Here is a 45,596-nt window from a genome sequence, read left to right on the forward strand (position 1 = left end):
ACCGGGTTCGTCCACCAGGCCGGCGCCCTCGATGGTGCCCGCCTGCCAGAGGCCGAAGGCGGCGCCGAGCGGGTCGACGGCCAGTGCGGCCCGGCAGCGCTGCCAGGCCATCCTCCCAGTCATCCCCTGCGCACCGGGGTGCGTCGGCCGGTCCCGGCCCACGAGGGGCCGGCAGTCGCCGGGAGGCTGGCGCCGAATCCGAGAGCGACTCGGAGGCCGGCACCGATGCTCGGGACCCGCACGCCCCCACGCGGCGGCGTCCCGAGCAGATCCACGGGAGCGACGGGCCGGGGCCCCGCGGATCTGGCTTGTGATGCATGGAACTGTTGGCTTGTGTGTTCGTGCTGTGTGCGATGACGAAGCTGGGTGCTCGGCAGTTCGGCACGACGAGTGCACAGTGAGGGATACGCGTGTAGGGCCGCGTTGCGACATGCCGTCCCCCCGGAGGGTGAAACCCAGAACGGCTGTCGTGCTGAACCGAACGTAGCCCGGACGGTTGCTCAGAGTCAACATTGGTCTCTGAGCGTCGATCTCCCGCTCGTCCCCCGTCGGTGTCCCACCCACCTCGCGAGCGCGGTGTGCCGGACACGTACGATGTTCCCATGTCTTTTCTCCGCCGTCGCTCCGGACAGCCCGCCGGCCCGGACTTCGACGTGCTCGCGATGGACCCGGGCGACTGGCCCGGCGACTTCGGTGCGGCCATGATGACCGGCCCGGACGGCTCCTGCCAGGGGATTTTCCTGCGCTACGACCTGTTCGGCGGCAGAGGCCCGGCGATGTTCATCGGCAACCTCCCCGAGGGCTCGCCCGCCCGGGAGACCGGCGACAACGTGCCCTTCGAGGTGCGGCAGCTGCTCGCGGCGCTGGAGAACGACGAGCCGGTCGACTTCGTCTCGGCCGAGGACTTCCCGGTCATGCTCGGCGACGACCTGCTGATCGTGAAGAAGGTCAAGGTCAGCGAGGAGCGCGTGTTCTGCGCCCAGTTCGGCCGCAGCGACGGCGTCCTGGTCACCATCGCGTCCTGGGACCGACCGATTTCGGACGACCTGTATCAGCTGCTGAAGCCGCTCCCGGCGGACATGTTCCAGCAGGGCTGATTCCCGGGGGCCCCGCCGAGGGGCCCGGGCACCGATTTCCGGCCGGTCGGCCGACGCCCGCCCGGTGCCGGTTCGCCGCTTGACGGTATCGATCAACGGTTCGTACAGTCGCGAACATGCCGTGCCGTCTCCCGCTGCTGACCCGTCGCAGGCATCTGGACCTGCGGCGTACCGCCAGCGCGGCGTGTCCGGGTCGCTGAGGGGGATCCGTCCCCCGGCGGCGGGTGTCGGCCGGGTCCGGTCGGCGCCGGAACCCGGGGGCGGGCCGTGAACCGACCTCCGGGGCCGCCAGTCGGTACCGCGCGCCCGTACGGGCGTGCCGCCCGCCCGTCGAGCCCACGCTGCCGCCCGGAGGCACCGCATCATGACGACCCGCGCCGCCGACCGTCCGCCCGTCGACCGTGCGCCAGAGGGGCAGCCCCCCGGTGACGGCCCCCTCGACGGGGGTTGCCCTGCCGACGGTTCCCCCGCCGACCGTCAGGAGGCACCCCGTCCGTCGGCCGCCCGTTCCCGGGCCGCCTCGCCGTCGTCGACTTCCGGACAGGCCGAATCCGGCCAACCGGCCTCCCCGCCGGCCTCCCGACCGGCCGGCCGTTCCCGCTCGGGCGGCCGCCCGGGTTCCCGAGCGGCCTCCGGGCCGGCCTCCGGGCCGGCCTCCCCGCCGACCGAGCCGTCGACCGAGCCGTCGCCGTCCGACCGCGCGGCGGTCGAGGACGCCCTGGCCGGGCTGCCCCGGGTGGTCGACCTGCTCGCCGCCCGCGCCGAGGAGCACGACCGCGACGCGACCTTCCCCTACCAGGGCATCGAGGCGGTCCACGAGGCCGGACTGCTCACCCTCACGGTCTCCCGCGCGTACGGCGGACCGGGCGGCACGCTCGCCGACACCGTCCGGGTGCTCTCCCAACTCGGCCGCGGGGACGCCTCGGTGGCCGTGGTCACCGCCTTCACCCTGCTCCGGCACGCCGAGCAGGCCCGCCGCGCCGACTGGCCGACGGCCGGCTACCGGCGGCTGCTCACGGAGTCCCGACGCGGCCCCGCGCTGGTCAACACGCTGCGGGCGGAGCCCGGCGCCGGACCGGGCGGACTGCCGGAGACGGTCGCCCGGCGGGACGGCGACGGCTGGCTGCTGACCGGTCGGAAGACCTACTGCACCGGCGCCGAGGCACTGGCCTGGATGGCGGTGACCGCGCGGACGGACGAGGAGGAGCCGAGGACCGGCACCTTCCTGGTGCGCGGGGAGAGCGAGGGCCTGGAGATCGACCCCACCTGGGACCAGCTCGGTCTGCGCGCCAGCGCCAGCCACGACGTCGTGCTGGACCGGGTCCGGGTGCCGGCCGACCTCGCGCTCGGCCTCGGCACCCGCGAGCCGCGGAAGGGCGCCGGGAGGAGCGGCGGCGAGCACGCCGCCGGTGCCGGTGCCGGGAGCCGTGCCGAGCACGGCGCCGGGAGCGTCGCCGAGGCCGAACTGTCGCGCGCCTGGCACGATCTGGCCCTCTCCGCCGTGGCGATCGGCGTGGCCCGGGCCGCCGAGTCCTGGCTGGTCCGCTTCCTCGGCCGGCGCACCCCGGCCGATCCGACCGGGCCGTTCGGCACCCCGTCCCGCCACCGCTGTGCGCTCGGCGAGATCGAGGCGCAGCTGATCGGCGCCGAGGAGCTGGTCGAGGGCCTGGCCCCCCGGGTGGACCGGGGCGAGCCGGACGCCGTCGCCAGGACCGGTCCGGCCCACCTGCTGGCCACCCGGGCCGCGACGGCGGCGGTCCAGCAGGCCGTCGCCCTGGCCGGCAACCCCGGCCTGAGCCGGCGCCACCCGCTGGAGCGCTACCTGCGGGACGTGCTCAGCAGCCGGGTGCACCTGGCTGCCGAGGAGGTCGTCCTGGACGCCGCCGGCCGGGCCGCCCTGGAGCGTGGCGCCCGGCCGTGACGGGCCCGTTCGTCGGTGGTGGCCCGGTCCGTGGCGGCCCGGCCGGCGGCGCTGGGGCCGCCGTGCGCGGACGCCGGTTCAGCGCGTCCCGACCGCCGCCCGGACGGCCCGGCGGGCGAGCGCAGCGTCGTCGTAGAGGCGGCGGATCATGATCCGCTGCTCCTCGCCAGCGCCCGGCACGTCGTACAGCCGGATCTCCCGCATCAGCACCAGCACCAGGTTCACCAGGAACGCGTCCCGGGCCATGGTGCCGCCGCTCTGGGCGAGTTGGCTGATCTGACGGCGTGCCGCGGTGTCCCCGGAGAGCACGCTCCACAGCACCGCCAGGTCGTAGCCGGGCAGGTACCAGCCGGCCTGTTCCCAGTCGACCAGCACCGGGCCGGACGGCGCCAGCAGCATGTTGCTGAGCAGGGCGTCGCCGTGGCACAGCTGCATCGGGGTGTGGCCGAGGCCGTGCAGCAGGCCGCGCAGGTCGCCGGCGTCCCGGTCGGTGAGCTGGCCCACCGAGTGGTAGCGGGCGATCTCCAACTGGTAGTCCAGGCGCGGCTGGAACACATCCGTCGGCGGCCGCCACAGGTTCAGCGTCCGGACGGTGTTGAGCAGCGCCCGCACCTCGCCCGGGGTGGGCGCGTTGACCGGGTGGCGCTCCCGGGCGGCCGGGCGGCCGGGGACGCGCTCCATGACCAGCACGCAGCGGTCGTGGTCGGCCGCGACCAGCCGGGGCAGCCGCACCGGCGGGCGGTGCCGGACGAACGCCCGGTAGACCGCGACCTCGTGGTGGAAGTCGGCCACCAGCTGCTCGAAGTACTCACTCCGCACCGCCTGCGGCGCCAGGCACTTGGCGACCACCGGAGCCCGCCCGATGGTGCCCGCCACCAGGATGTGGCGGCTGCCCTCGCGCAGGACCTGGCGCGGGGTGAACGCGGGACATATCCGCGCGACGCCGGCCAGCGCGGCCCGGACCGACGGGGTCTGCAGCGCCGACGGGTCGATCCGCTCCGGCCCGCCGGGCTGGCCGGGCCGCCGGGCGCGCAGCACCTGGCCGTCGGCCTGGCGGGCGAGCGGGATCCGGCCGCCGACCGGCGGAGCGGTCTCGGGTGCGCGCAGCCCCAGCGCGGTACGGCCGGTGGGGCCCAGTGCCGTGCGGCCGGTCGGGACGACCCGGGTGTCCGTGGCCCGGCCCTCGACGCCCCGCGGAGCCACCGGGCGGCTGGCCGGGGGCACCTGCTTGGGGCCGGGTCGGCCGGTGGCTGCGGTGGGGGGGCGCAGCGCGGGGCGGGTCGCGGTCGGCGTGGGGGTCGTCGCTGAGGAGTACATGGGCTGAGGGAGGTCCCTTCCGGTCCGTCGGCGGGGTGCGGCCCCGCGGGGGCGGGGTAGGGCCGGTGCCGTGTGCTTCCTGGCGTGACGGCGGCCCTGCGGGTGGTGCGGCATTGCTGGCGGTGCGGTGCGGCGGGTGGTGCGGTGCGGCGGGTGGTGCGCGGGCGCCGGGCACGGACGCGGGGTCAGGAACCCCTGTTCGGCGTGTGCTCCGGCCGTCCGCACCCTGGGGAATGCGGTCGGCCGGACTGCCGTGGCCGTGCCCGGCGCTCCCGCGCCACCCGGCCGCGCCACCCCCTCGGGTGAGTGCCGGGAGCGTCCCGTGACACCGTCGGGGGACTGCTCCGACGCCGGTGGGACGCCGTCCGACCCGGGGGGCGAGGTGGCGCACCCCTACAACACACCCGTCGGGCACTGGCTTAGTAGTCTGGCGGGCCCTGGCGAACGGTGGCGAATGCTCGCCTGGCACTTGCCGGAGCCTCTAGCCTCGAAGGAGCCGAGGAACCTGGGGGCTTCATTGAGCAGGGGACCCAACACCCGACTCGCCGATCTGTTCGTCCTGACCGGATGGTCCAAGGGCGAACTCGCGCGGCTGGTCAACCGCCGTGGTGCCGCGATGGGGCAGATGCAACTGTCCACCGACACTTCGAGGGTACGGCGTTGGATCGAGCAGGGGGAGATCCCGCGCGATCCGGTGCCGAGGGTGCTGGCAGCCGTGTTCACGGAGCGGCTCGGCCGTGTCGTCACCACTGAGGACCTCGGTCTGGAACGACACCGGCCCACCAGGTCCGGAGCGGAGCCGTCCGCAGCAGTGCCATGGTCGCCGGATCGAACAGCCGCGGTCCTCACCGAGTTCACGGGAATGGACCTCATGCTGAACCGACGTGGATTGGTGGGCGCCGGAGCCGCGCTCACGGCCGGGGCGGTCATCGCCGACTCGCTGAAGGGCTGGCTGGGCGGGGACGCCGTCGCGTACGCGGCCTCCGTGCCCGGGCCGCGACAGGTGGTCACCGGGAGCGGGGCGCGCCCGGTGGTGGACGTGTACGCCGCGGGCCCGGTCGGGCTCGACGAGGTGGAGTCGCTGGAGCGCTCGGTGCAGGTGTTCCGGGCCTGGGACGCGGCCCGCGGGGGCGGGTTGCAGCGCAAGGCGGTGGTCGGGCAACTCAACGAGGTCGGCGGCCTGTTGACGCACCGGCACCCGCCCGGCGTGGAGCAGCGGCTGTGGGCGGTCGCGGCCAACCTCGCGGTGCTGGCGGGCTGGATGTCGCACGACGTGGGCCTGGAGCCCACCGCCCAGCGGTACTTCATGATCGCGGCCGAGGCGGCCAAGGAGTCCGGCGACCGGCCGCGGGCCGGCGAGGCGATCTCCCGGGCCGCGCGGCAGATGGTCCACCTGGGCCGGGCCGACGACGCGATCGACCTCATGGCGGCGGCCAAGGCGGCCGGCGGGAAGCCGGCGCCCAGAACGCGCGCCATGCTGAACACCGTCGAGGCCTGGGCGCACGCCTCGATCGGGCACTCCCAGGACACCTACCGGCTGCTCGGCGAGGCCGAGGACCTCTTCGCCGAGGAGTCGCCGGAGCCGCCTCCGTGCTGGATGCAGGTGTTCGACGAAGCCGAACTGCGCGGCATGCAGGCCCTGGTGCTGCGCACGCTGGCCGAGCACGACCGGGCGGCGGCGCCCACGGCGCGCAGGCGCGCGGAGCAGGTGATCGCCCTTCGGGAGGGCACCGGGCAGCTGCGCTCGGCGCTGTTCGACCGGATCACGCTGGCCTCGGTGCACCTGATCACGGGTGAGCCGGACGCAGCGGAGCTGCAGGCCAAGATGGTGATGAACCTGATCGGCCAGAACTCCTCGCACCGGACGTGGGACCGGCTGCGGGAGATGTACCGGCTGACCGCGGAGTACCGGGGGCTGCCGGTGGTGGACGAGCTGCGGGCCGAGCTGGGACTGCAGTTGCGGGCGGCGGACGCCAAGAACCGGCCGCGGCTGACCTGAGGGGCCGGGCCGACGTGCGGGGCCCCGGGGCTGCCGGGGTGCCGTGGTTCGATTCGCTTCGGTTGGCTTCGGCTCGGCTCGGTGGCCCGGCAGTGTCGCGGCCCGGGTCTGCCCGGCCGTGCCGTGGCTCAGTCCGGCGGTGCCGGGCGGAGCAGCATGCGCAGCGCGGTGACGGTGCCGTCGGAGCCGAGGACGGGTTCGCCCGAGCACTCGACGCTGTCGTGCCGTCCGCCGGGTCGGCGGATCCGCAGGGTGCCGGCGGCGATGCGGCCGTGCACCAGGGCGTCGGTCATCATCCGGCGCAGCAGCGGCCGGTCCGCCTCGGGGAGGCGGTCGGGCAGCCGGTCGAGGCTGAGCGGGCCGTGGTCCGGGTCGCACCCGAGGAGGAGGAAGGTCTCCGCGTTCCAGTGGACGCCGTCGGTCAGCAGGTCCCACTCGGCGGAGCCGAGGACGCCGTCCTCGCCGTCGCCGCCGAGGTAGGGGCCGGACGGCTCCTGCGCCGTGCCGTCCACTCTGCCGTCCGTTCCGCTGTCGGCGTCGCCGCCGCTGCCGTCGTCGCCCGTCCCGTCAGCGGCGCGCTCCGCTCGGTCCGTACCCGGGCCGGCTGCGCAGGAGGCGTTCGCGCCGGAGCCGTTCGCGCCCGCCGGGGCGCCGTCCACCGTGGCGGTGCCCGGCGGGCGGGCGGCGCCTAAAGGCATGTTCATGACGGGTCCATCGCTCGGTTCGGCCCGCTTTGTGCGGGTCCCTCGGGTAGTGAGAAGACTGTCGCACAACGTCCTCACCCTCGTGGGCGATTTGGACAGATCGCAGGCAAAATTCCCCTGGCATATGCCACTGTGGCAGCGGGCTCCGTCGCCCTGTGTGCGGAAGCGGGCGCGAGGCGGTAACCTTCGGTGATTCCGGCGCCCGGGCGCCCACCGCAGTACCGACCAGAGACCCCGGCGACGGAAATCCCGTTGCCACTACGACCGCCGCAACGGATGCTGACCTCATGTTCGAGCCAGTGATAGCACCCAGTGCCAGCCTCCTAGGCCTCCTGCAGCGAGGCCGTGGTGACGGGCAGCTCCATGCGCTGGCCGCCGACCGTGCCGAGGCCATCGCCGCGCTGGAGGAGTGTGTCACCAGGGATCCGCGAGCCGACTGGCAGGTCGAGAGCCGCTCCCTCTACTACGCCCGCCTCTACATGGAGCTGGAAGCCCCCCTCGACGGCATCGAGGACCACCTCCACTCCGCCGAGGACCTCGTCACCGATGACGAGGGCCGCACGGGCCTCGCCCTCTCCGTCCTGGGCCACCTCGCCGCGTACGGCCGGCGCGACGCGCTGCTGATGCTGCGCGAGTACGCCGCCACGGGCGCCAACTGGGCCTGGGCCCTCGACGAGCTCGCCCTGCGCGACGACGACCGCGGCCTGCTGCTGCTCGGCACCGCCGTGCTGGACCACTTCCCGCCGGGCCCCGAGGGCGACGCCGAACTGCGCGAGTTCATCCGCAACGCGTACGAGCCCCGGCCGTGGCGGCTGTGGGCGGCCTACCACCCGAGAGTGGCGGCCGCCGCCGAGCAGTCCCCCTTCGACCTCTGGCAGCGCCAGGTCAACCGCAGCGGGGTCACCCCCGGCTGGTCCACCGCCGACGTGCTGGCCTGGGCCGACCAGGGCGACCTGGGCGGCCTCGGTGCCGGCGCCTTCCTCGGCCGGCCCGACGCCCGGCCGGAGCCCGCGCGCGACACCGACTCCCCGAGCGGCCCCGACGCGGTGGACCGCCGCGCCGCCGCGGCCGCCCGCTGCCTGACCGCCGTCGTGCGGCCCGAGGACCGTCCGCTGCTGCTGGAGGCCGCCCGCAGCGGCCTGCCCGGCGCCCGCCGCGCGGCCCTGCGCCACCTCGTCGAGCAACGCGACCCGGCCGCCGTCGAGCTGATCGAGGCGGCCGCCGCCGACGTGGACGACCGGATCGTCCGGGCCGCCCTGGAGCTGCTCGGCCGGATGCGCGGTCCCGAGGTGCTGGCGCAGGCCCGCCGCTGGGCCGACCCGGCCACCGGGGGCGCGGACAGCGCGCTCGGCGAGGCCGCCGCCCAGCTGCTGGCCGACGCCGGGGAGCCGCAGGACGCGCCGCTGGTGGTCGCCGGGCTGCGCCGCTGGGTCTCCGTGCGGGGGGTCTCCGGTACCGGGCTCGGATCGTTGGTGGACGGTGCGGGGCGGCTGGCCGCCGCCGACGCCGTACCGGTCCTGCGCCACATCTACGGGGAGGCGGCCTCCTCCGAGCTGCGCGGACGTGCCGCCCGGGCGCTCGCCACCACCGACGTGCACTTCCCCGAGGGGCCCGCCGTCGAGTGCCTCTGGGACTGCGAGGAGTCCACGCGTGAGCTCGCCGCGCGCCATGTCGCCACCACGGGCGACGCGCGTGTGCTGGAGCGGTTGCGCAGGCTCGCCGCCGACCCGGCCGAGGAGGCCGAGGTCCACGCCGCCGTGCGCGGCCGATTGACCGCAGCCCGGGAGTTCGGGCGTTAGGTCCTCGACGTTCAGTGGGCCGGGACACCGTCGGGTGTCCCGGCCCACTGCTTTCTCCGGAGCCGTCCGGCCGGATCCGCGCCGCTCCTCGGAGGTGGCGGTTCCGAGCCGCGGTGATCCTGCGGCGCGCTGGTTCTGAAACGCGGTTCTACTTCACCGAGCCCGCGTCCGGGGTCAGGACGCCGCCGGCCACCAGTCCGACGATCAGGACGCCGAGCAGCACCCGGTACACCACGAACGGCATGAAGCTGTGCGTCGAGATGTACTTGAGGAACCAGGCGATCGCCGCGTAGCCGACCGCGAAGGCGATCAGGGTGGCCAGCACGGTCGGACCCCAGGCGGGTGCCGGGCCCTCGCCGATCTTGAACAGTTCCAGCGTCCCCGAGGCGAGCACCGCCGGGATGGCCAGCAGGAACGAGTAGCGGGCCGCCGCCTCCCGGCTGTAGCCGAGCAGCAGGCCCGCGCTGATCGTGCCGCCGGAGCGGGAGACGCCCGGGATCAGCGCCAGCGCCTGGGCGAAGCCGTAGATGCCCGCGTGCGGCAGCGTGAGGTCACTGATCGGACGGGCGTGGCGGACCGCGCGGGTGCGGTCGGCGAAGGCCAGGATCAGGCCGAAGACGATCAGCGTGGTGCCGATGATCCGCAGGTCGCGCAGGTGGGTCTCGATGGTGTCCTGGAACAGCTTGCCGAGGATGCCGATCGGCAGGGTGCCGATGATCACGAACCAGCCCATCCGGGCGTCCGGGTCCGAGCGCAGTGCCGGGCGGACCAGCGACCGCGCCCAGGTCTTCACGATCGCGGCGATGTCCTTGCGGAAGTAAATCAGCACCGCCGTCTCGGTGCCGAGCTGGGTCACGGCCGTGAAGGCCGCGCCCGGGTCGTCCCAGCCCAGCAGCGCGGAGAAGACCCGCAGATGGGCGCTGGAGGAGATCGGCAGGAACTCGGTGAGCCCCTGGATCAGGCCGAGGACGGCCCCGTGGAACCAGTCGATCACCGGGCACCCGCCGGGGGTATCCGTCGGGTAGTGGGCAGGGGCGGCATGGGCGGGTCCTTGCGGGTCGGAAGGGGCGTGCGGACGACCGCGACCCGCCCGGCCCGCAGGCCGCGCGCGCCCGGCGCGCGGCTGATGGTACGGGGTGAAAGTGACAGTTCTTTGTTCACCCTTTGTTCGGCCTTTGCGTGCAGGGCCCTTTCCGGCCGCGCAGCGGGGGCGCCCCGGTCCGCGGCTCCGTCCGGGGTCTGCATCGGGGACTACGTTCGGGGCTACGTCCGGGGCTACGTCCGGGCCGCTCCTACTCCGACGCCCGCTCCCCGGCCTGCTCGGAAGCCTGCGCCGGGACCCGCTCCGAGGGGCGCGCCCGGACCCAGGTGCGGTCCTCCGTCAGGTAGTGCTCGACCGTCAGGCCGGCCTCGGCCAGGGCCTGCTCGAACACCTCGGTGCTGAGCGGGCGGGACAGGAAGGTCTGCGTCCAGACGCCGTCCGGGAACTCGTACTCGCAGCGGACGGAGTTCACGCCGTCGCCGACCGGAGTGGCGGAGACGAGCCGGGACCACGCGCCGGGGCCGATCGCGGTCTCGCGCGGCACGGTCAGGTGCCAGTCCTCGCCCTCGCGTTGCACCAGCACACAGCCGTCCTCGGCGACGTGGCGGCGGCACGTCTCCAGCAATCCCTGACGAACCGTCACATCACCGGCGTGCACCAGGAAGGAGGCGAGCATGACGACGTCGAAGCGTTCGCCGAGGTCCAGTTGCTCGATCGGGCTGTGCACCGTGCGGACGTCCCCGCGGACCCGGGCCAGCATCTCGGCGGACTCGTCCACGGCCGTCACGGTGAAGCCGCGGTCGGTCAGCGGGTGCGTCATCCGGCCCACGCCGCAGCCCAGTTCGAGGATGTGTGCGCCGGGCGGCACCGCCGCCTCGATGACGTCCGGGGCGTTGCCCGCGGGGAGTCGGCTCCACACTTCGACGGCGCAGCCGTCCGGCGTGATCGCGCCCTCGCCCGTTCCGTCGTAGCCCGTGCGGCGGTCGTCAGTCATGCCCCTCATCCGAACACGGATGGGCGGGCGGGGGAAGGGGGCGTCTCCGGGGCTTGCGAGATACCCCTAGGGGGTATAACTTCGATCACCGACGGAGCGAGGGAAGCGGCGCCGGACGGGCGCCGGGGCAAGCGGAGGACGACATGGCACACCCCGCACAGCACGAGCACCACGGTCAGCACGGTCACCATGAGCAGCACGAGCAGCACGGCCACCATGGACAGGACGGCCGGCCCGGGCAGGACCATCGCGGGCACGGTCACCAGGGGCAGGGCGGGCACGACCACCACGCCGCCGCCGGGGGCGGAACGAGCTGGCGGACGGCCGCGCAGGCGACCCTGCACTGCCTCACCGGGTGCGCCATCGGCGAGATCCTCGGCATGGTCCTCGGCACCGCCTTCGGCCTGCACAACGGCGCGACCGTGGTGGTCTCGATCCTGCTGGCCTTCGTCTTCGGCTATGCGCTGACCATGCGCGGCGTGCTGAAGGCCGGTCTGGACGTCGGGGCCGCGGTGAAGGTCGCGCTGGCCGCCGACACGGTGTCGATCCTGGTGATGGAGCTCATCGACAACACCGTGATGGTCACCGTCCCCGGGGCGATGGACGCGGGCCTCGGCGACCTGTTGTTCTGGGTGTCACTGGCGGGTTCGCTCGTCCTGGCCTTCGGGCTGACCGTGCCGGTCAACAGGTGGATGATCGGCCGGGGGCGCGGGCACGCCGTGGTCCATGCCTACCACCAGCACTGATCGGCCACCCGCCGGTGCCGATCGCGCACCCGTCGGCCATCCACCGGCACCGATTGCGCACCAGCCGGTGCCGATCGCACTCCGGAATACGTGCCGGAGATCTCCGCCCGCTGCCCGTACCGACCGCTCGCCGGCCGGTGCGGGCAGCGGCGCCTTCCGGTGCGCCCAGTTATCCCTCGCGGCCCTCAAGCTCCGCCAATGTCGCGTGCAGCCAGCCGAGTTCGGCCTCGGTGGTGGCGCGGGCGATCAGCAGCTGGCCGCGCCGGAACGGGTCGGGGAACTCCTCGGCGCCCATCGGGCGGTCGCCGTCGTAGAAGAAGCTCGCCGGCTCGGACAGGAACGCCAGCCGGCGGCGGAGCACGGCCGCCTGGGCGGTGGGGTCGTCGAGGTGGCGCAGGAAGGCGAGCAGGGTGAACCAGCGGTTCTCGTCGCTGATGTCCAACTGCTCGGGCTCGCGCAACTGGTCGAGCAGTGCGGCTCGGCCGGCCTCGGTGAGGTGCAGGGTGTGCCGGGGTGCGGCGGCGCTGCCGGGCTCGGTCCGGCGGGTCAGGAGTCCGGCGGTCTCCAGGCGCTTGATCGCGGGGTAGAGCGTTCCGTCGCTGATCGGCTGGACGTGCCCGGAGAGCGCGGAGAGGTGGCGGCGCAGCTCGTAGCCGTGCAAGGGCCGGTCGTACAGGAACCCGAGGATCGCGAGCTTGAACATGGGGCCACCCTCTCACGGCCATTCCTCGATCCGCGGGTATATCGAATGCGGGGTACCTCGATGGCGAGGTATGGTCTCGACGTTCCCGGGAGCCCCCGGTGTTCCCCTTCCGGAAGAGGAGTCCGTGCGATGCGCCATGCCCCCGTCACCCCCGGCGGCGACCTGATCCGCTGGGTCGAACTGCCCGGCGCCGAGCCGGCCCGGCTCTACCTGCACGGTCTGGGCGCCACATCGCCCGTCTACTTCGCCGCGGCCGCCGCCCACCCGCTGCTGGCCGGGCGCCGCTCGCTGCTGATGGACCTGCTCGGCTTCGGCATCAGCGACCGCCCGACGGACTTCGGGTACACGCTGGAGGAGCACGCCGACGCGGTCGCGGCGGCGGTGCGGGCGGCCGGGCCGAGTCGGGTCGAGGTGGTCGGCCACAGCATGGGCGGCGCCGTCGCGATCGTCCTCGCGCACCGGCACCCCGGTCTGGTCTCGCGGCTCGTCCTGGTGGACGCCAACCTGGACCCGATCGCGCCCGACCGGCAGCGGCTCGGCAGCAGCGGCATCGCGGGCTACACCGAGGAGGAGTTCCTGGCCGGCGGCCGGGCCGAGGTCGCCGAGCGGGTCGGCCGGTTCTGGTGGTCCACGATGCGGCTGGCCGGCCCGGAAGCGCTCTACCGCAGCGCCTGCTACGTCGCCCGCGCGACGGTCCCGACCATGCGCGAGCTGCTGCTCGGCCTCGACCTCCCGCGCACCTTCCTCCACCCGGCGGCGGACGGCGAGCCGGCGGGTGCGGACGGGCTCCGCGCGGCGGGCGTACGGGTGGTCGCCGTCCCGGACTGCGGGCACAACATCATGCTCGACAACCCGGACGGCTTCGCCGCCGCCGCGGCGGAGGGGCTCGGGGCCTGACCCTGGTCGGCCGGGGGCGATGGACGCCGCCCCGGCCGCCCCGTGCCGACCACGCCGCCTCGGCCGGGCCGTTCTAGGCTGACCGGACCGTCCCGTGAGACCGCCCGAGAGGAGACCGTCCGATGACCGTCGAGGTCCCGCCCGCCCTGGCCGCGTCCCTGACGGAGTTCCTCGGTGCGACGGGCCGCGCCTGGGCGCTCCGACTGCCCGCCCTGGCCCGCGAGTTGCTCGACCGGTGGGAGTTGCGCCCGGACGGGCCGGCCTCGCACGGCGTCGTCGGTCTGGTGCTGCCCGTGCGGTGCGCCGACGGGACGCGTGCCGTGCTCAAGCTCCAGCCCGTGGACGAGGAGACGGCCGGCGAACCGCTCGCCCTCCGGGCCTGGGGCGGGCGCGGCGCCGTGCGACTGCTGGACCACGAACCCGACTCGGGCTCCATGCTGTTGGAGCGCCTGGACCCGACGCGCTCGCTCCTCGCGCTGCCCGACGATCTCGCGGCCGTGCGCGTGATCGCCGATCTGCTCAGCGAATTGACGAAACGTCAAGCTCCCCCGGAACTTAGGACGTTGACCGACCTGGCGGCTCGGTTGTCGGACCGTGCCGCGGCGGCCGTCGCCGCCCTCGACCATCCGGAGGAGCGCCGCCTGCTCGCCGACTGCGTGGCCGCCCTCCGCGAGGTGCGCGCCGAACCCGGCGACCGGCTGCTCCACTGGGACCTCCATTACGGCAACGTCCTCGCCCCGCTCCCGGGCAGCGGCCGCGCCCCCTGGCTGGCCATCGACCCCAAGCCGCTCGCCGGGCACCCCGGCTTCGAGCTGCTTCCGGCGCTGCGCAACCGCTGGGACGACGCGGTGGCCACCGGAGACCTCGCAGGGGCGCTGCGGCGGCGCTTCGACCTCCTGACGGAGGCGCTGGAGCTGGACCGCGAGGTCGCGGCGGCCTGGACGCTCGCCCGGGTGCTGCAGAACGCGGCCTGGGCGGCCGAGGAGGGTGAGACCGCGCTGGATCCGGCCCAACGGGCCATCGCCGAGGTGCTGTTGGGACGCTGAGCCGCACCGGACCGCACCGAGGCGTGCCGTCGACGCGCCCGCGGCGGCACGAACCGCACCGAGGAGCGCCGTCGACGCGCCCGCGGCGGCACGAACCGCACCGAGGAGCGCCGTCAGCGCTCCCGCAACGGCACGAACCGCACCGAGGAGCGCCGTCAGCGCTCCCGCAACGGCACGAACCGCACCGGCGTCCCCGGCCGGGCCTGCGCGGCGGCCGCGAGGTCGGCGGCCGGGACGACACCGATCACCGGATAGCCCCCGGTGGTCGGGTGATCGGCCAGGAAGACCACCGGCTGCCCGTCCGGCGGGATCTGCACCGCGCCCGACACCATGCCCTCGCTGGGCAGTTCACCGTCCCGGGCCCGGGCGACCGCCGGGCCCTCGGTGCGCAGCCCGACCCGGTTGCTCGTCGAGGAGACCCGGTACCCGTCGCGGCCCAGCCGGGCCACCGCCTCCGCCGTGAACCAGTCCGCGCGCGGCCCGAGCCGCAGCCGCAGCACCAGTTCGGCCGGGGGAGCGGGCAGCGGCACCAGTTCGGCCCGGGCCCGGTACGGTGGCGCGGCGCCGACCGGCAACCGGTCCGCGGCGGCCAGCGGGGCAGGCCCGAGGCCGGAGAGCAGGTCCGCCGAGCGGCTGCCGAGCACCGGGGGAACGGCGATCCCGCCGGCCACCGCCAGGTAGCCGCGCACCCCGTCCGTCGCCGGTCCCACCTCGACCACGGCGCCGTCCGGCACCACGACCGGCGCGCCCCACGCCGCCGGTCGCCCGTCCACCCGGACGGGCGCGGGTGCGCCGGTGACCGCGACGACCACCGTCCCGACGGCCCGCAGTGCGACCCCGCCGAGGGTGGTCTCCAGCCCGGCGGCCCCGGGCTCGTTGCCGACCAGCCGGTTCGCCGCCCGCAGGGCCGGCTCGTCCAGCGCTCCGGCCCTGGGCACGCCGAGGTGGGCGACCCCGCGCCGCCCGAGGTCCTGAACCGTGGTCAGCGGTCCGGGCCGCACCACCACGAGTTCGCTCATCGCCGTCTCCTCCCGTCGGCCGCCGGAGCTCCGAACGGCCCTTCGCCCATCCTCCCGGCCGTCGGTCCGATGCGGTGCCGCGTCAGCGGGCCGAGCCGGCGCCGCCCGCCCGGCCCGCTCATCGGCCCGGCCCGCTCACCCGCGCTGCGCCGTGAAGCGGACCCGGACGCCCGGCGCCAGCAGGGCCGGAGGGTCCCGGTCGGTGTCCCAGAGCGGGAGCGCGGTGCGGCCGACGAGCTGCCAGCCGCCGGGGGAGGGGTGCGGGTAGACCCCGGTGTACGGGCCGGCCAGGGCGACCGAGCCGGTCGGCACGGAGCTGCGCGGAGTGGCCCGGCGCGGGACCTCGTACCGGCCGGGCAGCCCGGTGAGGTAGCCGAAGCCGGGGGCGAAGCCGCAGAAGGCGACCACGTACTCGGGCTCGGTGTGGATCCGGACGGCCGCCTCCTCGGAGACCCCCCACAGTGCGGCGACCTCGGCCAGGTCGGCGCCGTCGTACACGGTCGGGACCTCCAGCGCCGGCCCGCGCTCCGCCCCGGCCGCCGCGGCCGCCGTCGGACGGGAGGTGCGCAACAGCCGTGCCACGGCGTCGACGTCCGCGACGCCGTCCAGCAGTACCGTGCGGGCGGCCGGCACCAGCTCCTCGACCGCGCCGAGCGCGCCCGCCTCCCGCTGCTCGCGCAGCCATCCGTACAGCGACGTGACCTCGGCCGTGCCGGGCAGCTCGATCAGCAGTGCCCGCTCGCCGACCCGCCGTACCGGCCCGAGCGGCTGCCCCGATCCACCCGGCCGCGCAGCGTCAGGCCGTGGTTCGGCGCTGCTGCCGCCGCTGTCGCTGTCGCCGCTGTCGCCGGGGCCGGCGTCGCCGTCGGCGCTGTCGGCCGTCACGTGAACGCCTCCACCCGGACCCCGGCCGAGGCCAGGGCGCCGCGCACCCGCCAGGCGAGCTGGGCGGCGCCGGGGGTGTCGCCGTGGACGCAGAGCGACCGGGCCTCGACCGTGATCCGGTCGCCGCCGACGGCCTCCACCGCGCCGTCCCGGGCGATGTCGACCGCGCGGGTGATCACCGACTCGGGGTCGTGCACCACCGCGCCGGGTTCGCGGCGCGGGACGAGGGTGCCGGTGCGGGTGTACGCCCGGTCGGCGAAGGCCTCGGCGACCACGGGCAGTCCGACGCCCTCGGCGACCTGGAGCAGCCGGGAGCCGGGCAGTCCGAGGACGGGCAGCGGACCGTCGCAGACCGCGCCGGCCCGCAGCACGCCGGCCACCACGGCCTCGGCCTGGTCCGAGTCGGCGACCACCCGGTTGTAGAGGGCGCCGTGCGGCTTGACGTAGGAGACCTTCGAGCCGGCGGCGCGGGCGAAGACCTGGAGGGCACCGATCTGGTACGCGATCTCGTCGGCGAGTTCCTCCGGGGGGACGTCCATCGCGCGGCGGCCGAAGCCGGCGAGGTCGCGGTAGGAGACCTGGGCGCCGATCCGGACGCCGCGCTCGGCGGCCAGTGCGCAGACCCGGCGCATCGTCGAGGGGTCTCCGGCGTGGAAGCCGCAGGCGACGTTGGCGCTGGTCACCACCGACAGCAGGGCCTCGTCGTCGGTCAGCGTCCAGCGTCCGAACCCCTCGCCGAGGTCCGCATTGAGATCGATCACCGCATCGGCCACGCCCGTCCGCCTCCCAGCAGCTGTTGAGCCAGATGGTAGGGCCTGCGGGTGAAGGCCGTTGTCCGTGACCCGGGCCCCACCGGGCCCTCGGCGTGCGACCGGGCCCGCACGCCCCGGGGCGGCGCCACACGGGGCCTGCGGGCCGGGTCGGCTCAGCGCGCGGGCGCCGGTTCCGCGAAGGAACGTTCCAGCGGACGCAGGGCGCGCAGCACGAGCAGCAGCGGGATGACGCCGAAGACTCCGAACGACATGTCGATGAATCTCCACACCAGCGGGATGCCCCGCAGCGGCCCGCAGATCAGGGCCAGTGGGATGACGGCTCCGCAGGCCAGTGCGGCCCAGCGGATCACCCAGATGTTGCGGACCGGGTCCTTCAGCGGCCCCCAGAAGGCGGCGCCGATCACCAGGTGGGCGAAGGCCAGCCAGTCGGTGCCGTAGGCCAGGAAGGGGTAGCGCTCGTCGGTCTCGACGATGCCCGTGTGGACCCGCACGAACCAGGCCGTCGCGGCGGGGAAGTGCTCGGCCAGCGGGGCGGCCGGGCCGGTCACGAAGTCGACCAGCAGGCGGGTCTCGGTCTCCAGCGGGAAGGCGGTCAGACCGCTGAGCACCAGGCAGACCAGGAAGAACCACAGCCAACGCCGGACCTTGCGAAGGACGACCGCGGGGTCGTCGTCCGTCTCGTACACCTCTGCACCTCCGAACTGCAGGCGGAGCCTTGTCCCGTCTGCGCGGAACCGACTCTAGACCCTTCTTTTGAACATGTTCAACTCCCCCTCTCGCGGCCCTCCGGCTGCCCTTGGCGGACTCCGGTCGGGCCCTGGGAACCCCTCGGCGCCCCCCGGGAGGCCCGCGAAGTGTCCGGAAACGCGAAGGTGCCCGGGTGCCGAGGCACCCGGGCACCGACGGTGGCCGCTACGCCGTGTAGGTGTACGTCACCGGCGTGCTGGTCCCGCCCGCCGTGGTGACCGTGACGTTCGCCGCCCCCGGCAGGGAGCCCGCCGGAGCGGTGGCGGTGCAGAAGGACGGGCCGCAGGACACGTGCGTGGCCGGCACCCCGCCGAACGCGACCGTCCCGTACGTCAGGTTGCTGCCGATCACGTTCACCCGGGTGCCGCCGGCGACCGGGCCGGTGGCCGGGCTCAGGCTGGTGACCGCCGGCGCGGGCGGCGCCGGGGGAGCGGCCCCGGTGTAGTCGAAGCCGGCCGGCGCGGCGGCGGTGCCGCCGGGCGTCACCACGCTGACGGGAGCGCTGCCCGAGCCGCCCGGCGTGGTCACCGTGCAGGCGGTGTCGGTGCAGGTGCCGGGCGCGGGGACGCCGCCGACCAGCACCATGCCGTGGGCGAGGTTGCTGCCGCTGACGGTCACCGCGGTGCCGCCGGTGCCCGGGCCGGTGGTGGTGTCGAGGCCGGTGACGGCCGGGGCGGCCTGGACGGTCGCCGGCAGGTAGCCGCCGGTGCCGAGGTCGTAGCGGGAGACGTGGCCGGTCGGGTCGGTGTCGTTCGGGTTGGCGGCCGTCACCGTGATCACGCCGGTGATCGGGACGCCGGGTGTGGTGCTCAGGTTGAGCTTCATGAACTCGCTCTTGCCGACCACCCGGGTGCCGGTGAGGACGGCCTCCAGGTGACGGTGGTCGGGCGAGAGGGTCGTGGTGAAGGTGTAGTCGTACGGCGTGGAGTAGAACATCGCGCCGTCGGTGGTGACGCCGGGCGGCAGGTCGACGGTGAAGTGCGTCGGGCCGGTGAGGTCGGCGGTGCCGGCGGACACCCAGCTCGCCGACATGTTGCCGGTCTTGAAGAAGCCGCCAGGGTAGTTCCCGCTCTGCGACACGGTCACGTGCTGCGCGGAGGTCGAAGCCGCGGCGGTCGGCGTCTTGGTGACCGGCGTCTTGGTGGTCGGTGCCTTGGCTGCCGGCGCGGCCGCGGCGGCGCCGGCGGTGAGGACGGCACCGGTGGTGAGCGTGGTCACGGACAGCGCGACGGCGAGGCCGGCTTTGGCCAGTCGGGTGATCATAGGTCGATCATCACCGAACCATTGCGCGGCCCCCACGGGTTTCTCGAATGTCGGTTCGAGAATGGCGGAATACCGTCGAAACCTCGTTCTGAAAACGATCCCCGGACCGCCGCCCACCTGCCGCTACGTCCGGCCGCAAGGTCCGTTTCGGTCGATGTCGGTGCGAACCTCTAACCTTGTCCTCCGTGACCGCCATCGCAGACCCGTCCACCGAGCCCGGCATCCGTCCGTCCGCCGGCCCGGCCGTTGCGCGCCCCGCGCCCGGCCCCGCCGCCGACGAAGGACTGGCCCGCCGGCTCAAGGCGCTGGCCTGCACCGCCCCGCTGCACGACCTGGACAACCGCAAGGTCAACCTGGCCGGCGAGTACGGCGGCTACGCGATGGCCGAGGTCGGCCTCGCCGCGATCGACCTGGTCACCCTGAACATGGACTTCGACACCGGGGCCGACCGCGACACCGTCCTCGCCCGCCTGCTGCCGAGGGTCGCCGCCCAGGCCGCCGGCCGTCCCGCCGCCGAGCACGAGCGGGTCGCCCGCTGGGTGCTGGAGTCGCTGATCAACGTCGGCAGCGTCGACCGCGGCTTCCGCGCCGTCTACGGCACCTTCGGCGCGGACGGCGCGTACGTGCGCCGCGACTACGACTTCAAGCTGATCGAAGAGGTCCCCGGCCCCGACGGCGGCGTCTACCTGCGCACCACCGACGAGGCGGTCAACGTCCTGGTCGGCGCGCTCGACACCGACGTCACCTCGGCCCAGATCGCCGCCGAGGTCAAGCTGGAGGTGCTGATCCGCCGCGGCCGCCTGGCCGACGCCCAGCTCGCCGCCGAGCAGGCCCGCTACCGCACCGTCCAGTACGCCGAGACGCTGCGCCGCGCCCTCGACGCGACCCGCCGCAACGTCCGGGCCGTCGACTGGATGCGCGCCGTCCCGGACCTCATCGAGGAGGCGCTGGACCACATCGCCGACCGCTACCGGCACGAGAACGCGATTCTCACCAACATTCGCAAGGCCCGCGACGAGGCCGAGGACCCGGAGCACAAGCGCCGTGCCGCCGAGCTGGTCGACATCGTCAAGGACTGCATCCGCCGCCACACCCAGCTGCAGACCCGCCTGCTCGAAGCCGGCCCGCTGTTCCGCGCCGAGCAGGACCGCCAGGCCTTCGCCACCCCCGGCGCCCGCAGCGGCATCGACCTGTACGGGCAGCTGCTCGCCCCGGTGCTGCGGCTGCCGGTGGAGCAGGCCGTCCGCCCGACCGGCGCCTTCTTCGCCCGCGGCGTCGGTCTGCGCACCCCGGTCTCGGTCCGGGTCGCCGACCTGGTCGACCTCCTGCTCACCCCGCCGGTCGAGCGCGAGCACCTCGGTGCCGAGCTGCCCGACCCGGACCTCGTCGCCACCCCGGACGACAGCCGGTTCTCCGAGGCCCAGCTGGAGGCCGCGCTGGTCCTGCTCGACCTGCCCGCGGACGCCCCCCGCCGGCTCTCCGGCCTGCTCGCCGACGCCCGCAAGCAGGACCCGGACCTGCCGTACCTGGTCGCGCTGCTCGCCGTGCACGCCGCCAGCCCGCCGGTCGGCACCGCCTACCGCCAGGGCGAGGAGCGGCTGCTCTTCGCGGTGGACGACGGAACCCCGCTGCGCGACCCGGAGTTCGGCGGCGCCGACCTGATCGTCGGCAGCGCCCTGCTCGACGCGGCCGGCATGGCCGCCGACCGCAAGGACGCCGGCTGACCGGCCGGGACGCACCGCCGGAACGGCCCGCCGTGACGCACCGCCCGAACCCCCGAACGTGACGCACCACCCGAACACCCGCAGCGACACCCCGAACACCTGCAGCGACAGCCCCGAGGAGCACCGCCCGTGACGACCCACCACGACACGTCCTGGGCGACCGAGACCGAACCGGCCGCCCCCGCGCCGATCACCCCGGCCGACGTCGCCGACGCCGCCCGGCTGGTCTCCTTCGGCCTCCAGGCCAAGCTGCTGCCCGCCCGGGACGTCGAGTACGCCGAACTCGTGCGTCGCCACCGCGAGGACCCGCCGTTCGCCCGGCTCGCCGACGCCATCGCCACCGGCATGGGCCTGGTCGTCCTGGAGGTCTCGCCGCGCGCCGGCATGGCCGTGGCCGCCGCCGAGGACTCGCTGTTCGCCGTCCGGATGGGCGACTACTCGCGCCGCGCCGCCTCCGAGTCCACCGACCGCTTCCTGCACGGCCTGGCCCACCTGGCCGTCGCCGCGATGGCCTTCCCCCGCCCCGAGGACCTCGCCGACGACGCCTACCTCGGCCGGATCACCGTCAACGGCGTCGACTCCTTCGTCCGCCAGGCCTGCCGCCGCCTGGAGGAGCAGGCCGACGTCGAGGGCGCCAACACCGACCCGCAGTCCGACGCCCCCGGCCTGGAGGCCGCCTGGCGGGTCTGGGCCCGGCGCACCGCCACCGGCGCCACCAAGGACGCCCGCCGGCTCTCCGGCTCCACCATCGGCATCGTCGCCAAGGCCGTGATGTTCCTGGTCGACTCCGGCTTCCTGCAGAAGGTCTCCGACGACTCCGGCGGCACCTACCGCACCACCGCCCGCTACCAGCTCCAGGTCCGCGACCTGGCCGGCAGCGCGGCCATGGCCGAACTGCTCGACCTGGGTGTCGTCCCGGTCTCCGACGGCACCGCCACCCTGCTGCCGCCGGACACCTCCGACGAGCTGGTCGCCGACGCAGGCCTGCCGTTCCACTCGCTCTGACAACCCCATAGACGCACCCCACAGACGCACGGAGAACCGCCGCACATGTACGAGCTCAACCGGGTCCGCCTCTACTCGATCGGACCGGCCGGCGCCCGCTACGCCGACACGGTGCTCGACCTGCGCGGCGTCGGCGAGCCCGTCGCCGACCCGGCCCCGCAGCAGATCGGCCTGTTCGGCGAGGACATCGACGGCCCGGTCCGCCGCCCCGCCCCCGCCGGCGTGCTCTTCCTGGAGAACGGCGGCGGCAAGTCCGTCCTGCTCAAGCTGATCTTCTCGGTCATGCTCCCCGGCCACCGCAACACCCTCGGCGGCGCCAGCTCCGGCGTGCTGCGCAAGTTCCTGCTCGCCGACGACTGCGGCCACGTCGCCCTGGAGTGGCAGCACACCGTCACCGGCGAACTGATCGTGGTCGGCAAGGTCAGCGAGTGGCGCGGCCGCCAGGTCTCCTCCGACCCGCGCAAGTTCGCCGAGACCTGGTACTCCTTCCGCCCCGGCCCCGGCCTCACCCTCGACTCCCTGCCGGTCGCCGAGCGGGTCAGCCTGGCCGGCGACCAGAAGGCCCGCGGCCGCCGCCGCACCATGAAGGGCTTCCGCGACGCCCTCACCGAGGCCGGCAAGGCCCACCCGCACCTCGACCTGGTCTTCGAGGACGGCCACGACCGCTGGACCGAGCACCTCGGCGAACTCGGCCTCGACCCCGAACTCTTCCGCTACCAGCGCGAGATGAACGCCGACGAGGGCGAAGCCGCCGGCCTCTTCGCGGTCAAGCACGACAGCGACTTCACCGACCTCCTGCTGCGCGCCGTCACCGACACCCGGGACACCGACGGCCTCGCCGACCTCGTCCACGGCTTCGCCGCCAAGCTCGGCCGCCGCGCCGAACTCACCGCCGAACGCGACTTCACCGCCGGCTCGCTCGACCTGCTGGAGCGCATCGCCGAGGCCACCACCGCCCGCGAGACCGTCCGCGAGGCCCACCGCACCGCCGAGCGCCGCACCCGCCGCCTCGCCCACGCGCTCGCCTCCCGGGCCGGCGCCGAACGCGACCGCGCCCAGGACCTCGCCATCGAGGTCGCCGCCGCCGCGAGCGCCGTCACCGCCGCCGAGTCCGACCGCACCCGGCACACCCTCATCACCGAGGAACTCACCTACCGGCACGCCACCCTCAGCCTCGCCGCGGCCACCGCCGAAGCCGCCGCGCTGCGCCGCGAGCTGATCGACGCCCGCACCCTGCACGCCGCCTGGCAGGCCGCCGAAGCGGTGCTGCGCCAGCGCGCCGCCGCCGACCGGGTCACCCGGGTCGCCGCCGCCATCCGCGAGGCCGAGCTGGACGCCGCACCGGCGCTCGCCGCCCGCGCCCGCGCCGCGACCGCCCTCGCCCGCGCCCTGGAGGCCGCCGCCGCGGCCGCCGAGTCCCGCGCCGACACCGAGGAGCAGCGCGCGGGCGAACTCCAGGAGGACGGCGCCAAGGCGCAGTCCGGCGCCACCGAGGCCGCCACCGCCGCCCAGAAGGCCCGCAGCGAGGCCGAGCACCTGCGCCAGCGCCTCGCCGAGGTCGAGCAGGAGACCGAAGCCGCCGTCACGGCCGGCTTCATCGACGCCGACGGCGACGTGGACCCGGCCCGCGCCGCGCTGCACGCCGCCGACGTCGAGAAGGCCGCCACCGCCGCGCTCGCCCAGGCCCGTACGGCCGCCGAGGCCTGCGCCGCCCGGCTGCGCGAGGCCGCCGCCGCCACCTCGCGCGCCGAACTCGCCGCCGAGCGCGCGGGCGACGCCCGCAAGGCCGCCGCCCGGGCCCTGGCCGGCGAGCAGCGCACCGCCGCCCTGCTCGCCACCGAGCAGCGCCTCGCCGACCTGCTCTCCCTCACGCCCTACCAGGAGGACGCCGAGGAGGACGCCGGCTTCCTCACCCCCGCGCTCCTCGACCGCAACGCCGAGTACCTGCGCGAACTCCTCGACGAGGCCATCGCCACCGCCGAGCGCACCCTGTTCGACCTGCGGACGGCCGCCGCCGACGACTCCCGCATCCTCGCCGCCCTCGGCGACGGCGGCCTGCTGCCGCCCGGCCCGGACGTCCTCGCCACCGTCGAGTACCTCGCCGAGCACGGCATCCCGGCCCTGCCCGGCTGGCGCTACCTCGCCCAGTCCGTCGACCCGGCCGACCACGACGCGATCCTCGCCGCCCGGCCCGAACTCGTCGACGGCGTCGTGGTCACCGACCCGTCCTCGCTGGAGCGCGCCCGCGAGGCCCTGCAGTCCGCCGCCCTGCTGCCGCGCTCCACCGTGGCCGTCGGCGCCGCCGCCTCCCTGATCGCGCCCATCACCGACGAGCCCGCGTTCTTCCTCGTGCCGCCGAACCCGGCCATGCACGACGAGTCCGCCGCCGACGGCGAGCGCCGTGAGCTGCGCGCCCGGGCGAGCGCCCGCGAGGAGCACATCCGCGAACTCGCCGGCCGCCTCGGCGCCGACCGCGCCCTCGCCGCCCGCCTCGCCTCGTGGCACGCCAGCTGCCCGCCCGGCACCCTCGCCGAACTCGCCGCCGCCGCCGAGGCCGCCCGCGAGCACGCCGAGCAGTCCGCCGCCGCCCTGGCCACCCTGCGCGCCGACCACGACGAGGCCGAGACCGACCACGCCGCCGCGGCCTCCGCCCACGAGGAGCACCGCGAGGCCGCCCAGCGCGCCCGCCGCCGCGCCGACGCGCTCTCCGGCCTCGCCTTCCGCCTGCGCGAGCGCTCCAACTGGGCCCGCCGCCAGCGCGAACTCGCCGAGGACGCCGCCGAGTGCGACCGCCGCCAGGCCCTGTGCGCCGACCGCGCCCGCACCTGCGACGAGGACCGCCGCGCCGCCCAGCGCGCCGCCGACGACGCCCGCCGCACGACCCGCGCGCTGCGCGCCGAACGCGCCGAGATCCCCGCCGCCGAGCAGACCGACGACCCGGCCGACACCGCCCCCGCCGCGCTGCCCGCCCTGCGCGAGGCCTACCGCGCCGCCTCCCAGCTGTACGAGAAGGTCGGCGTCGGTGCCGACCTGCGCGCCGAACAGGCCCGCGCCGAGGGCGACGAGGCCGCCGCCGCGGCCGAACTCGACCGCCTCACCAACAAGGTGCGCACCCGCGCCGAGGAGCTCCTCGGCAGCCCCGACGGCGCCGACGGCCCGGCCCGCCAGGCCGCCGCCGCCCGCGCCGAGGAACTGGTCGCCACCATCGAGGCCCGCTCCGCCGCCGCCAGCGAGCAGCTCGGCCGCCTGCGCGGCGACGCCGAGCGTTCCGCGCCCGGCGACGGCGAGGCGCACACCGAGCTGCCCGAGGACCTCGTCCCCGCCGACCCGGAGCACGCCCAGGCCCTGCTGCGCACCGCCACCAGCCGCCTCGCCGAACGCCGGGAGGCCCTGGACGCCGCCCGCACCGCGCACGCCGACCTGCAGCGCACCTTCGACACCGCCGAGTCCGCCGCCGCCGACTTCGACGAGCTGGCCGGCCAGCTGCGCGACGGCCTGCGCGACCACCAGGAGGACCCGGACGACCCGGTCGAGCCGTACCTCGGCTCCCTCGCCGAGGCGCGCAACGGCGCCGCCGACGCCCGCCGCGGCCTGCGCACCGCCTCCGGCGAGCTGTCCAGCGCCGAACTCGCCGTACGCGACGCCGCCGACGCCCTCGTCCGGCACGCCAACGCCGCCCGCTACGAGGCCGTCCGCACCCCCGCCCGCCAGCAGATCCGCGAACTGCCCGCCTCGGCGCTGCCGGAGCACGCCGCCGCCTGGGCCGCCGCCTTCGCGCCCCGACTGCGCGTGCTCACCGACGAACTCGCCCAGCTGGAGAAGAACCGCGGCTCGATCGTGGACCGCCTGCGCGGCCTGGTCGAGTCCTCGCTCACCACCCTGCGCGCCGCCCAGCGGCTGTCCCGGCTGCCCGAGGGCCTGGGGGAGTGGTCCGGCCAGGAGTTCCTCCGGATCCGCTTCGAGGACCCGGACCACGCCACCCTGGTCGAGCGCCTCGGCGAGGTGATCGACGAGGCGACCCGCGCCGCCGTCAGGAAGAACAGCGACCTGCGCCGCGACGGCATGTCCCTGCTGCTGCGCGGGGTCGCCGCCGCGATCGGCCCCAAGGGCGTCAGCGTCGAGATCCTCAAGCCGGACGCGGTGCTGCGCGCCGAGCGGGTCGGCGTCGGCCAGATGTCCGACGTGTTCTCCGGTGGGCAGCTGCTCACCGCCGCCATCGCGCTGTACTGCACGATGGCCGCGCTGCGCGCCAACGACCGCGGCCAGTCCCAGCTGCGGCACGCCGGCACGCTGTTCCTGGACAACCCGATCGGCCGTGCCAACGCCACCTACCTGCTGGAGCTCCAGCGCGCCGTCGCCGACGCGCTCGGCGTCCAGCTCATCTACACCACCGGCCTGTTCGATACCACCGCGCTCGCCGAGTTCCCCCTGGTGATCCGCCTGCGCAACGACGCCGACCTGCGGGCCGGCCTCAAGTACATCTCGGTCGAGGAGCACCTGCGCCCCGGCCTGCCCGCCGCCCAGGACCCGGACGGCCCGACCATCCACGGCGAGATCACCGCCACCCGGATGTTCAAGCGCCCTGCGGAGGTTCCCGCCCAGCCGTGAACTGGCTAGCGTGATCGGCATGCTGACGATCGCGCACCTCAGTGACATCCACCTCGGACAGGACCACCGCCGGGACCGCGGCAAGCGGGCCCGGCGGCGGGCCGAGCAGGTGATGGCGTACCTCGACGCCCTGCCCGGCCCGCTGGACGCGGTGCTGGCCACCGGGGACCTAGCCGACCACGGCCTGCCCGCCGAGTACGAGCAGGTGGCCGAGGTGCTGAGCTCCCGGCACCCGGTGCTCACCTGCCCGGGCAACCACGACTCACGGGCGCCGTACCGGGAGGTGCTGCTCGGCGAGGCGCCGGGGGAGGGGCGCGGGGCGGGCCCGGTCAACCGGCTGCACGAACTCCCCGGCGCCGACGTGCTGATGCTCGACTCGTCGATACCCGGGCAGCACGACGGCCTGCTGGACGACGAGACGCTGGACTGGCTGGACACCCGACTCGCGGAGGGGCGCACCGGGTTGCCCGCCCTGGTGGCCTTCCACCACCCGCCGGTCGAACTGCACATGCCGATGGTCGACGGGATCCGGCAGTTCGGCGAGGTGCGCCTGGCACGGGTGCTGCGCCGGCACCCCCGGGTGGCCGCCCTGCTCTGCGGTCACTCCCACACCCCCGCTGCGACCACTTTCGCCGGGCTGCCGCTGCTGGTCGCGCCCGGCGTGGTCTCCACCATCACCCTGCCCTGCGAGGGCGGGCGCGGCATCTCCTTCGACCACCCGCCGATGCTCGCCTTCCACGTCCTGGACGGGGACGCCAGGATCACCACCCACTACCGGGTCGTCCCGGTCGACTGAGTCACGGCCGCGGTGCCGACACCCGTGGCTGGTGCGGCGGTTGTTGCGGCCGCTGCTGGTGGGGCTGCTGGTACACCGACTGGTGGGGCTGCTGGTAAGGCTGCTGGTAGACCGACTGGCTCGGCTGCGGCGGGGCCGACGAGCCGGGCCGGGGGAAGGGCCGGGCGGCCAAGGGCTCGGGCGGCACCCTGGTGCCCGCCATCGGGTGCGCGGATCCGGGCGTCCGCATCCGCTGCGAGGCGACCTGACGGGAGATCAGGATCTCCAGCAGGCACCACATGGTGGCGAACACCCCGAGCCCCATGGCCATCAGCGCGGGTGTCAGCATCCAACTGCCCGCGTACGAGGCCAACGTCGCGACGACCACGCCCACCAGGGTGAAGGCGAGGGACAGCACCGCCCGGACTGCGGCGGCGCGCACCTCGTCGGGCAGGCGGCGACGGCGGCGTGGCACGGACATCGGGCGACCCCCAGGCGCGGACATCGATGACGGGTACGGACCGGGCGCACACGAAATGCGCCCCCGAGGCTCACTCTGCCCCGCCGAACCGGGACTATGCGTCCGAAACCACCGAACTGGCCTCAAAACATGCCATCCGGGAAACGGCCGCGAGGGGGCCCGGCCCACCCGCGCGCTCAGCCCAGCTGCTGGTTGAGCTCCTCCAGCGCGCCCGTGACGATCGTCCGCATCGCCTGCTCGGCCTCCTCGGCGTGGCCCGAACAGATCGCGTCGGCGACCTCGCGGTGCAGCCGGATCGCGTACGGCTCCGGCTGATGGGGCATCAGATGGTACTCGGTCCGCCCGGTGAGCACCGCCCCCACGGTGTCCCCGAGGTGGGCGAACATCTCGTTGCCGGAGGCGCGCAGCACCAGGGCGTGGAAGGCGATGTCGTGCCGGAGGAAGGTGGTCAGGTCGGCGTCGCGCGCGGCGACCGTCAACTCCACGGCCAGCGAGCTGAGTTCACGCCGGTCGTCATCGGTGGCGTGGGTCGCGGCGAGTGCCGCCGCAGCGGGTTCGACGGCCATCCGCAGCGAACCGAGCGAGCGCAGCTGGGCGGGTCGGTCGGCCCCGGCCAGGCGCCAGCGGATCACCATCGGATCGAAGACGTCCCAGAGCGACTTCGGCAGCACGGTGATCCCGACCCGTCGCCGGGACGCCACCATGCGCATTCCCTCCAGGACCCGCACCGCCTCCCGGACGACCGTGCGGGACACCCCGAACCGCTGCTCCAGTTCCTCGCCGCGCAGCACCGAACCCTCGGGAAGCTCCCCGGACGCGATCGCCGGCCCGAGCTCGTCAAGCAGCCGCCCGGGCAGCCCCTGGATCTCCATCCGCCCAGCCTAGACGTTCGACCCGAGGGCGGCCGCGCCGCCCTGCGACCCAGCCCACACCGTAAAAGTATGACGATTTGGTTTCCGACACTTGAATACGTCATATCTTTGAGGCGATAGTGGCGGCCAGGAAACGAAGGAGCACCACCATGGCTCTCAGCGTCGAGAACCACGACCGCCCCACGGCTCCCCTCACCGTCGTGGTGATGGGTGTCTCGGGCGTCGGCAAGACCACCCTGGCCCGCATGCTGGCGGACCGCCTCGGCCTCCCCTTCGCCGAGGCGGACGACTTCCATCCGGCGGCCAACATCGCCAAGATGTCGGCCGGCATCCCGCTGGACGACGAGGACCGCGCCCCCTGGCTGCGCGCCATCGGCGCCTGGCTCAAGGAGCGGACCGAGGACGGCACCGGCGGCGTGGTCACCTGCTCGGCGCTGAAGCACCGCTATCGCGACACCCTGCGCGCGGCCTGCCCGGGCGCCTTCTTCCTGCACCTCAGCGGTGGCCACGGGCTGGTCGAGGGCCGGCTCAACCACCGCACCGGCCACTTCATGCCGTCGTCGCTGCTCGACTCGCAGTACGCCACCCTGGAGCCCCTGGGGGCGGACGAGCGCGGCGCGGTCCTGGACGTCGGCCCGTCCCCCGAAGAACTCGTCGAGATGGCTGCAGCGCTGCTGCGGCCCGTCAATGGAGACCTCGCGTGAGAACTGCCCCCACCCTGCTGGCGGCCGCCCCACCGGCCCTGGCGCACACCAGTAGCGACTCCCAGTTGCTGGTCGCGGTGCTGCTCAGCATCGGTGCGATCGTCGTACTGATCACCAAGCTGAAGCTGCACCCGTTCCTCGCCCTCACGCTCGGCTCCGGCCTGCTGGCCGCCGTCGCGGGCGCTCCGTTCGACAAGCTGCTCAACAGCTTCTCCACGGGCTTCGGCGCCACCGTGGCCGGCGTCGGCCTGCTGATCGGCCTCGGCGCGATGCTCGGCAAGCTGCTCGCCGACTCCGGCGGCGCGAACATCATCGCGGACACCGTGCTCTCCCGCACCGGCACCAAGGCGCTGCCCTGGGCGATGGCGCTGATCGCGGCCGTACTCGGCCTGCCGCTGTTCTTCGAGGTCGGCGTCGTCCTGCTGATCCCGATCGTGCTGCTGGTCGCCCGCCGCGGCAACGTGCCGCTGATGCGGGTCGGCATACCGGCCCTGGCCGGCCTCTCGGTGCTGCACGGCCTGGTGCCCCCGCACCCCGGTCCGCTGGTCGCCGTCGACGCCCTGAAGGCCGACCTCGGCATCACCCTGGCCCTCGGCCTGCTGATCGCCGTCCCGACGCTGGTCATCGCCGGCCCGCTGTTCGCGCGGGTCGCCGAGCGCTGGGTCGGCCCGCTGGAGATCCCGGCCGCCACCGCCCCCGAGGAGACGGCCGAGCACGACCGCACCCCGTCCTTCGGTGCGGTGCTGGCGACCATCCTGCTGCCGGTCGTCCTGATGCTCGGCAAGGCGCTGGCCGACGTGGTGATCGACGACCCGAAGGCCATGGCCCAGCGGGTGTTCGACTTCATCGGCTCCCCGCTGATCGCCCTGCTCGCCGCGACCCTGCTCGGCATGCTGACCCTCGGCCGGGCGGCCGGCTTCGACAAGGCCCGGATCTCCGAGACCGTCGGCAAGTCCCTCGGCCCGATCGCGGGCATCGTGTTCATCGTCGGCGCGGGCGGCGGGTTCAAGCAGACCCTGATCGACGTGGGCGTCGGCAACGCGGTGAGCGAGTGGTCGAGCGAGTGGCACATCTCGGCACTGCTGCTGGGCTGGCTGATCGCCGTGCTGATCCGCCTGGCCACCGGCTCGGCGACGGTCGCCACGATCACCGCGGCGGGCATCGTCTCCCCGCTCGCGGCGAACCTGTCCTCGACCCACGCGGCCCTGCTGGTGCTCGCGATCGGGGCCGGCTCGCTGTTCTTCTCGCACGTCAACGACGCCGGCTTCTGGCTGGTGAAGGAGTACTTCGGGATGAGCGTCGGGCAGACGCTGAAGTCCTGGTCGGTCATGGAGACGGTGATCTCGGTCGTCGCCATCGCCCTGATCCTGCCGTTGAGCCTGGTCGTCTAGCGGCCCTCCGGTTCCACCACAGCCGCAGGCCAGAGGCCGCGCCCGCGCGCCGCGCCCGCGCGCCGCAGCCGCCGCAGCACCGCCGAGGGGCGGCACCCGTGACCGTACGGGTGCCGCCCCTCGGCGTTCCTCAGCCCAGCAGTCCCGACAGCACCGCCGCCGTCGCCTCCAGCAGGTCCTCCGCGACCACCCCGCCCGCCGCCGTACGGGCCAGCAGCCCCTCCCGGGCGGCCAGGATCACCAGCGCGGCCTGCCCGGCGCTCACGCCCGGGGGCACCAGCTCCGGCAGCGCCCGCTCCAGGACGTCGGCCAGCGCCCCGGCGACCGCCCGGTCGTGCGCGGCGACCTGCTCGGCCAGCGCCTCCGTCCGGGCCGCGACCAGGCGGAACTCCAGGAACAGCAGGATCCATCCGCTCTCCGCGGGCTCGACCCGCAGCAGCGCCCCGACCAGCCGCCGGGCCCGTTCCTGCGGAGCCAACTCCTCGCAGGCGGTGGCGAGTTGCTCCAGCTCGGCCATCCGCAGTGCCGCCTGGTCGTCGAAGAGCGCCAGCAGCAGGTCCTCCTTGCTGCCGAAGTTCGAGTAGAAGGCGCCGCGGGTGTAGCCGGCGGCGGCGCAGACGTCCTCGATGCTCGTCCGCGCGAAGCCGACGGTGAGGAACAGCTCGCTCGCCGCGGCCAGCAGCCGGGCCCGGGTGTGGACGCGGCGGCGGGGCGGTCGGGGAGCGGTGGTATCGGCGGGGGGTGGGTTCACAGGAGAACGATACATGGTGTATTCAGTACGAGTCGTATTCAATACGAGCCGTACTGAACCTGTCGCCGGACCCGAGGGGGACCACCGCCGTGAGCCGACTGCTGATCACCAACGCCCACCTGCTCCACCCCGAGGACGGAACGCGCACCGACCTCGGCTGGCTGGAGGCCGCCGACGGCCGGATCGCCGCCACCGGAACCGGCCACCCACCCGCCCCGAGCGAGGGCGTCCGGGTGGTCGACGCCGGCGGCGCCACCGTGCTGCCGGGCCTGATCGACGCCCACGTCCACCTGCTGGTCACCACGCTCGACCTGCACGACGTCGCCGACTGGACCCCGGGCTACGCGACCGTCCGCGCCCTCGCCGAGGCCGAGCGCATGCTGCGCCGCGGCTTCACCACCGTCCGCGACGTCGGCGGCGCCGACCACGGCATGGCCCGCGCCCTGGCCGAGGGCCTGGCGCTCGGCCCCCGGCTGCTGCACGGCGGCAAGGCGCTGTCCCAGACCGGCGGCCACGGGGACCTGCGCCCGCTCGGCGACGACGCCCTGCCCTGTTGCGAGTCCCGGCCGAACTTCGGCCGGATCGCCGACGGCGTGGACGCGGTCCGGGCCGCCGCCCGGGACGAGTTCCGCAAGGGCGCGCGCCACCTCAAGGTGCTGCTCTCCGGTGGCGTCGCCTCCCCGCACGACGAGATCGCCGCCGTCCAGTACAGCGAGGAGGAGATCCGCGCCGCCGTCGAGGAGGCGGAGAACCACAACCGCTACGTCACCGTGCACGCCTACCACCCGCGCGCGATCGACCGCGCCCTGCGGGCCGGGGTGCGCTGCGTCGAGCACGGCAACCTGCTGGACGACGCCACGATCGCCCTGCTGCTGGAGAAGGACGCCTTCCTCGTCCCGACCCTCGTCGCCTACGAGCAGACCGCCAAGCTGGGCGCGGCCTCCGGCCTGCCGCCCGCCTCCGTCGGCAAGCTCGCCGAGGTCCGCGACCGGGGCCTCGACGCCCTGGAGCGCGCCCACCGGGCGGGCGTCAACCTCGTCTACGGCAGTGACCTGCTCGGTCCGCTGCACCCCGCCCAGCTGGAGGAGTTCACCCTCCGCGCGCAGGTCCAGCCGGCCGCGGACGTGCTGCGCTCGGCGACCACCACGGCGGCCCGGCTGCTCGGCATGGCGGGGGAGATCGGCACCCTCGCGCCCGGCGCCCACGCCGACCTGCTCGTCGTCGACGGCGACCCGCTGGCCGACCTCTCCGTCCTCACCCGCCCGGAGCGGCACCTCAGGCACGTGGTGAAGGCCGGCGCGCCGATCTGACCCCACGCCCGCGCAATGTCCGGCAGGAACGACGAAGGGCGGGCGCCCGGGGAAACCCCGAACGCCCGCCCTTCGTACGACAGTCGTTACTTGCCGGCCCGCTTCGCGAGGAAGGCGTCGACCTCGTCCCGGATCTCCGGGGTGTCCAGACCGCGCACCGTCATCGTGGTGCGACGGCGCAGCACGTCGTCCGCCGTGTACGCCCACTCGTTGTCGGCCGCGTACGCGACCTGCGCCCAGACGTCCGGCCCGTCCTGGTGGATCGGCCGGCCGAGCTCCGGGTTCTCGTCGATCATGCGGGCGATGTCGAAGGACAGCGTGCCGTAGTGGCTGGCCAGGTGCTTGGCGACCAGCGGCTCCATCCGGGAGCCCGGCTCGCGGTCGATCAGCAGGCGGTGGGCCACCGCGTTCGGCGCGCCGACGCCCGGCAGCGGGACGGTCGGGGCGATCGGGGACATGTCCTCGGCGAGGCCGGTGCCGGGCACGTGGGCCAGCTTCTCCAGCACCGCGCGGCCGATGTGCCGGTAGGTGGTCCACTTGCCGCCGGAGACCGACAGCATGCCGCCGCGGCCCTCGGTGACGACCGTCTCGCGCTTGGCGGCGGCGGTGTCGCCCGGGCCGCCCGGCAGCACGCGCAGGCCGGCGAAGGAGTAGGTGACCAGGTCGCGGTCGAGGTGCTCGTCGCGGATCGCGTGCGCGGCCTCGCCCATGATCTGGTCGATGTCCGCGTCGGTGGCCCGGACGTCCTTCGGGTCGCCGGTGTACTCCTCGTCGGTGGTGCCGAGGAGGACGTGGTCCTCCCACGGGATGGCGAAGGAGACGCGGTACTTGTCGATCGGGATGGTCAGCGCGGCGCGCCACGGCGAGCGGCGCTTGACCACGACGTGGGCGCCCTTGGAGAGGCGGATCGACGGCGCGGCGCCGGCGTCCTCCATCTTGCGCAGGTGGTCGACCCACGGGCCGGTGGCGTTGAGCACCAGGCGGGCGTCGACGCCGAACTCGGTGCCGTCCAGGCGGTCGCGCAGCTCGGCGCCGGTGACCCGGCTGCCGGTGAAGCGCAGGCCGGTGACCTCGGCGTGGTTGAGCACCACGGCGCCGGCGTCGACGGCGGCGCGCACGGTCATCACCGCGACGCGCGAGTCGTTCATCTGGTGGTCGCCGTAGACGGCCACCGAGCGCAGGCCCTCGGTGCGCAGCGCGGGCACCTGCTGGGCGGCGTGCGCGGCGGTGGAGACCCGGCCCATGCCGTCGCGGAAGGCGGACAGCGCCGAGTACAGGAAGACGCCGGCGCCGAGCTTGGCGGCGCCGTGCGGGCCGCCCTTGTAGACCGGCACGAAGAAGGTCAGCGGGTTGACCAGGTGCGGGGCGACGTCGGTGGAGAGCGCGCGGCGCTCCTTGTGGTTCTCCGCGACGAGCTTGACCGCGCCGGTCTGCAGGTAGCGCAGACCGCCGTGGACGAGCTTGGAGGAGGCGCTGGAGGTGGCGCCGGCGAAGTCGCCGGCGTCGACCATGGCGACCTTCAGGCCGGCCTGGGACGCGGTCCAGGCGACGGCCGTGCCGAGGATGCCGCCCCCGATCACCAGCAGGTCGTAGGTGGCCTTGCCGAGCAGTTCGCGGGTCTCGGCGCGGGAGGCGGTGCGGCCGGCGGTGCGCTCGGCGCCCAGGGTCGGGATGGTTGCCATGGTGATTGTGTACGGCGCGCGGGTCGGGCGCGCCGTTACTCCTCTCGTGTGCGGTGCGGCCCCTGCGGGAGGGACCGGTCGGCCCGGTGCGGCGGGCCGGTGAAACGCGGTGACACCCGCTGCCGGAACAGCGGGCGGCCGGCCGGGGCCAGCGGCCCCGACCGGCTCGTCGGTCAGTTGTTCTCTTCCTCCTCCACCCAGCCCATGGTGCGCTCCACGGCCTTGAGCCACTTCTTGTACTCGCGCTCCCGGGTGGCCTCGTCCATGCGCGGGGTCCACTCGGCGGCGCGGTGCCAGTTGGCCCGCAGGGTGTCGAGGTCGTTCCAGAAGCCGACGGCGAGACCCGCCGCGTAGGCGGCGCCGAGGGCGGTGGTCTCGGCCACGTACGGGCGCTCGACCGGGGCGTCCAGGACGTCGGCGATGTTCTGCATGAGCAGGTTGTTGCTGGTCATGCCGCCGTCGACCTTGAGGGCGGTGAGCTCGACCCCGGAGTCCTTCTGCATGGCGTCGACGACCTCGCGGGTCTGCCAGGCGGTGGCCTCCAGGACGGCCCGGGCCAGGTGGCCCTTGGTGACGTACCGGGTCAGACCGGCGATCACACCGCGGGCGTCGGAGCGCCAGTACGGGGCGAACAGGCCGGAGAAGGCCGGGACGAAGTAGGCGCCGCCGTTGTCCTCGACCGTGTTGGCGAGGGTCTCGATCTCGGCGGCGGTGGAGATGATGCCGAGCTGGTCGCGCAGCCACTGGACGAGCGAGCCGGTGACGGCGATCGAGCCTTCCAGGGCGTACACCGGGGCCTGGTCGCCGATCCGGTAGCCGACGGTGGTCAGCAGGCCGTGGTACGAGTTGACGATCTTCTCGCCGGTGTTCAGCAGCAGGAAGGTGCCGGTGCCGTAGGTGGACTTGGCCTCGCCCTCGTTGAAGCAGGTCTGGCCGAACAGCGCGGCCTGCTGGTCGCCGAGCGCGGAGGCGACCGGGACGCCGGCCAGGTCGCCGACGGCCTCGCCGTACACCTCGGCGGAGGAGCGGATCTCCGGCAGGACGGCCATCGGCACGCCCATGGACTCGGCGATGCTCTCGTCCCAGGCGAGGGTCTTGAGGTTCATCAGCATGGTGCGGCTGGCGTTGGTCACGTCGGTGACGTGCTTGCCGCCGTCGACACCGCCGGTGAGGTTCCAGATCACCCAGGTGTCCATGGTGCCGAACAGGATGTCGCCGGCCTCGGCGCGCTCGCGCAGGCCCTCGACGTTGTCCAGCAGCCAGCGGATCTTCGGGCCGGCGAAGTAGCTGGCCAGCGGGAGGCCGGTCTCGCGGCGGAAGCGGTCCTGGCCGACGTTGCGGCCGAGCTCGCGGCACAGCCCCTCGGTACGGGTGTCCTGCCACACCAGCGCGTTGTGCACCGGCTCACCGGTGTTCTTGTCCCACAGGACGGTGGTCTCGCGCTGGTTGGTGATGCCGATGGCGCGGATGTCGTCCTTGGTCAGGCCGGCCTTCTCCAGCGCACCGCGCACGACCGACTGCACCCGGGTCCAGATCTCGGCGGCGTCGTGCTCGACGTAGCCCGGCTGGGGGAAGATCTGGCGGTGCTCCTGCTGGTCGACGGAGACGATCCGGCCGTCGGCGCCGAAGATGATGCAGCGGCTGGAGGTGGTGCCCTGGTCGATCGCGGCGATGTAGTTACCGGTGGAGGTCATGGGGAGGGTCCTCGGCTCGGGTTGAGGGGTACGGGGTGGGTGGGCCTGACACGCTTCTCGGTCAGTCCCCGTGTTCGGCGGGGTCCACTCTGCTGTTCGGCGGGGAGCCTTCAGAAGAGGGCGTCGTGCCGCTTAGAAGAGGGCGTTGTAGACGCCGCCGGCCGCGAGGCCGCCGATGACCGGGCCGACGACCGGGACCCAGGCGTACGACCAGTCGGAGCCGCCCTTGTGGGGGATCGGCAGCAGGGCGTGGGCGATGCGCGGGCCGAGGTCACGGGCCGGGTTGATCGCGTAGCCGGTCGGGCCGCCCAGCGAGAGGCCGATGCCGACGACGGTGAAGGCGACCATCAGGGTGCCGGTGCCGGACTGCGAGAGGCCGGCGTTGGTGCCGATGGTGAGGATCGCGAAGCAGAGCACGAAGGTGCCGATGACTTCGGTGAGCACGTTCTGGAACGGGTTCCGGATCTCGGGCCCGGTCGAGAAGATGCCGAGGGTGGGCTCCTCGTTGGCGTTGAACTGGCCGAGGTAGGTCGCCCAGACGAGGACGGCGCCGATGATCGCGCCGAGCATCTGCGAGCCGATGTAGAGCGGCACCTGGCTCCACTCGCCGCTCTTGACCGCGAGCGCGAGGGTGACGGCGGGGTTGAGGTGCGCGCCGGACTTCGGAGCCGACATGTAAGCGGCGATGAGGACCGCGAATCCCCAGCCGAAGGTGATCGCCAGCCAGCCGGCGTTGATCGCCTTCGACTTCTTGAGGGTCACGGCGGCGCAGACGCCGCCGCCGAGAAGTATCAGGGCGGCGGTGCCGAGGGTTTCGCCGACGAAGACGTCGCCGTTGGAGAACGCGGACACAAAGACTCCCTTGTCCATATGGCCCGGAGGTGCGGGTGGGGGTGGGCGGCCGGGTCGATCGCTGTGCGGGTGAGCGCGCTGTGGGAGTGATCTCCCGGCCATCGTTCGACAATGTCGACCGTCATGCGGAAGCTTCCTCCCCAGGTCGCCTCCACGTCAAGGCAGGGTTACGCAGCTGTGACCCTTGTCCCCGCCCGTCCCCAGAAGTTACCGAGCGGAGCGCCCCGAAACGGGGCAAAACGCCAAGGCGCGGACAGGCCGACCGCCCGTCCGCGCCTCAGCGTGACGAAATGAATGTGTCCCTCAGAACCGGCCGGCGCCCAGGTCGCGCGAGATCGCGCGCGCCGCACTGCGCACCGAGGCCACCAGCGAGGGCTTCACGAAGCCGTCCTCGCAGACCCGTTCGACCGGCCCGCTGATGCACACCGCACCCACCGGATTGCGCCGCCGGTCCTGGATCAGCGCGCCGATCGAGGCCACGCCCTCCCAGGTCTCCTCGATCGAGTCCGCCCAGCCGCGCTCGCGGATCAGCGCGCACTCGGCGTCCACGTCCGCCGCCTCGGTGAGCGTGCGCACGGTGTACGACTCGTACGGACCGTCGCCCAACTCCCCCCGCGCAACGGGGTCGTAGGCCACCAGCATCTTGCCCAGCGCGGTGCTGTGCAGCGGCTGCATCGAGCCGACCTCCAGCACTTGCCGGGTGTCGTCCGGCCGGAACACGTGGTGCACGATCAGCACGCCCTGCTGGTGCAGCACCCCCAGGTAGACCGTCTCCCCGGCCGCCCGGGCCAGGTCGTCGGCCCACACCAGGGCCCGTGCCCGCAGCTCGTGCACGTCCAGGTAGCTCTGCCCCAGCCGCAGCAGCTCGGCGCCCAGCTGGTACTTGCCGCTCTCCGGGTCCTGCTCGACGAACCCCTCCTGCTGCAGCGTGCGCAGGATGCCGTGCGCCGTGCCCTTGGCCAGGTCCAGTGCCGTCGCGACCTCGGACAGGCCCAGGCGGCGCTCACCGCCGGCCAGCAGTCGCATGATCGCGGCGGCCCGGGAAAGCGACTGGATCGGGCCGGGCATGAGAACCTCCGCGCTGACAGGCGGTCGACAATGTCGACCACAGTGGTGACGGCACGAGTCTGCCAGGCCGTGCTGACTCCGTGCACCTTCCCCCTCGGTAACCCGCCCTCGGCCGGGTGTTAACCTTCCGCGCCGCTCGACGGCCCCCGGCGCACCGCCACCTCCGCCGCGAGCGCCGCGATCCCGTCCGGTCCGACCCGGCAGCAGCCGCCCACCAGCCGGGCCCCGTCCGCGAGCCAGCCGCCCACCCGGGCCGAGCGGAAGGTCGCCTCGCCACGCCAGCCCCGGCACGCGGCGTCCCACTGCTCCCCGCTGTTGGGGTAGACCACCACCGGCTTCCCGGTCACGTCGGCGGCCACCGCCACCGCCCGGTCCGCGTCCCGCGGCGTGCAGCAGTTGACGCCCACCGCCAGCACCTCGTCCACCTCCGCCGCGAGCGCGAACGCCTCCGCCAGCGGCTGCCCGGCCCGGGTCCGGCCGCCCTCGATGCTGTACGACAGCCAGGCCGGCACCCCCAGCCCGCGCACCAGCTCCAGCAGCGCCCGCGCCTCGTCCGCGTCCGGCACCGTCTCCAGCGCCAGCACGTCCGGCCGAGCCGCCGCCAGCACCTCCAGCCGGGGCCGGTGGAAGGCCACCAGCTCGGCGACGCCCAGCCCGTAGCGGCCCCGGTACTCCGAACCGTCCGCCAGCACCGCCCCGTACGGGCCCACCGACGCCGCCACGAAGCGCCGCCGCCCGCCCGGCTCGGCCCGCGCCGCCTCCCGGGCCAGCTCCACACTGCTCGCCAGCAGGCGGGCCGCCTCCGCCCGGCCGATGCCGCGGTGCGCGAAGCCCTCGAAGCTCGCCTGGTAGCTCGCCGTGATGGCGACGTCCGCGCCGGCCTCGAAGTACGCCCGGTGCGCCGCCACCACCGCCGCCGGTTCGTCCGCCAGCAGCCGCGCCGACCACAGCTCGTCCGAGAGGTCGTGCCCCGCCGCCGCCAGCTGGTTCGACATCCCGCCGTCCAGCACCAACGGACCGGCGGCCAGCGCCGCGGCGAAGTCCGGCGGGGGAGCAGTGGGCATGTCGGCCTCCTCGGGCGCGGTCGTTGCTGGTCACAGCCTAGAAGGCGGACGCCCCGGCCGACCGGGAAAACCATTTGCCGCCGGGGAACGCAATCGCTACGTTGTGCTCATTCCGAGAACGACACGACCGATCAGCGGAGCGAGCACGGAGAGGGCAGGGCGATGGCAGCGGACGACCGGCCCGGCAGCGGGCCCGCGGCCGAGCAGGAATGGCTCGCCGCGTACGACCCGCGCGCCTACGCGCCCATCGCCGTCACCGTCGACGTCGTCGCCCTGACCCTGCGCGACGGCCTCCTGCACGTCCTGCTCGTCGAGCGCGGCGCCCCGCCCCACCAGGGCTGCTGGGCGCTGCCCGGCGGCTTCCTGCGGGCCGGCGAGGAGGGCCTGGACGAGGCCGCGGCCCGCGAACTCGCCGAGGAGACGGGCCTGCAGGGCGCCGCCGACGCCGAGGCCAGGCTCTGCCGGCTCCACCTGGAGCAGCTCGGCACCTACGGCGCGCCCGAGCGGGACCCGCGGATGCACGTCGTCTCCGTCGCCTACCTCGCCTTCGCACCGGACCTCCCCGACCCCCGGGCCGGGACGGACGCCGCGGCCGCCGCCTGGCACCCCGTCCGCGACCTGGACCTCCGGCCCAGCGGCCGGTCCCGAGCCGCCGGCGCGCCCGCCGACACCCACGGGGGTGGCGTCGACGGGCGCGCCGGCACCACGGCGCTCACGCTGGCGTTCGACCACGCCCGGATCCTCGCCGACGGGCTCGACCGGGTCCGCGCCAAACTCGAATACAGCCCGCTGGCCACGGCCTTCCTGCCCCACGACTTCACCATCCCCGACCTCCGCGCCGTCTACGAGGCGGTCTGGGACGAGAAGCTGCACCCCGGCAACTTCCACCGCAAGGTCCTCTCCGTCCCCGGCTTCGTCGAGAGCACCGGCAGCACCACCCAGCGCGGCGGCACCCGCGGCGGCCCCCGCGCCCGCACCTACCACGCCGGCGGCGCCGCCCTGCTGCACCCCGCCCTGCTCCGTCCCACCCGCGAGGACCAGCCCGGCGACGGGCCGTCCGGCGAGAGCCCCTCCGGCGAGGGCCCCACCGGGGCGATCCCACCGCACTGATTCACCGGACACCCCCGGATCACCGTCGGCCACCGGGCTACCATCCGGCCATGACCACCGACGAAGCGACCCAGACCGTCCACCGGCCCTTCTCCCACTGCCACTTCTGCGGCACGCCCTACCCGCCCGACACCCGCGCCTGGCCCCGCACCTGCCCCGGCTGCGCCGAGATCAGCTACCGCAACCCGCTGCCGGTCGCGGTCACCGTCCTCCCCGTTACCCGGCCCGACGCCGACCCGGCCCTCGTCGTCATCCGCCGCACCATCGAACCCGGCTACGGCGAACTCGCCTTCCCCGGCGGCTACATGGACTACGGCGAGAGCTGGCAGCAGGCCTGCGTCCGCGAACTGCACGAAGAGACCGGCATCGCGGCCGACCCCACCGAGGTCACCCTGATCCACACCGCCTCCGACCCCAACGGACGCTTCGTGATGCTCTGCGGCCTGCTCCCCGCCCGCCCGCTCGCCGAGCTCCCGCCCTCGCGCCCCACCGACGAGACCGAAGGCTGGCTGCTCGCCACCGCCGACACGCCGCTGGTCTGGGACTTCCACAACGGCATCCTGCGCCGCTGGTTCAGCGGGGAGTTCACCCCCCGCTGACCACCCGACCGCCCGCCGGCCGACCCTGGCGCGACGGCCGCTCACATGGCATGGTCTGCACCGACAGCCCAACCGGACGGGTCTGCCACAAGCCCTCCCGTCCCCACCACCGGCCGGGAGACCACCACCGTGAGCACCCCACCCCAGGACCAGCCGCTCTGGCGCCCCGCCCCCGCTCGCGCCGCCGCCACCAGCCTGGTGGCCTTCCAGGCCTGGGCCGCCGAACACCACGGCGCCCCGGCCGCCCCGCTCGCCCCCGCCGCCGACGACCGGCAGGCCGCCGAGCGCTACGCCGACCTGCACGCCTGGTCCACCGAGGACCTCGACCGGTTCTGGGCAGCGGTCACCCAGTGGTTCGACGTCCGCTTCACCCAGGCCCCCGAGGCCGTCCTCGCCGACCCGGCCATGCCCGGCGCCCGCTGGTTCCCCGGCGCCCGCCTCAACTACGCCGAGCACGCCCTGCGCGCCGCCGAGCCCGGCCCCGACGGAGCGAAGGGGCCCAACGCCGACCGCCCCGCGATCCTCCACCTCGACGAGACCACCGAGCAGCCCGTCGTCCTCACCTGGGGCGAACTCCGCCGCCAGGTCGGCTCCCTCGCCGCCGCCCTGCGCGCCCGCGGCATCGGCCCCGGCGACCGCGTCGGCGCCTACCTGCCCAACATCCCGCAGGCCGCCGTCGCCCTCCTCGCCACCGCCGCCGTCGGCGCGATCTGGACCAGCTGCGCCCCCGACTTCGGCGCCCGCAGCGTCCTCGACCGCCTCCAGCAGATCGAGCCCGCCGTCCTCTTCGCCGTCGACGGCTACCACTACGGCGGCAAGGACCACGACCGCACCGAGGTCGTCGCCGAACTGCGCCGCGAACTCCCGAGCCTGCGCACCGTCGTCCACGTCCCGCTGCTCGGCGGCCCCGCCCCCGAGGGCGCGCTGACCTGGGACGACCTGGTCGCCGACGACGTGGAGCCGGTCTTCGAGCCGGTCCCCTTCGACCACCCGCTCTGGGTCCTCTACTCCTCCGGCACCACCGGCCTGCCCAAGGCCATCGTCCAGAGCCAGGGCGGCATCCTGCTCGAACACCTCAAGCAGGCCGGCCTCCACCTCGACCTCGGCCCCCAGGACCGCTTCCTCTGGTACACCTCGACCGGCTGGATGATGTGGAACTTCCTGCTGGCCGGCCTCCTCGTCGGGTCCACGATCGTCACCTACGACGGCAGCCCCGGCCACCCCGACACCGGCGCCCTCTGGTCCGTCGCAGCCCGCACCGGCGCGACCGTCCTCGGCACCTCCGCCGCCTACGTGATCGCCAGCCGCAAGGCCGAACTCCACCCCGGCCGCGACCTCGACCTCTCCGCCGTGCGCTGCATCGGCACCACCGGCTCCCCGCTCCCGCCGGACGGCTTCCGCTGGATCTACGACGAGGTCAAGGCGGACGTCTGGCTCGCCTCCGTCAGCGGCGGCACCGACGTCTGCTCCTGCTTCGTCGGCGGCGTCCCCACCCTCCCGGTGTACCTCGGCGAGATCCAGGCCCCCTGCCTCGGCGCCGCCGTCGAGTCCTGGGACGTCCAGGGCAAGCCGCTCACCGACGCGGTCGGCGAACTCGTCGTCACCAAGCCCATCCCCTCCATGCCCACCGGCTTCTGGAACGACCCCGAGGGCACCCGCTATCACGACAGCTACTTCGACACCTACCCCGGCGTCTGGCGCCACGGCGACTGGATCACCGTCACCTCCCGGGGCACCGTCGTCATCCACGGCCGCTCCGACTCCACCCTCAACCGCCAGGGCGTCCGGATGGGCTCCTCGGACATCTACGAGGTGGTCGAGCGCCTCCCCGAGATCGCCGAGTCCCTGGTCATCGGCCTGGAGGAGCCCGACGGCGGCTACTGGATGCCGCTGTTCGTCGTCCTCGCCCCCGGCGCCGAGCTGAACGACGACCTCATCGGCCGCATCCGCACCTCGCTGCGCACCGAACTCTCCCCGCGCCACGTCCCCGACGAGGTCATCACCGTCCGCGGCCTGCCGCACACCCTCACCGGCAAGCGGATCGAGGTCCCGGTCAAGCGCATCCTCTCCGGCACCCCGCTGGAGCAGGCCGTCAACCCCGGCTCCGTCGACAACGTCGAGCACCTGCGCTACTTCGAGCAGCTCCGCCTCGACCGCCAGGCCTGACCCCGACGCACACGAGGAAGGGGCGCCCCCACCGCCGTGGTGGGAGCGCCCCTTCCTCGTCCGTCCTGTCGCCGCGGCCTACTCGCCGGACAGCACCTGCTGCGCGGCGGCCCGCGCCTCGTCGGCGCTGTCCGCGGCCCGGGCCGCCTCGGCCGCCCGCCGGCACTGCGCCAGCGTGTACTTGGCCAGCGCGGTCCGCACGTACGGGATCGATGCCGAGCCCATCGAGAGGCTGGTGACGCCCAGGCCGGTCAGCACCACGGCCAGCAGCGGGTCGGATGCCGCCTCGCCGCAGACGCCGCAGCTCTTGCCGCTCACCCGCGCGGCCTCGGCCGCCGCGGCGATCAGGTCCAGGAGCGCCGGCTGCCACGGGTCCTGCAGCCGCGCCAGCGCACCGACCTGGCGGTCGGCCGCGAAGGTGTACTGCGCCAGGTCGTTGGTCCCCAGCGACAGGAACTCGACCTCCTGCAGGATCGCCCGGGCCCGCAGCGCGGCCGACGGGATCTCCACCATCGCCCCGAACTTGGCCTGCAGCCCGGCCTCGCGGCACGCGGTCGCGAAGTCCCTGGCGTCCTTGCGGTCGGCCACCATCGGGGCCATCACCTCAAGGTGCACCGGCAGACCCTCGGCCGCCGTGGCCAGCGCCCGCAGCTGGGTGCGCAGCACCTCGGGGTGCTCCAGGAGGGTTCGCAGACCGCGCACGCCGAGCGCCGGGTTCGGCTCGTCCGCCGGGGTCAGGAAGTCCAGCGGCTTGTCCGCGCCCGCGTCGAGCACCCGGACCACGACCCGGCCCTCGGGGAAGGCCTCCAGCACCTTGCGGTACGCCTCGATCTGCTTCTCCTCGCCGGGAGCCTTCGCCGAGTCGTCCAGGAACAGGAACTCGGTACGGAACAGGCCGACGCCCTCGGCACCGTTCTCCAGCGCGGCCGGCACGTCCGCCGGGCCACCCACGTTGGCCAGCAGCGGGACGCGGTGCCCGTCGGAGGTCTGCCCTGGGCCGGAGGAGGCGGCCAGCGCGGCCTTGCGCTCGGCGGCGATCGCCCGCAGCTCGTCCTGCTTCTCCTGCGACGGCTCCAGCAGCACGTCACCGGAGCTGCCGTCCACCGCGACGACGGTGCCTTCGGCGACATCGGTGGCACCGGGCAGCGCCACGACGGCCGGCACGCCCATCGCCCGCGCCAGGATGGCGCTGTGGCTGGTCGGCCCGCCCTCTTCGGTCACGAACCCGAGCACCAGCGTCGGGTCCAGCAGCGCGGTGTCGGCCGGCGCGAGGTCCCGCGCGAACAGCACGTACGGCTCGTCGCTGTCCGGCACACCCGGCATCGGCACGCCGAGCAGCCGGGCCACGATCCGGTTCCGCACGTCGTCCAGGTCGGCGACCCGACCGGCCAGGTACTCCCCGGCGGAGGCGAGCAGCGCACGGTAGGCGGCGAACGCGTCGTAGACACCGCGCTCGGCACTGCTGCCGACGGCGATCCGGCGGGACACGTCGGCCATCAGCTCCGGGTCCTGCGCCATCAGCGCCTGGGCCTCCAGAACGGCCTGCGCCTCGCCGCCCGCCAGGTTGCCGCGCGCGATCAGGTCGGCGGCGACCGCGTCCACGGCGGCCTGGGCACGCGCCTGCTCCCGCGGGGCGTCCTCGGTCGGGATCCGCGTGGCCGGGGGCTCCAGCACCGCCGTTCCCATGTGCCGCACCTGGCCGATCGCGACCCCGTGGCTGACACCCACGCCGCGCAGTGTCTTCTCCATCTACCTGTCTCCGCTGAGAGGAGCGGCCCCGCCGGGAACCGCTGAGTGCCGGGCCGCCCCGTCACTTCCTGCGGGGCGGGTGTGTGTCCGTGGTCGAGAGGTCAGCTCCAGCTGAACAGGGCGTCGCCGGACACGGCCTCGCCGTCCTCCCGGAGGCCTCCGAGCGAGTCCGGAGCGGCCTCCAGTGCGACGATCGGCGAGATCGGCGACTTGCCGGCGGCCTCCACGGCGGCCGGGTCCCACTTGATGACGGCCTGGCCGCGGGTCACCGTGTCGCCCTTGTTGACGAGCAGTTCGAAGCCCTCGCCGTTGAGCTGGACGGTGTCGATCCCGAGGTGGGTCAGCACCCCGTGGCCCTCGGCGTCCACGACGACGAAGGCGTGCGGGTGCATGGAGACGACGACCCCGTCCACCGGCGCGACCGCCTCGGTGGGCCGACGGACCGGGTCGATCGCGGTACCGGGACCGACCATCGCGCCCGAGAACACCGGGTCGGGCACGCCGGCGAGCCCGACGACCCGACCGGTCAGCGGCGACGTCACAGTGGTCATGGTTGTGCCTCCCAAGTGCGCAGTACAGCGAGCGGCCGCGAGGAGCGGCACGACGATCAGCTGAAGCCTAAATCATGTCAACTTCGGACATCTGTCGACATTCCAGGGCGAACAACCCGCCCTCCGCCCACCTACCGGCCGGCGTCCCACCGGCCCGCGAGTGGTCTAGTCCTCTCGGCCGATGCGCCGCACTCTACAGGCATCTTGGCGAATCGGGACCATTGCTGTATATGCTCGCGAGAGCAACAAATCATGCCGCCACCCGGGTGACACCGGGCGCGCCTCGATTCGCGCTCCGGACACCGACCCGCTATGGTTGGTCGAGTCGCCGCAACTCGGCGGTTAACTCCAGATTTCAGATGTGAAAAGCCCCGGTAAACGGAGCGGAAAACATCTGGTAAGCTGGAAACACGAAAGAACGAAGCCCGGAGGGTCCGCTGGAAGGCGGTCCGAAGGAAGCGTCCGTTCCTTGAGAACTCAACAGCGTG

General features: G+C 74.3%; 38 protein-coding genes. 18 read left to right on the plus strand and 20 right to left on the minus strand.

From position 1 onward, the window contains the following. Positions 1–602: 602 nt before the first annotated feature. The 3 genes from ABT048_RS38395 to ABT048_RS38405 all read left to right on the plus strand — a co-directional run bounded on the left by ABT048_RS38395 (position 603) and on the right by ABT048_RS38405 (position 3,018). Positions 603–1,097 carry a hypothetical protein gene (locus tag ABT048_RS38395; protein WP_350526276.1) on the plus strand — a complete coding sequence of 165 codons (495 nt, stop codon included), beginning with the start codon at positions 603–605 and terminating at the stop codon, positions 1,095–1,097. 116 nt (positions 1,098–1,213) lie between these two features. Further along, positions 1,214–1,297 carry a putative leader peptide gene (locus ABT048_RS38400; protein WP_350526312.1) on the plus strand — a complete coding sequence of 28 codons (84 nt, stop codon included), beginning with the start codon at positions 1,214–1,216 and terminating at the stop codon, positions 1,295–1,297. Between the two features lie 536 nt (positions 1,298–1,833). Next, positions 1,834–3,018, plus strand: a complete 1,185-nt coding sequence (locus ABT048_RS38405) for an acyl-CoA dehydrogenase family protein (RefSeq protein ID WP_350526277.1) — start codon at positions 1,834–1,836, stop codon at positions 3,016–3,018. A gap of 78 nt (positions 3,019–3,096) precedes the next feature. Here the strand turns inward: ABT048_RS38405 and ABT048_RS38410 are convergent, their stop codons facing one another. After that, positions 3,097–4,335 (minus strand): aminoglycoside phosphotransferase family protein, encoded by a 1,239-nt coding sequence (locus ABT048_RS38410; protein WP_350526278.1) that lies wholly within the window; start codon positions 4,333–4,335, stop codon positions 3,097–3,099. 517 nt (positions 4,336–4,852) lie between these two features. Here ABT048_RS38410 and ABT048_RS38415 point away from each other — a divergent pair. Further along, the gene (locus ABT048_RS38415) at positions 4,853–6,334 is read left to right on the plus strand and encodes a DNA-binding protein NsdB (protein ID WP_350526279.1); all 1,482 of its coding nucleotides are present in this window, start codon (positions 4,853–4,855) and stop codon (positions 6,332–6,334) included. A 128-nt stretch (positions 6,335–6,462) separates the two neighbouring features. Here the strand turns inward: ABT048_RS38415 and ABT048_RS38420 are convergent, their stop codons facing one another. Next, positions 6,463–7,038: a hypothetical protein gene (locus ABT048_RS38420; protein WP_350526280.1), complete on the minus strand. Its 576-nt coding sequence runs from the start codon at positions 7,036–7,038 to the stop codon at positions 6,463–6,465. A gap of 287 nt (positions 7,039–7,325) precedes the next feature. Here ABT048_RS38420 and ABT048_RS38425 point away from each other — a divergent pair, with 287 nt between their 5' ends. Then, complete coding sequence (locus ABT048_RS38425) at positions 7,326–8,837, plus strand: HEAT repeat domain-containing protein (protein WP_350526281.1); 1,512 nt, start codon at positions 7,326–7,328, stop codon at positions 8,835–8,837. A 148-nt stretch (positions 8,838–8,985) separates the two neighbouring features. Here ABT048_RS38425 and ABT048_RS38430 read toward each other — a convergent pair whose 3' ends face one another. Both ABT048_RS38430 and ABT048_RS38435 read right to left on the minus strand, forming a co-directional pair. Then, positions 8,986–9,828: an undecaprenyl-diphosphate phosphatase gene (locus ABT048_RS38430; RefSeq protein WP_396553102.1), complete on the minus strand. Its 843-nt coding sequence runs from the start codon at positions 9,826–9,828 to the stop codon at positions 8,986–8,988. A 301-nt stretch (positions 9,829–10,129) separates the two neighbouring features. Next, complete coding sequence (locus ABT048_RS38435) at positions 10,130–10,873, minus strand: class I SAM-dependent methyltransferase (protein WP_350526283.1); 744 nt, start codon at positions 10,871–10,873, stop codon at positions 10,130–10,132. Between the two features lie 143 nt (positions 10,874–11,016). On the opposite strand from ABT048_RS38435, the gene ABT048_RS38440 reads away from it, so the two are divergent. Continuing rightward, entirely contained in the window at positions 11,017–11,619 is a 603-nt protein-coding gene (locus ABT048_RS38440; RefSeq protein ID WP_350526284.1) for a DUF4396 domain-containing protein, read from the plus strand. A 169-nt stretch (positions 11,620–11,788) separates the two neighbouring features. Here ABT048_RS38440 and ABT048_RS38445 read toward each other — a convergent pair whose 3' ends face one another. After that, on the minus strand, positions 11,789–12,322 hold the full coding sequence (locus tag ABT048_RS38445) for a PadR family transcriptional regulator (protein ID WP_350526285.1): 534 nt from the start codon (positions 12,320–12,322) through the stop codon (positions 11,789–11,791). A 129-nt stretch (positions 12,323–12,451) separates the two neighbouring features. Between ABT048_RS38445 and ABT048_RS38450 the strand changes: the two genes are divergently transcribed. Together ABT048_RS38450 and ABT048_RS38455 are read left to right on the plus strand one after the other, a co-directional pair. Next, the gene (locus ABT048_RS38450) at positions 12,452–13,219 is read left to right on the plus strand and encodes an alpha/beta fold hydrolase (protein ID WP_350526286.1); all 768 of its coding nucleotides are present in this window, start codon (positions 12,452–12,454) and stop codon (positions 13,217–13,219) included. Between the two features lie 122 nt (positions 13,220–13,341). Then, complete coding sequence (locus tag ABT048_RS38455) at positions 13,342–14,265, plus strand: aminoglycoside phosphotransferase family protein (protein WP_350526287.1); 924 nt, start codon at positions 13,342–13,344, stop codon at positions 14,263–14,265. 155 nt (positions 14,266–14,420) lie between these two features. On the opposite strand, the gene ABT048_RS38460 is transcribed toward ABT048_RS38455, so the two are convergent. The 5 genes from ABT048_RS38460 to ABT048_RS38480 all read right to left on the minus strand — a co-directional run bounded on the left by ABT048_RS38460 (position 14,421) and on the right by ABT048_RS38480 (position 18,952). Next, positions 14,421–15,284, minus strand: coding sequence for a 5-oxoprolinase subunit C family protein (locus tag ABT048_RS38460; protein WP_350526288.1), 864 nt, complete (start codon positions 15,282–15,284; stop codon positions 14,421–14,423). A 135-nt stretch (positions 15,285–15,419) separates the two neighbouring features. After that, positions 15,420–16,016, minus strand: coding sequence for a 5-oxoprolinase subunit PxpB (pxpB, locus tag ABT048_RS38465; RefSeq protein ID WP_502894126.1), 597 nt, complete (start codon positions 16,014–16,016; stop codon positions 15,420–15,422). Positions 16,017–16,165: 149 nt separating this feature from the next. After that, on the minus strand, positions 16,166–16,942 hold the full coding sequence (locus ABT048_RS38470; protein WP_350526290.1) for a LamB/YcsF family protein: 777 nt from the start codon (positions 16,940–16,942) through the stop codon (positions 16,166–16,168). 152 nt (positions 16,943–17,094) lie between these two features. After that, positions 17,095–17,628, minus strand: coding sequence for a hypothetical protein (locus ABT048_RS38475; protein ID WP_350526291.1), 534 nt, complete (start codon positions 17,626–17,628; stop codon positions 17,095–17,097). A gap of 226 nt (positions 17,629–17,854) precedes the next feature. Next, positions 17,855–18,952 carry an IPT/TIG domain-containing protein gene (locus ABT048_RS38480; RefSeq protein ID WP_350526292.1) on the minus strand — a complete coding sequence of 366 codons (1,098 nt, stop codon included), beginning with the start codon at positions 18,950–18,952 and terminating at the stop codon, positions 17,855–17,857. 185 nt (positions 18,953–19,137) lie between these two features. Between ABT048_RS38480 and ABT048_RS38485 the strand changes: the two genes are divergently transcribed. From ABT048_RS38485 to ABT048_RS38500, 4 genes are all read left to right on the plus strand, one after another. Beyond that, positions 19,138–20,676 carry a hypothetical protein gene (locus tag ABT048_RS38485; protein ID WP_502894123.1) on the plus strand — a complete coding sequence of 513 codons (1,539 nt, stop codon included), beginning with the start codon at positions 19,138–19,140 and terminating at the stop codon, positions 20,674–20,676. A 129-nt stretch (positions 20,677–20,805) separates the two neighbouring features. Beyond that, positions 20,806–21,681 (plus strand): hypothetical protein, encoded by an 876-nt coding sequence (locus ABT048_RS38490; RefSeq protein WP_350526293.1) that lies wholly within the window; start codon positions 20,806–20,808, stop codon positions 21,679–21,681. Positions 21,682–21,726: 45 nt separating this feature from the next. After that, positions 21,727–26,289 (plus strand): hypothetical protein, encoded by a 4,563-nt coding sequence (locus ABT048_RS38495; protein WP_350526294.1) that lies wholly within the window; start codon positions 21,727–21,729, stop codon positions 26,287–26,289. Positions 26,290–26,308: 19 nt separating this feature from the next. Then, complete coding sequence (locus ABT048_RS38500) at positions 26,309–27,085, plus strand: metallophosphoesterase (protein WP_350526295.1); 777 nt, start codon at positions 26,309–26,311, stop codon at positions 27,083–27,085. Between the two features lies 1 nt (position 27,086). Here the strand turns inward: ABT048_RS38500 and ABT048_RS38505 are convergent, their stop codons facing one another. Both ABT048_RS38505 and ABT048_RS38510 read right to left on the minus strand, forming a co-directional pair. Then, positions 27,087–27,545, minus strand: coding sequence for a hypothetical protein (locus ABT048_RS38505; RefSeq protein ID WP_350526296.1), 459 nt, complete (start codon positions 27,543–27,545; stop codon positions 27,087–27,089). A 176-nt stretch (positions 27,546–27,721) separates the two neighbouring features. Beyond that, a complete protein-coding gene (locus tag ABT048_RS38510) occupies positions 27,722–28,417 on the minus strand; it encodes a FadR/GntR family transcriptional regulator (RefSeq protein WP_350526297.1) in 696 nt (231 codons plus the stop codon). Between the two features lie 149 nt (positions 28,418–28,566). Between ABT048_RS38510 and ABT048_RS38515 the strand changes: the two genes are divergently transcribed. Continuing rightward, entirely contained in the window at positions 28,567–29,121 is a 555-nt protein-coding gene (locus ABT048_RS38515) for a gluconokinase (RefSeq protein ID WP_350526298.1), read from the plus strand. Further along, the gene (locus ABT048_RS38520; RefSeq protein ID WP_350526299.1) at positions 29,118–30,512 is read left to right on the plus strand and encodes a GntT/GntP/DsdX family permease; all 1,395 of its coding nucleotides are present in this window, start codon (positions 29,118–29,120) and stop codon (positions 30,510–30,512) included. Before ABT048_RS38515 ends, ABT048_RS38520 begins: the two co-directional genes overlap by 4 nt. 130 nt (positions 30,513–30,642) lie before the next feature. Here the strand turns inward: ABT048_RS38520 and ABT048_RS38525 are convergent, their stop codons facing one another. Further along, positions 30,643–31,263: a TetR/AcrR family transcriptional regulator gene (locus tag ABT048_RS38525; RefSeq protein ID WP_350526300.1), complete on the minus strand. Its 621-nt coding sequence runs from the start codon at positions 31,261–31,263 to the stop codon at positions 30,643–30,645. An 89-nt stretch (positions 31,264–31,352) separates the two neighbouring features. Between ABT048_RS38525 and ABT048_RS38530 the strand changes: the two genes are divergently transcribed. Beyond that, the gene (locus tag ABT048_RS38530) at positions 31,353–32,573 is read left to right on the plus strand and encodes a metal-dependent hydrolase family protein (protein ID WP_350526301.1); all 1,221 of its coding nucleotides are present in this window, start codon (positions 31,353–31,355) and stop codon (positions 32,571–32,573) included. Positions 32,574–32,659: 86 nt separating this feature from the next. Here the strand turns inward: ABT048_RS38530 and ABT048_RS38535 are convergent, their stop codons facing one another. The 5 genes from ABT048_RS38535 to mmuM form a co-directional block, all read right to left on the minus strand. After that, complete coding sequence (locus ABT048_RS38535) at positions 32,660–34,255, minus strand: glycerol-3-phosphate dehydrogenase/oxidase (RefSeq protein WP_350526302.1); 1,596 nt, start codon at positions 34,253–34,255, stop codon at positions 32,660–32,662. A gap of 173 nt (positions 34,256–34,428) precedes the next feature. Further along, positions 34,429–35,949: a glycerol kinase GlpK gene (gene glpK / locus ABT048_RS38540; RefSeq protein ID WP_350526303.1), complete on the minus strand. Its 1,521-nt coding sequence runs from the start codon at positions 35,947–35,949 to the stop codon at positions 34,429–34,431. 132 nt (positions 35,950–36,081) lie between these two features. Next, positions 36,082–36,819, minus strand: a complete 738-nt coding sequence (locus ABT048_RS38545) for an MIP/aquaporin family protein (RefSeq protein WP_470330277.1) — start codon at positions 36,817–36,819, stop codon at positions 36,082–36,084. 285 nt (positions 36,820–37,104) lie between these two features. After that, complete coding sequence (locus ABT048_RS38550) at positions 37,105–37,869, minus strand: IclR family transcriptional regulator (RefSeq protein ID WP_350526305.1); 765 nt, start codon at positions 37,867–37,869, stop codon at positions 37,105–37,107. Positions 37,870–37,988: 119 nt separating this feature from the next. Continuing rightward, positions 37,989–38,933 carry a homocysteine S-methyltransferase gene (gene mmuM / locus ABT048_RS38555; protein WP_350526306.1) on the minus strand — a complete coding sequence of 315 codons (945 nt, stop codon included), beginning with the start codon at positions 38,931–38,933 and terminating at the stop codon, positions 37,989–37,991. A 162-nt stretch (positions 38,934–39,095) separates the two neighbouring features. On the opposite strand from mmuM, the gene ABT048_RS38560 reads away from it, so the two are divergent. Genes ABT048_RS38560 through ABT048_RS38570 form a run of 3 tightly spaced genes read left to right on the plus strand, consistent with a single transcriptional unit; the run spans position 39,096 to position 42,808 of the window. Next, entirely contained in the window at positions 39,096–40,043 is a 948-nt protein-coding gene (locus ABT048_RS38560; RefSeq protein ID WP_350526307.1) for an NUDIX hydrolase, read from the plus strand. 50 nt (positions 40,044–40,093) lie between these two features. Continuing rightward, positions 40,094–40,642, plus strand: coding sequence for an NUDIX domain-containing protein (locus ABT048_RS38565; RefSeq protein WP_350526308.1), 549 nt, complete (start codon positions 40,094–40,096; stop codon positions 40,640–40,642). A 45-nt stretch (positions 40,643–40,687) separates the two neighbouring features. Further along, entirely contained in the window at positions 40,688–42,808 is a 2,121-nt protein-coding gene (locus ABT048_RS38570; protein ID WP_502894125.1) for an acetoacetate--CoA ligase, read from the plus strand. A 78-nt stretch (positions 42,809–42,886) separates the two neighbouring features. Here the strand turns inward: ABT048_RS38570 and ptsP are convergent, their stop codons facing one another. Together ptsP and ABT048_RS38580 are read right to left on the minus strand one after the other, a co-directional pair. Further along, positions 42,887–44,557 carry a phosphoenolpyruvate--protein phosphotransferase gene (gene ptsP / locus ABT048_RS38575; RefSeq protein ID WP_350526310.1) on the minus strand — a complete coding sequence of 557 codons (1,671 nt, stop codon included), beginning with the start codon at positions 44,555–44,557 and terminating at the stop codon, positions 42,887–42,889. A gap of 101 nt (positions 44,558–44,658) precedes the next feature. Further along, positions 44,659–45,108, minus strand: coding sequence for a PTS sugar transporter subunit IIA (locus ABT048_RS38580; protein ID WP_350526311.1), 450 nt, complete (start codon positions 45,106–45,108; stop codon positions 44,659–44,661). Between the last annotated feature and the right edge of the window lie 488 nt (positions 45,109–45,596).

Origin of the sequence: Kitasatospora sp. NPDC096140 (genome assembly GCF_040303045.1) — a bacterium.
GTDB lineage: Bacteria > Actinomycetota > Actinomycetes > Streptomycetales > Streptomycetaceae > Kitasatospora.

What these genes read in the sequence shown, in the direction of transcription:
- ABT048_RS38410 (WP_350526278.1), bottom strand. Translation starts at nt 4,335, where the DNA reads ATGTACTCCTCAGCGACGACCCCCACGCCGACCGCGACCCGCCCCGCG.
- ABT048_RS38455 (WP_350526287.1), top strand. Translation starts at nt 13,342, where the DNA reads ATGACCGTCGAGGTCCCGCCCGCCCTGGCCGCGTCCCTGACGGAGTTC.
- ABT048_RS38550 (WP_350526305.1), bottom strand. Translation starts at nt 37,869, where the DNA reads ATGCCCGGCCCGATCCAGTCGCTTTCCCGGGCCGCCGCGATCATGCGA.
- ABT048_RS38570 (WP_502894125.1), top strand. Translation starts at nt 40,688, where the DNA reads ATGGCATGGTCTGCACCGACAGCCCAACCGGACGGGTCTGCCACAAGC.
- ABT048_RS38450 (WP_350526286.1), top strand. Translation starts at nt 12,452, where the DNA reads ATGCGCCATGCCCCCGTCACCCCCGGCGGCGACCTGATCCGCTGGGTC.
- ABT048_RS38545 (WP_470330277.1), bottom strand. Translation starts at nt 36,819, where the DNA reads ATGGACAAGGGAGTCTTTGTGTCCGCGTTCTCCAACGGCGACGTCTTC.
- ABT048_RS38505 (WP_350526296.1), bottom strand. Translation starts at nt 27,545, where the DNA reads ATGTCCGTGCCACGCCGCCGTCGCCGCCTGCCCGACGAGGTGCGCGCC.
- ABT048_RS38420 (WP_350526280.1), bottom strand. Translation starts at nt 7,038, where the DNA reads ATGAACATGCCTTTAGGCGCCGCCCGCCCGCCGGGCACCGCCACGGTG.
- ABT048_RS38445 (WP_350526285.1), bottom strand. Translation starts at nt 12,322, where the DNA reads ATGTTCAAGCTCGCGATCCTCGGGTTCCTGTACGACCGGCCCTTGCAC.
- ABT048_RS38495 (WP_350526294.1), top strand. Translation starts at nt 21,727, where the DNA reads ATGTACGAGCTCAACCGGGTCCGCCTCTACTCGATCGGACCGGCCGGC.
- ABT048_RS38510 (WP_350526297.1), bottom strand. Translation starts at nt 28,417, where the DNA reads ATGGAGATCCAGGGGCTGCCCGGGCGGCTGCTTGACGAGCTCGGGCCG.
- ABT048_RS38500 (WP_350526295.1), top strand. Translation starts at nt 26,309, where the DNA reads ATGCTGACGATCGCGCACCTCAGTGACATCCACCTCGGACAGGACCAC.
- ABT048_RS38560 (WP_350526307.1), top strand. Translation starts at nt 39,096, where the DNA reads ATGGCAGCGGACGACCGGCCCGGCAGCGGGCCCGCGGCCGAGCAGGAA.
- ABT048_RS38395 (WP_350526276.1), top strand. Translation starts at nt 603, where the DNA reads ATGTCTTTTCTCCGCCGTCGCTCCGGACAGCCCGCCGGCCCGGACTTC.
- ptsP (WP_350526310.1), bottom strand. Translation starts at nt 44,557, where the DNA reads ATGGAGAAGACACTGCGCGGCGTGGGTGTCAGCCACGGGGTCGCGATC.
- ABT048_RS38480 (WP_350526292.1), bottom strand. Translation starts at nt 18,952, where the DNA reads ATGATCACCCGACTGGCCAAAGCCGGCCTCGCCGTCGCGCTGTCCGTG.
- ABT048_RS38435 (WP_350526283.1), bottom strand. Translation starts at nt 10,873, where the DNA reads ATGACTGACGACCGCCGCACGGGCTACGACGGAACGGGCGAGGGCGCG.
- ABT048_RS38515 (WP_350526298.1), top strand. Translation starts at nt 28,567, where the DNA reads ATGGCTCTCAGCGTCGAGAACCACGACCGCCCCACGGCTCCCCTCACC.
- glpK (WP_350526303.1), bottom strand. Translation starts at nt 35,949, where the DNA reads ATGACCTCCACCGGTAACTACATCGCCGCGATCGACCAGGGCACCACC.
- ABT048_RS38580 (WP_350526311.1), bottom strand. Translation starts at nt 45,108, where the DNA reads ATGACCACTGTGACGTCGCCGCTGACCGGTCGGGTCGTCGGGCTCGCC.
- mmuM (WP_350526306.1), bottom strand. Translation starts at nt 38,933, where the DNA reads ATGCCCACTGCTCCCCCGCCGGACTTCGCCGCGGCGCTGGCCGCCGGT.
- ABT048_RS38460 (WP_350526288.1), bottom strand. Translation starts at nt 15,284, where the DNA reads ATGAGCGAACTCGTGGTGGTGCGGCCCGGACCGCTGACCACGGTTCAG.
- ABT048_RS38565 (WP_350526308.1), top strand. Translation starts at nt 40,094, where the DNA reads ATGACCACCGACGAAGCGACCCAGACCGTCCACCGGCCCTTCTCCCAC.
- ABT048_RS38440 (WP_350526284.1), top strand. Translation starts at nt 11,017, where the DNA reads ATGGCACACCCCGCACAGCACGAGCACCACGGTCAGCACGGTCACCAT.
- ABT048_RS38400 (WP_350526312.1), top strand. Translation starts at nt 1,214, where the DNA reads ATGCCGTGCCGTCTCCCGCTGCTGACCCGTCGCAGGCATCTGGACCTG.
- ABT048_RS38535 (WP_350526302.1), bottom strand. Translation starts at nt 34,255, where the DNA reads ATGGCAACCATCCCGACCCTGGGCGCCGAGCGCACCGCCGGCCGCACC.
- ABT048_RS38425 (WP_350526281.1), top strand. Translation starts at nt 7,326, where the DNA reads ATGTTCGAGCCAGTGATAGCACCCAGTGCCAGCCTCCTAGGCCTCCTG.